The following is a 55,301-nucleotide window of genomic DNA, read 5'->3' as shown; positions in this document are numbered from 1 at the left end:
GTCCGGCCGTGCGGATCCGATCCCTGTCGGGCCAAGTGGGTCATGCTTCGTCGAAGCAGAGGCAGAAGGGGTGTCCGGCGGGGTCGAAGAGCACCCGGACGTTCTCCTGCGGCTGGAACTCCGCCACGGTGGCACCCAAGGCGATCGCCTCGGCGACGGCCGAGTCCAGATCGCCGACTTGGAAGTCGAAGTGCATCATCGGGCGCTGCTCCCCGTCGATCGGAGGCCAGACCGGAGGCCGGTAGCCGTCTGCCTGCTGGAACACGAGGAACGGCCCTTGGGGCGAAGCGGCGAGGACCGCTGTCCCGGGCTCCTCGTGCCCGATGTGCCAGCCAAGCAGCGCGGCGTAGAACGTCGCCAGGCCGCTCGGGTCCGGCGCCTCGATCGTCGTTCCCCACCACATGCCACCCGTTCGAGATTTCATGCCCGTAGCTTGCCTCCCGAGCGCGATCTCGTCCTGCATTCGACCGCGGAGGTGTCGACGGCCGCCCGGTGTCAAGCTGCGGTGCCGTTCGCGCGCTGGTACGAGGAGCCGACCCGCGCCGCGCGGTACGGCGACGAGTACGCGCGCTACCGAAAGGCGGTACCTGGCTGGTGGCCCAGGCTACGGCCCTGGACGGAACCGCCGGCAGACGGTCGGACACGAACCCGGCGGCGGCGACTCACCGCCCGGGCGGTCGCCGACCAGGCGCGCTGCGGTCGCCACGGGAGCCCCGAACCGATGAGGGGCACGGCGCGCGGCCGTCGCGGGTCCGGCACCCACCGATGAGTCCTGCGCTGTGGAGGCGTCTCTCCACTGACAGGACCGTTCCCGACAGGAGTGCCATGTCCACCATCCAGCCAGTGATCCTCACGGCCGACCAGGACCGCCTGCTCGGCTTCTACACGAAGCTGTTCGGCGCCGAGGAGGTCTTCCGCGTGCCGGCGGAAGGAACGGCCTTCTATCTCGGCCTGCGCATCGGCGACACCGACCTCGGGCTGGTGGTCCGGGCGGACCTGACCCCCGGGACGGCACCGCGGATGCTGCTCAGCATCGAGGTCGACGACGTCGCCGAGACGCTCGCCCGTGTGGAGTCGCTGGGCGGGTCGGTCAACGGCGGCCCCAACGACATGCCGTGGGGTCAGCGCGTCGCCCACATCCTGGATCCGGACGGCAACCCCGTGAATCTCACTCAGCCGATCCCGGCGCAGTGACGCCGACCCGCTGTGCGGGTGCTGCGCCGGTCACCGTGAACGGCCCGGCGCCACCGCCGTTTCGAGGAGCGACAAGCTCCAGCCGCTGCGCGTCGAGGGCGACGCGGATGCCCACCGGCATCGGCAGGTTCAGTCCGGCGTGCCCGAAGTCGACGTTGCCCAGGCCGGAATGGCCCGGTCACCCAGGACGTCCAGGACCAGCTCGGCGGGGCTCGGCGACGGGTCGGCCGGGACCTCGCGGTGGGCCTGCTCGTACTCGGCGACGCGGTCGGCGCGGACGCGGGTGTGCAGGGCGACTCTCATGCGGAAGCTCCTCCGGGCTGGGGCGGGGGCAGCAGGCCCGCCGCGGCCAGCGCGGGCCAGAGCTCGGCGGGCAGGTCCTGCCGGATCATGGCCGCGGCGTCCTCGGCCTCGGCCGCGCCGCGGATGCCGACGAGGACGCCGGCGACGGCGGGGTGCGCGAGCGGGAACTGCAGGGCGGCGGCTCGCAGCGGTACGCCGAACTCCTCGCAGACCGCCTTGATGCGCAGGGCACGGTCCAGCATCCCGGCGGGTGCGGGGCCGTAGTCGAAGGTGGCTCCGGGCTTCGGGTCGGCGAGCAGGCCGGAGTTGAAGACGCCGCCGACGACGACGGAGACGCCGCGCTGTGCGGCGTCGGGCAGCAACGCGGTCAGGCCGCTGCGGTCGAGCAGCGTGTAACGGCCGGCGAGCAGCACGACGTCCACGTCGGTCTCGCGCACGAAGCGGTCCAGCATCCGGGTCTGGTTCATCCCCGCCCCGATCGCGCCGACGGTTCCCTCGGCGCGCATGCGCTCCAACTCCGGGTAGGCGGAGCCGAATGCCTGCTCCTCGTGGTCGTCGGGGTCGTGCAGGTAGACGATGTCGATCCGGTCGAGGCCGAGCCGGCCGAGGCTGTCCTCGATGCTGCGGCGGACGCCGTCGGCGCTGAAGTCCCAGACGCGCCGGTGGGTGGCCGGCACGGCGAAGCCGTGGACGAGGTCGTCCCCGTGGGCCTCTGGCTGCGGCTCCAGCAGGCGGCCTACCTTGGTGGACAGCACGTACTCGCTGCGGGGGCGTTCGCGCAGCGAGGCGCCGAGGCGGCGTTCGGACAGGCCGAGGCCGTAGTGCGGCGCGGTGTCGAAGTAGCGCACGCCCGCGGCCCAGGCGGCGTCGACCGCGGCCCGGGCCTGCTCGTCGCCGACTTCGGTGAAGAGGTTTCCGAGCGCGGCGGCGCCGAAGGAGAGTTCGGTGACGCTGACGTCGCTGCCGCCGATTCTGCTGGTGCGCATGGTGGTGGCCTTTCGTGGAGCACCGGGCGGGGCCGCGGCGAGGGTCGGACGGTCACTGTCCCCGTGGGCGCAGCCGCAGTCCGGCCATGCCGCCGTCGACGGCGAGGGTGGTGCCGGTGGTCGAACCTGCCAGCGGCCCGGCCAAGTAGGCGACGGCGGCGGCGACTTCGTCCGGGCGGACCAGACGGCCGTGGGGCTGGCGGGCGTTGAGGGCAGCCCGCTCGGCTCCGGGGTCGGCCGCGGCGTCCAGCAGGCGCCCCACCCACGGGGTGTCCACGGTCCCGGGGTTGACGCAGTTGACGCGGATGCCTTCGCGGACGTGGTCCGCGGCCATGGCGAGGGTGAGCGAGAGCACCGCCCCCTTGCTCGCCGAGTAGAGCGCACGCTGCGGCAGCCCGGCGGTGGCGGCGATGGAGCAGATATTGACGATCGCGGCGTTCGAGGAGGCCCGCAGGTGGGGCAGTGCGGCGCGGGTGGTGCGCACGACGCCGAGGACGTTGATGTTCAGAACGCGATGCCACTCGCTGTCGGGGTTGTCCGCGACGGTTCCGGTGGCGCCGATGCCGGCGTTGTTGACGAGGATGTCCAGGCCGCCGAGTGCGGCGACGGCGGCCGCGACGGCGGCGCGCACACCGGCGTCGTCGCCCACGTCGGCGGTGAAGCCGTGCAGCGGCTTCGGGAGCTCGCCGGGATCGAGGTCGAGCACGGCCACATCGGCGCCGCGTGCGGCGAGCAACTGCGCGGTGGCCAGGCCGATTCCGGACGCGCCGCCGGTCACCATCGCGCGCAGACCCTGCAGTTCGCTCACGACTGCTCCTCCAGTTCGGTGCTCCAGAAGGTGCCGCCGGGGTAGACGTAGGCGGCGATCGACTCGGGGTGCATCTGCGCGGAGAATCCGGGCGTGGTCGGTGCCCGGTAGTGGCCGTCGCGGACCACGGTCGGGGTCACGAAGTGCTCGTGCAGGTGGTCGACGTACTCCAGGACACGGTCCTGGGTGGTCCCGGACAGGGCGATGAAGTCGAACATGGACAGGTGCTGGGCCAGTTCGCACAGGCCGACGCCGCCCGCGTGCGGGCAGACGGGCACGCCGAACTTGGCGGCGAGCAGCAGGATGGCGAGGTTCTCGTTGACGCCGCCGACGCGGGTGGCGTCGAGTTGCAGGACGTCGATGGCGCCGGCCTGGAGCAACTGCTTGAAGACGATGCGGTTCTGCACGTGCTCGCCGGTGGCGACCTTCACGGGGGCGACGGCGGTGCGGACGGCGGCGTGGCCGAGGATGTCGTCGGGGCTGGTGGGCTCCTCGATCCAGTAGGGATCGAACTCGGCAAGGGCGTTGGTCCAGGCGATGGCGTCGGCGACGTCCCAGCGCTGGTTGGCGTCGATGGCCATCCGCACATCCGGGCCGATCGCGGCACGCGCGGCGCGGCAGCGGCGGAGATCGTCGGAGAGGTCGGCGCCCACCTTCAGCTTGATCTGGGTGAAGCCGTCGGCGAGTGCCTCCTTGGCGAGACGGGTCAGTTTCTCGTCGCTGTAGCCCAGCCAGCCGGGCGAGGTGGTGTAGGCGGGGTAGCCGCGTGCGAGCAGCGTGCCCGCCCGCTCGGCGCGGCCGTCGCGGGCGCGTTCGAGCAGGGTGAGCGCCTCGTCGGGGGTGAGGGCGTCGGTGAGGTAGCGGAAGTCCACCTGGGAGACCAGCCACTGTGGTTCGGCCTCCGCCAGCAAGCGCCACAGCGGCCGACCCGCGCGCTTGGCGGCCAGGTCCCACACGGCGTTGACCACGGCGCCGATGGCCATGTGCATCACACCCTTCTCGGGGCCGAGCCAACGCAGCTGGCTGTCCCCGATCAGGTCCCGGTTGAGGGAACCGGGGTCCGCGCACAGGTCGCTGACGGAGCGTCCGACGACGTGGCCGCGCAGTGCCTCGATCGCGGCGACCTGGACGTCGTTGCCCCGGCCGATGGTGAAGGTGAAGCCGTGCCCCTCCAGTCCGTCACCCGCGTCGGTGCGCAGGACCAGGTAGGCGGCGGAGTAGTCGGGGTCGGGGTTCATCGCGTCCGAGCCGTCCAGCGACCGTGAGGTCGGGAAGCGGACGTCGTAGGTGTCCAGCGCGGTGATCCGCGCGGTGTCAGTCGGCATGAGGTGCTCTCTCGGGCGTGCGGCTCGGACGTGGCGGCTCAGGCGTGTGGGCGTGGGGTCCGGCGGCTGCGGCACCTTCGGCGGCCCGGCGGCGGGCACGGGGGCGATTCCGCCCGACGCGAGGGACGCCCCGGGCGGGTGGCCCCGGAGGGCCCAAGTCGCAGGACTCTCATGGGCAGCTCCTTGTCGTCGTCAGCCACGCCAACCGAAGACATCGGATGTGTGGAGTCGGCAGGCGAGACACTAGGCGCGCACCCTGCGAGGAGGCAAGTAGACATCAGAGGTCTGTTCTCCGGGTCGAGCGGCCCATCCGAAGGAGTCGCAGGTCAGACCGGTGGCGGCCTTCGGAGACCCCCAGCGGCCTCCTCTCGATCCGGTGAAGCCGGGCGAGACATCCGATGAAAGGGGCGGCCCCGCGGAGATCAGGACACTCGCCGCCCGCGTCCACACGCCAACGGCCCTATGAATACCGGAAGTTGCCTCGAACCGCCCCGGGACCGCCTCAGGCGGCCGGGGTCGTCACCGGGGTCGGCCAGCTCATGTGGATGTGTCCGTCGGCGACGTCGCCCGTGATCTCGACGTCGGCCGTCATGCCGGAGATCACCGTCAGGGCCAGCGTGTCCTCGTAGGCGTCGGCACCCGGCGCCGGGTCCTCGCCCTCGGGCGGCGGCACATGCGGGTCCGCCTCGGTGGTGATGTCGATGGTCAGCCGCCCCGGCTCCTCGGTCAGCATCAGGTCGACCGCACCGCCGGTGTGGACCCGCCGGCACAGGTGGATGGCGTGGGAGCAGGCCTCGTCGACGGCGGATCGCACCTCGTCGAGCCCGGCACTGTTCATCCCCGCGTGCCGCGCGACACCCACCGCCACCAGCCGGGCGGTGCGCACGTGCTCCGGCTGCGCGCTGAAGCGGACTTCCACCGTTGCCATGGGTCAACCCATCGAACGCCGACGAACTCACCGACCTTCACCGTACCCCCGCCCGTCTCGGTGCGCGGCGGAACCCCCGCCCGTCCCCCGGGGCTACGATCGACGTGGTGGCTCTCTCGGGCCGGAAGAGGGCTCTCCGGGCACCCGCGCGGGCGGAGGCATCATGAAGGCACACCCGACTCCAGGTCGACCACCGGCCCCGGGCCCGGCGGCACCGCCCGACCCGGCCGGACGGCTGGACCAGGCCAGGGCAGCCGTTCCCGTGGGCGCCTGGGACTGGGACATCCGCACCGGACGCCTGCTCTGGGACACCGCCATGCACCGGCTGGTCGGCACCTCGCCGGACACCTTCGACGAGCGGATAGAGACCTGGCGCACGCTCATCCACCCCGAGGACCTGCCGGTGGTCCTGGCCCAAGCGGACGAGGCACTGCGCGAGGGCGGCGCGTACCACGTCCGCCACCGGGTGCGCCGCCCGGACGGCACGGTCGTCGTCGTGGAGGTCCAGGGCCTCGTCCGCTGCACGGACGGTGAACCCGCCCACATGGTCGGACGGTTGTGGCGGACCGACGCCTCGCTGGCGGTGGACGCGGCCGCCCATGCGCTGCGGCACATGAGTGACGGCTTCCTCGCGGTGGACGCGCAGTGGCGGATCCTGTACGCGAACGCCCTCGCCGAGCAGCTCCTCGGCACGGCCGAGCCGGTCGTCGGCCGCTCACTGTGGGACTTCGACGCCGCGCGGGACAGCAGGCTGCAGGAGCATTGCCGCCGGGTCGTCGAGGAGCAGACAGCGGCGGGGCTGGATCTGCAGCACCCGGACGGCCGCTGGTTCCACCTGCGGCTGATCCCGACACCCGACGGACTCACGCTCTACCTCGCCGACATCACCGAGCGCCGGCAACGGGAGCAGGAACGTGCCGCCGCGCGGCAGGCGGCAGCCCAACGCGCGAGGCTGATCGCGGAGTTGACGGCGGCCCTGTCCGAGGCGCTGACCTCCGGGGACGTGGCCGCGGCGGCCGCCGAACACGTCATGCCGCTGTTCGGCGCCACCGGCTTCGTCATCTGGGCACTGGAAGGGGAGCGTTCGCAGCCGGTCGGGGCGGTCGGCTATCCGCGCGCGTTCGTGGACCATGTGACGGCGCATCCCCGGCCCGCAACAAGCGACCCGCTGGCGCTGGGCATGCGCGACCGGATCCCCCGGTTCATCTCCTCCCCCGCCGAGATGAGGGCCCGCTACCCGCACGCGACGGAGATCGCCGCCCTCGGCGGCAAACAGGCCTGGGCCTTCCTCCCGCTGCTGGTGTCCGGACGGCTGTCCGGGATCTGCATCGTCTCCTTCGACGAGCCGCGCGACCTGGACGCCGACGAGCGCACCCTGCTCCAGGTCCTCAGCGGGCTGATCGCCCAGGCTCTGGAGCGGGCCCGGATGTACGACGCCGAGCACAGCCGGGCGCAAGCCCTCCAGCGCGGCCTGCTGCCCACCGCGCTGCCCGAGTCGCCCGCGGTCCGCACCGCGGCCCGGTACCTCCCCGCCAGCCAGGGGCTGCTGGGCGGCGACTGGTACGACGTCATCCCGCTCTCCGCCGACCGCGTCGCCCTGGTGATCGGGGACGTCATGGGCCACGGGCTGCCGGAGGCGGCCACGATGGGCCGGCTGCGCACCGCCGTGCACACCCTCGCCGGCCTCGAACTACCCGTCGAGGAGCTGCTGTTCCGGCTGAACCGGATCGTCAGCGAGCTCGGCGACGACTTCTACGCCACCTGCCTGTACGCGCTCTACGACCCCTCCACCGGCGTGTGCACCTTCGCCGACGCCGGCCACCCGCCCCCGGCCGTCGTCCACCCCGACGGGGCGGTGCACTTCGCCGAGAAGGCCACCAACCCGCCCCTGGGCGCAGCCGGGGCGCCCTTCACGACCGTGGACCTGGAGATCCCCGAGGGCAGCCTGCTCGTCCTCTACACCGACGGGCTCGTCGAGTCCACCGGCCGGGACATGGACACCGGTCTGGCCGAACTCGCCCAGGCCCTCAGCGCATCCTGCAAACCCGCCGACATGGCGCCCCACGGCGCAGGCGACGACGCCGAACAGCTCGAACGCTGCTGCGACACCGTCGTCTCGGCGCTGCTGCCCGTCCAGCAGGGCACACAGGACGACGCCGCGCTGCTGGTCGCCCGCACCCGTCGGCTCGGGCCGCAGAACATGGCGTCCTGGCTGCTGGCGGACGACGCCCGCTCGGCCGGCGAGGCCCGTCGCCACGTGGAACACCAGCTGGCCGCATGGGAGTTGGACGAGCTGACGCTCACCACGCAACTCCTTGTCAGCGAGCTCGTCGGCAACGTCGTCCGCCACGCCCAGGGACCGGCCAGGCTGCGGCTGCTGCGCAGCTGGACCCTGATCTGCGAGGTCTCCGACTGCAGCCTGACGACGCCCCAGGTCCGCCACGCCCGCGAGACGGACGAGGGCGGCCGCGGCCTGCAACTGGTGGCGGCGCTGGCCCAGCGCTGGGGCGTGCGCTACACCCCGGACGGCAAGTGCATCTGGACGGAGCAGTCCCTGCCGGCGCGCTGACGCTCCGTCAGCCGACCGGGGCGTGGAAGCGGCAGCGATTCCCGGATCTCCCGGTCCACTGCGTGCGCGTACGCGGCCCCACAGGCGGATGACATCCCGCAGCAAGGTCACGCCGTCCGGCGCGGTCCCCGGCTTGCCCTGGCCGGACACGAGGCTCGTGGATGCGGGCGCTCAACGTCGAGGCTGGAGGTCGATCACGACCTTGCCGGCAACGTGCCGTGCCGCCTGGAGTTCGACGGCCTCGCGGATGTCGTCGACGGGGAAGGTCGCTGCGATGGGCACCCGCAGACGGCCTGCCGCGACCAGGCGCGCGATGTTCCGGAGGGCCTCGGGCCCGGCGTTGGCGCCGTTGGCCGCCGGCACGCCCTCGACCACGCCCGCGATGGTGCAGATGCGGCCGTCCGGGACGCCCAGCTCGCGCGCGACGTGCACCGTGTCCGTCCCGTGGAGGTCCAGCGCCGCGGTGACCGGGCCCGCATCGAGGTCGCGGATCCTGTCGGTCAGGCCCTCGCCGTACGCGACGGGTTCGGCGCCGAGGCTCCGCAGATGGTCCGCGCTCGACGGCGAGCCGGTCCCGATGACGCGGGCACCGGCGATCCGCGCCAACTGCACGGCGAACACACCGACTCCGCCTCCGGCGCCGCCGATCAGCACCGTGTCGTCCGGACCGAGGTCGAGGACGGCGAGGGCGGCGGCCGCGGTGCTGCCCGCGATCGGGAGCGTGGCGGCGGTGCGGTCGTCGACGCCCTCCGGGGTGTGATGGGCGACGCCGCTCGCGATGTTCCCGTCCGCGTCGACCACGACGTGGTCGGCGACCGCTCGGGACAGGGCCGCCCCGAACACGCGGTCGCCGACGGCGTAGCCGGTGGCCCCGGGACCGACCTGGTCGACGACGCCCGCGTAGTCGGTCCCGAACCCGCAGGGCAGGCTCAGGCCGAACCGCGCGGCGGTCTCGGCGTCCGCGGTCATGAACCAGTCCATGGGGTTCAGGCCGGCCGCCGTCACCCGTACGCGGATCTGCCCCTCGCCCGCCTGGGGTTCGGGCACGTCCTGGAGGGTCAGTGCCTCCGGACCGCCGAACGCCTCGACGAACCGGACCGCGCGGCTCCGGCCCTGGCGAACTCCCTCGTCGCGCTGCTGCATGCTCTCTCTCCTCGCGCCCGTGGAGCCGACCTGAAACGGACTATGCTCCGGTTATGTCCTCGACGATAACCGGAGCGTGATCCGTTTGACCAGTCCGGAATCGCGGACCCGCCGCGCCGATGCCGCACGCAACCGCGAACAGCTGCTGGCGGTCGCGACGCGCGTGTTCGCCTCCGCCGACGCGGAGACGTCGATGCGCGCCATCGCCCGCGAGGCCGGCGTCGGCATAGCGACGCTCTACCGCCACTTCCCCACCCGGGAGTCCCTGGTGGAGGCGGTCTACCGGGACCAGGTCGTCCGCCTCACGAACGGTGCCACGGAACTGCTCGCCGACGCGGCACCGGCCGTGGCCCTGCGGCGTTGGATGGACCTGTTCGGGGAGTGGGTGGCGGCGAAGACCGGCATGCTCGACACGCTGCTGACGGTGATCGAGTCCGGCACGGTCGCCCACGCCCGGACCAGGGACGAGCTCCTGACCGCGATCTCGTCGATCCTCGAAGCCGGTCGCGCCGCGGGAGACCTCCGGTCCGACGTCACCCCCGAGGAGGTCGCGGCCGGGCTGATCGGCATCTTCACCGTCGCCCATCAGCCCGGGAACACCGTCACCGCCGACCGGCTCCTCGACATCCTCCTCGACGGCCTGCGGCCCCCCGCTCGCCCGCCGGCGGTGTCGGCCCCCAGCGGCCAGCCCGGCAGCGGGAGCTGACGTACCGTCATCGCCGGCGCGGACCAGGGCGCCCTTCTCGGCGATCCGCGACCGGGAGTGACGCGGGTCACGGAAGCGACGCGGGGGGGGCGGCGACGTGGGCAAGGCCGAGGACTTCGCGCGGTTGCGCCCGCTGCTGTTCTCCATCGCCTACCGGATCCTCGGCAGCGTGGGCGAGGCCGAGGACGCGGTCCAGGAGGCCTGGCTGCGGTACGAGGCCTCGACCACGCAGCCGGCGTCGACCAAGTCCTTCCTCTGCGCGGTCGTCACCCGGATCTCCATCGACGTGCTTCGCTCGGCGCGGATGCGGCGCGAGGAGTACGTCGGGCCCTGGTTCCCCGAGCCGCTGCTCGCGGACCCCTACGAGGACCCGGCGCGAGCAGCGGAGTTGGCCGACTCGGTCTCGACGGCGGCACTGCTCCTGCTGGAGCGGCTCAGCCCCCTCGAACGCGCCGTCTTCGTACTGCGGGAGGTGTTCGACTTCGGTTTCCCCGAAGTCGCCTCCGCCGTCGGCCGGTCGGAGGACGCGTGCCGCCAACTCGCGGTGCGGGCCCGGCGCCACATGAACGCCGGGCGGCCCCGCTTCGAGGCGGACCGACGCGCCCGCGACGAACTCGCGCACCGCTTCTTCCAGGCGCTGCGCGAGGGCGACGTCCTCGGCCTGCAGCAGCTGCTCGCCGCCGACGTGTCGATGGTCGGCGACGGCGGCGGCAAGGCCCCGCAGCTGGCCCGCGCGATCAGGGGCGCGGACAAGGTGGCCCGCCTGCTCGGCACCGTCTTCCCCGCTCTGGCCGGGATCGGCCTGACGACCGAGCCCCACGACATCAACGGCCAGCCGGGCGCCATCGTGCGCGACTGGGACGGCAAGGTCGTGCAGACCCTCGCGCTCGACGTGCTCGACGGGCGGATCCAGTCGATCCGCCTTGTGCTCAACCCGCAGAAGCTGGGCCACGTCGGCCCGGTGGCGGACCCGTGGGAGGTCTCCCGCGTGTTCCGGGAGTCCCGAAGGGCGCAGCCCTGACCGGACCTCAGCGGGCGGCGACCGGCCGGTCCCGGCGGGCGTCGCGCAGGACGGCACCCCCACCACTCCAGCTGGTCCAGCATGGCCTTCGCCGACCCCTCCGGGCCCTGCGGGTCCAGCAGCGCGCCGTCGGGGCCGAACAGCAGGTACCGGCGGGACGAGGCCACGGCTGCCGCCCTGGACCGCCTCACCGGGCGCCGACCCGGTGCCCTTCGGGCGGTCTGACACCGACTCGCCCTCGGCGCGGCTCTCGGCGCGTTCGCGTCCAGCATCACCGGCAGCCGCCGCGCGCCGGTCCCGGCCGGCCCGCAACAGAGCGGCCTCGCCCTTCCGGCACCCGACGCTCGGCGCTGCACTCGGGGCGGTGCTCGGCTACCGCTGACGGGACGAACTGGGGCCTGTCATCGCCGACCGGGCCGCGGGCCGCCCTCGCAGCGTGGGGCCGTGGCCGCCCGCGTGGCTTGGATCGCGCCGGCCGCTGCGAAACGTTTGCGTTTCGATGAGGAGCCTCCTAAGCTCTCCTCCGAGAACGAAACGGTTTCGTTTCGCAGCTGATGCTCAACCACGGAGTGACCCATGTCCGCAGCCGGCACCACCCCCGCAGCGGGTCCCGTCAGCGGCGACGTAGCGCCTGACGCAGGTGGCGCCCGCCGTTCGCGGCTGACGCCCGAGCGGGAGGCGGAGATCTACGAGGCCGTCCTGGACGAACTGCGCGCGGACGGGTACGACGCGCTGACGATGGATGCCGTGGCCGCGCGCTCCCACGCCAGCAAGGCGACGCTCTACCGCAACTGGCAGTCCAAGCCCCGCCTCGTGGCCGCCGCCCTCCGCCACTACAAGGACCTGGTGCCGCCCCCCGCGGACACCGGCTCGCTCCGCAGCGACCTGGAACAGCGCTTCCGGCGGCTCGAGGAGACCCGGCACGGAGACGTCGAGCTGGCTCAGATCCTGGCCGCCGCCGTCCACCGCGACGCCGAACTCCAGCAGGCCTTCCTCGAGGACCTCGTCCGCCCCGAGGTGGAGGCCCTGAACAGCCTGGCGCAGAAGGCACTTGACCGCGGCGAGGTGGAGGCGGACAACCCCGCCCTCGACTTCCTGCCGCACATGCTCACCGGAGCGCTGTTCTACCGCAAGGTCCTCCAGCAGCACGAGCCCGACCTCGCCTACCTGACGCGATTCCTGGACGCGGTGGTCCTGCCCGCGTTGGACATCCGCGGCCCTCGGCCGAACCCCTGCTGACGATCCGTCAGTTCCCCCGGTTCGGGGAGCACTCGAACCAGGAGCACTCGTATCCGGCACCCGCGACAAGCATCCGCGACAAGCACCCGTGACCAGCACCCGACACACAGCCGCGATCAACGGCGATCCGCGCCAGACGTTCCGTACCCGCGCAGCAGACCCGGAGGTACCACCCATGTCATCTGTCCCCGCCGACACCCGTGTCGGCATGTCGAAAGCGGGCGCCGGGTCCGCCGGCGACGCCGGGCACCACACCCCGCACCGGTGGTGGGTCCTGGCCGTCATCGGCCTGGCCCAGCTGATGGTCGTCCTGGACGGCACGATCGTGAACATCGCGCTGCCGTCCGCGCAGTCGAGCCTCCACTTCTCCAACGACGGCCGGCAGTGGGTGGTCACCGCCTACTCGCTCGCCTTCGGGAGCCTGCTGCTGCTCGGCGGCCGCCTCGCGGACCTCTTCGGCCGCAAGCTCACCATGCTGGTCGGCCTGATCGGCTTCGCCGGCGCCTCCGCGCTGGCCGGTGCCGCCACCGGCCTCCCCATGCTGATCACCGGCCGTGCCGTCCAGGGCGCCTTCGGCGCACTGCTCGCCCCGGCCGCGCTCTCGCTGCTGACGACGACCTTCACCGAGGCCAAGGAGCGCGCCAAGGCCTTCGGCATCTACGGCGCCATCGCCGGTTCCGGCGGAGCCATCGGCCTGCTCCTGGGCGGCCTGCTGACGGAGCACCTGAGCTGGCGCTACACGCTGTACGTGAACGTGCTGATCGCCGTCGTCGCGGTCGCCGGAACCGCCGTCTTCGTCCGCAAGCCGGTCAAGGCCGAGCGCCCGCGCCTCGACCTGCTCGGCACCCTGCTCGCCGCGGCCGGACTGTTCTGCATCGTGTACGGCTTCTCGAACGCCGAGACCCACGCCTGGTCGAACGCGATGTGCTGGGGCTTCCTCGCCGTCGGCACGGCCCTCCTGGCCGCGTTCACCGGCTGGGAGACCCGGGCGGCGCACCCGCTGCTGCCGCTGCGCGTCCTGGCGGACCGCAACCGCGCTGCTTCCTACCTGACCGTGTTCATCACCGGCGCGGGCATGTTCGGCATCTTCCTGTTCCTGACCTACTACCTTGAGGAGACCTTGGGGTACTCGCCGGTCAAGACGGGCCTGGCCTTCCTGCCGATGATCCTCATGCTGATGGTCTTCGCCCAGCTCTCCACCATCGTGCTGGTCCCGCGGATGGGCGCCAAGCCGGTCGTGCCGGTGGGCTCCCTCATCGCCGCAGGCGGCCTGGTCTGGCTGACCGGACTGGGCCTGACCAGCGGCTACGCCGCGCACGTGCTGCCGCCGCTGCTGCTCATCGGCGCGGGCATCGGCCTGGTCATGCCGCCCGCGATGAGCCTGGCCACCTACGGTGTGCAGCCGCAGGACCAGGGCGTGGCCTCCGCAACGGTCAACACCATGCAGCAGGTGGGCGGTTCGATCGGCACCGCGCTCTTCAGCACCTTCGCCTCGAGCGCGGCCACCGACTACATCAAGCACCACCTGCCGGCCACTCCGCTGGTGCAGGCGCACGCTGCCCTGCACAGTTACGCGGTGTCCTACTGGGGCGCCGCGGGCTTCTTCCTCGCAGCAGCGGTGATCGGCGGCATCTTCTACACCCGCGGGCCCGTGCGGCAGGAGGAGGGCGCCATGCCCGCCGCCATGCACTGACCTTGCAGGCACCCGCTTCGGCCTCCCCGCGTCCTGCGGGGAGGCCGAAGCACNCGGGGAGCCCGAAGCACGTGGCGGGCGCAGCCTGCGGCTCAGCTCACCAGCCCGAGGTGCGGCATGTCCGGCGGCCGGGGCCTGTCCGGCGGAGCTTTCCGCTTCGGCCCGGGTCGTTCGGCGCAGCCAGGTCCAACGCAGCGAAGTCCCCTCGGACCGGAGGTACTTGGGCCTTTCGCCAAACGCAGGGTGGGCGGGCACCTCCGGCCGAAGGCCGGGGGAGGCCGTGCCTGGGGCACCCTCCCGTCCGAAGGGTGGGTGAGGAACGGCGCGGCCCGGAAAGCTCCGCCGGCAGGTCCTACCGGGAGCGGTGGAAGGTGGGGGCGGCTGCCGTGCTGTTGCGCAGCGTGATCGGCGGGCTCATCAGCACGTGCTCCGGCGGGGCGGCGGGCCGGCGGATGCACTCGATCAGCAGGGACATCGCCCGGGCCGCCATCTCCCCCGCCGGCACGTCGGCGGCGGTCAGCGGCGGGCGGAAGTCCTCGGCCCAGTGACTGGCGACGATGCCGGTGAGCGAGAAGTCCCGCGGGACCTGGAGCCCGGCCTCGTCCAGAGCGCGCTGCACGCCGGGAAGCGCGGCCTCGTTGATGGTGGCCAGCGCCGTGACCTGCGGCTGCTCGGCCAGGAGCCGGCTGATGCACTCCTGTCCTGAGCGGGCGTCGTCCCCGCACAGCAGCTCGGTGCCGGTCAGGCCGTGCTCCTCGACGGCCTGCAGGAAGCCGGCCCGGGCGCGGTGGCCGGGGCCGTAGCCGGTGGCGACGAGTTCCGGGGAGCGGTTCAGCAGGGCGATGTCGCGGTGCCCGAGGTCGGCGAGGTGGCGGACGCAGTGGCTGATCAGGCCCGCGTAGTCGACGTCCACCCAGCACATCTGCGGATCGTGCGCCGGGTGGCCGATGCCGACGAACGGCAGGCGCGCCTCCCGCAGCCGGTTCACACGGGCGTCCTCGATCCGGATCTCCATGAGGATGACGCCGTCGACCCGGCTCTCGGAGATCAGGCGCTCGAAGGAGCGCTCGTGCTCACCGCCCGAGGGCGACAGCAGCACGTCGAGATCGGCCTGGGCCGCGGCCTCGACCACGCTGGCCACGAAGTCCAGCTGCATGTGGGTGAGCCGCTTGCTGGCGGGCGGGATGACCAGGCCGACGGTGCGGGTGCGGCCCTCGGCCAGGGCCCGGGCGGCCGCGTTGGGGCGGTAGCCCAGTTCGTCGATGACGTCCTGGATGCGCTGCCGGGTCGCGTCCGAGACCTGGCGCTTCCCGCTCAGCGCGTAGGACACCGTGCTGCGTGACACGCCCGCGCGCCGGGCGATCTCCCCGATGTTCATGCCGCTCCCCTGAGGCCCTGCCATGGCCGCCATCCTACGGTAGCCGAACCGGTTCGACTACCGACGCCGCCGCGCACACGAAATCTCTGCACGAGCCTTGACGGCCCTTCCGGCGGCATCCTAGGTTCCTGTCGAACCGGTTCGCGGAACCGGTTCGACAACCTCGCGTCATGCATCGCCGAGCCTCCGGGGCTCGCTTCTTCTGACGCCGCGACGACGCGGCTCGGAAAGGGACACCGCGCCATGAACAGAACCAGCTCCCGCCGTATCGGCCTCACCTCCCTCGCGGTCGTGGTCATCGCCTCCGGCGTTGCCGCCTGCGGCTCGTCGGCGTCCACGACCGGCTCCTCGGGTCCGGCCGCCCAGGGGACCTACACCGTCTGGGACCCCTACCCGCAGTTCGACGCGAGCTCGGCGTGGGCCAGGCTGCTCGACCACTGCGGGACGCAGGCCGGGGTGAAGATCAAGCGGACCGCCTTCGACACCAGCGATCTCACCAACAAGACGCTGCTGGCCGCCCAGCAGGGCAACTCGCCCGACGTGCTCATCGTCGACAACCCGGTCGTCTCCACCCTGGCCGACGCGGGCGTGCTCACCACCACCGAAGAGAACAAGGTCGACACCTCCCAGGTCGCGCCCAACCTGCTGGCCGCCGGGCAGAGCGGCGGCAAGACCTACGGCACGCCCATCGGCGCCAACACCCTTGCCCTGTACTACAACAAGAAGGTCCTCAAGGCAGCCGGCGTGGACCCCGCGACCGTGAAGGACTGGACGTCGCTGACGGCGGCCCTGGCCAAGGTCAAGGCAGCCGGCAAGAAGGGCATCACCTTCTCCGCGATCGGCACCGAGGAGGGCAGCTTCCAGTTCCTGCCCTGGTTCTGGGGCTCCGGCGCCCAGCTCACGGACCTGTCCTCCGCGCAGGCGGTCTCCGCCGTGACGCTCTGGCGCGACTGGCTCAAGAGCGGCTACGCCCCCAACTCCGTCATCAACAACACCCAGACCACCAGTTGGCAGGAGTTCGCCACCGGCCAGTACGCATTCGCGGAGAACGGCACCTGGCAGCTGGCGAACGCCAAGAAGGCCGGCTTCGACTTCGGCATCCTGCCCGTCCCCGCCGTCAACGGCGGCACCGCTCCGGCCCCCACCGGCGGCGAGTTCGTCACCGTCCCGGTGCAGAGCGACAAGGGCCGCTACGCCACCACCGACAAGCTCGTGACCTGCCTGACCAGCCCGCAGAACCTGCTGGCCACCGACACCACCCTCTCCTACATCGCGCCCACCAAGGCCGTGCAGGAGCAACAGGTGGCCGCCAGCGCCGACTTGACGCCCTGGGTCCAGGCGGTCGCCGCGGCCAAGGGCCGCACCAGCGACAACCTGGGCACCAAGTACCCGAAGATCTCCGAGCAGTTGTGGGGCGCGGTGCAGGCGGCACTGACCGGCTCCAAGTCGCCCAAGGACGCCCTCGACGCGGCGCAGGCCGCCGTCGGCAAGTAACCAGCAGGCAACCCCAGGCCGTCCGGCGCCTCGCCGCGGGCCTGACCGACGAAGGACCCGTGCCGATGAACCGCACCGCCCGCACGGCGCAGCCGGCCCCGCCCACGACAGCCGCCCGCGGGACGGCCACCCCCGCCGTGACGGCCACTCCGACGGCGCACGAGCCCCGCCGCAGGCGGCACTCGCCGCAGTGGACCGCCTGGGGATTCCTCGCCCCCGTCGTGCTCTACCTGGGCGCGTTCTACGCCTATCCGCTCTACCGCAACCTCGACGTGTCCCTGCGCGACTACACCGTCCGTTCCTTCGTCCAGGGCGGCGCCCCCTTCACCGGGTTCCAGAACTACCGCGCGGTCCTCCACGACCCCACGTTCTGGCCGGCGTTGACGCACACGGTGCTCTTCACCGCCGTGTCGCTGCTGTTCCAGTACAGCATCGGGCTCGCCCTGGCCGTCTTCTTCACCCGGCACTTCCCGCTGTCGGCCACGCTGCGGGCACTGTTCCTGGTCCCCTGGCTGCTGCCGCTGATCGTGTCCGCTTCCACCTGGTCCTGGATGCTCAACAGCGACTCCGGTGTCGTCAACGCCGCTCTGCACGCCCTGGGATTCGGCGGCGTCAACTGGCTGACCTCGCCCACCTGGTCCCTCGTCTCGGTCACCGTGGCGAACATCTGGATCGGCGTGCCGTTCAATCTCGTCGTCCTCTACAGCGGCCTGCAGGCCATCCCGGACTCCCTGCACGAGGCCGCGGCGCTCGACGGGGCCAACGCCTGGCAGCGGTTCCGGCGGATCACCTTCCCGCTGCTGCGCCCGGTCTCCGCGATCACCCTGCTGCTCGGGCTGGTCTACACGCTCAAGGTCTTCGACATCATCTGGATCATGACCAAGGGCGGCCCCAGCGACTCGTCCACCACCTTCGCCACCTGGTCCTACCGCCTCGGATTCGGCAACCTGCTGCCTCAGTTCGGCCCCGGAGCCGCCGTCGGCAACCTGCTGGTGCTGATCGCCCTCGCCTTCGGACTCCTGTACATCCGCGTCCAGCGAAAGCAGAACGCCTCATGAGCGCCGCCCTCACCGCTCCCCTGCGGAGCCGCCGCCGCTGCCGCGCGGCATGGAAGACCACCCTGGGCCTGACCTTCACCGGGCTCATGCTGTTCCCGGTCTACTGGATGGTCAACGTCTCGCTGACCCGCGACCAGGACATGCGCAAGACCACCCCGGATCTGCTCCCCCTGCACGGCACCGTGGCCGGCTACCGGCTCGTGCTCGACCAGCAACTGCCCTACCTCGCAACCAGTTTGCTGATCGGTCTGGGGACCGTCGCGGTCACCGTGGTCCTGGCCGCCCCCGCCGGCTACGCGCTGGCCAAGCTGCGGCCCCGCGGCGGCGGCCTGCTGGGCTTCCTGATGCTGGTGGCCCAGATGATCCCGGGCATCATCATGGCGATGGGCTTCTACGCCCTCTACCTCAGCCTCGGCTTCCTCGACTCCGTCCCCGGCCTGATCGTCGCCGACTCCACTCTCGCGGTACCCTTCGCGGTCCTCATCTTCACCGCCTTCATGTCCGGCATCCCCGGCGAACTCCTGCAGGCCGCCCAGATCGACGGCGCCGGACCGCTGCGCACCTTCCGGTCCGTGGTGCTGCCGATGAGCCGCAACGCCGTCGTCACCGTCTCGCTGTTCGCCTTCCTGTGGTCCTGGTCCGACTTCGTCTTCGCCAGCACCCTCGACAACGGCGGCGCCCACCAGCCCATCACGCTCGGCATCTACCACTACATCGGCAACAACAACCAGCAGTGGAACGCCATCATGGCCACCGCCGTCGTCGCCTCCATCCCCGCCGCCCTGATCCTCGTCCTCGCCCAGCGCTACATCGCCGCGGGCGTCACCAGCGGCGCGGTCAAGGACTGACCGCGACCCCTTCCGACGCCCGCAGCCACCCACGACACGAAGTGAGCACTGCCTTGACCGACTCCGTCCACGGCCCCGCCTTCGACCTCGACGACATACCGTTCAGCCACCACGGGTCCTGGTTCAACCTCTCGCCGGTCACCGCCCTGCACACCCGCTCCGACGAGCTGCACCTGGTCTCCCACAAGAACGGCATGCACGCCGTCCTCCGGCTGGTCCCGCAGGTGCCCGGCACCGGCGACCGCGCCGACGCGGCACGGCACGCGACGCCCGGCCTGCTCACCCTCCAAGCCGACGGCGGCCGCGTCGAGTTGGCCTACGAGCGGGCGGACACGCTCCGCCTCCGGGGCACGGACCTCAACCTGGCCGTCGTTCCCGCGAACGACCGCCTCACCCCGTTCACCGGCAGCTACTTCTTCCGCGATCCCGTGGACGGCTCCTACCAGTTCAGCTCCTACGAGACCGGCCGCCGCTACCGGATCACCCTCCTCGGCGGGACCATCGCCGACGTCGCCGGTGACGAGGGCCTGGGCGACACGCCCCGGCGCCTGAGCCTCACCGGCTCCCCGACCTGGGAGGCCGTGCTGGAGGAACTGGACAGCGCCCGGCCGCCCTTCACCCCTCCGGGAACCGACTTCACCACCCTGGCCCACCGGTCCCACCAGGCCTTCCGCGACTTCGCCGACACGCTCACCCGCCCCCTGTCCGGCACCGCACCCGCCGCCGATCTCGCCGCCTACGTGCTCTGGTCCGCCACCGTCGCGCCCGAGGGCTGCCTGCGGCGTCCCGCCGTCCTGATGTCCAAGCACTGGATGGACAAGGTGTGGAGCTGGGACCACTGCTTCAACGCCCTGGCCCTCGCCCCGGCCGCCCCCGAACTCGCTTGGGACCAGTACCAGTTGCCCTTCGACCACCAGGACGCGACCGGCGCCCTGCCCGACTCCGTCACGCACTCGGAGGTGCTCTACAACTTCGTCAAACCCCCCGTGCACGGCTGGGCGCTGCGCCGCCTGCGGGAGCGCCTGCCCCAGCCGCTCCGGACCGGGCAGCTGGAGACCGCCTACCAGCGCCTGTACCGCTGGACCCGTTTCTGGCTCGACACCCGCCGCGCCCCCGGCCAGGTCCTGCCCCACTACCACCACGGCAACGACAGCGGCTGGGACAACGCCACCGTCTTCGACCCCGGCAGGGTCCTGATCACCGCCGACCTGGCCGCGTTCCTGATCCTGCAACTGCGCGAACTCGCCTCGCTGGGACGGGAAACGGGACATCTCGGCGAGGCCGAGGAGGCGGAGGCGACCGCCGCCCGACTCCTCGACGCGCTCCTGGACCAGCTGTGGGACGGCCGACGGTTCCGCGCCCTCTCCGCCCACACCGGCCGTACCTCCACCAGCCGCAGCCTCCTGGACCTGATGCCGATCGTCCTCGGCGAGTTGCTCCCGCCGGACGTCAGCGGCAGGCTCGCCGACGGCATCGCCGAGCACCTCACCGAACACGGCCTCGCCACCGAGCACCCCGACTCGCCCGAGTACGAGGCCGACGGCTACTGGCGCGGACCGATCTGGGCCCCCTCCACCGTCCTCATCGAGGACGGACTGCGCCGCGCCGGACACACCGGCCTCGCCGACACCGTCAGCGCCCGCTACCGGTCCCTGTGCGAACGCTCCGGCTTCGCCGAGAACTTCGACGCCCGCACCGGAGCCGGCCTGCGCGACCGCGCCTACACCTGGACCGCCGCCGGCTACCTCCTCCTCGCCGACGACCACGCGCGCCGCTCCTCCCACCGCCACGCACCCGGCTCGGCGGCCCGGGCCGCCGCCGTCACACCGTGACGGGACGGCCGACGTCCGGCTCCCGTGCGAGCGGCCGTCATTGACAGCCCATCACGTCGCCCACACAGCCCGTCCATCTGTCACCACCCGACACCCTTGGAGAGCCGCCATGCACCTGCACCGTCGCAGGCTCGGCATCAGCCTGGCCGCCCTGCTCGCCTCCCTCGCCGCCGGCATCGTGCCCGCGTCCACCGCCCACGCCGCCGACACCGCCGTCACCGTGGACTTCGCCACCGCCGGCGGGGCCCCGACCTACCGCGCCTCCGGCACCATCTACGGAATGACCCCCGACGGGTCGCTGCCCCAGGACCACTTCTACAAGGACATCAAGTGGCACTTCATGCGCGCCGGCGGCGCGCAGCTCAACAGCGGCGGCTACGCCACCAGCCTGGCCGACTACCAGACCCGCTGGAACGCCACCCTCGCCCAGTACAAGCGCACCGTCGCCCTCGGCGGGACCTTCGTCCTGCTCCCCCACGACCTGTGGGGCGCCGACGGCACCACCAACCAGGCGTTCCCGGGCGACAACGGCGACTGGACCCAGTTCGACGACTTCGTCACCCAGCTCGTCAACGACGTCAAGGCCAACGGCATGACCGTCGAGTGGGACCTGTGGAACGAGCCCGACGGCAGCGGCTTCTGGCCGCGCTCGCAGACGCAGTACCTGCAGATGTGGTCCCGCTTCTACGCCCGGGTCCGGGCCGCGTTCCCGGGCCAGCTCATCGTCGGCCCCAGCTCCGCGAGCCAGCCCAACTCCACCAACTCGTGGTGGACGACCTACCTCGGCTACGTCAAGGACAACAACGTCGCCCCCGACATCTACAGCTGGCACGACGAGCCCGGAGACCCGGTCACCGACGTCGGCCGCGCCAACTCCACCCTCGCCGCGGCCGGGCTCACCAACACCCGCCCGTACCAGATCAACGAGTACGCCACCCTCTCCATGCAGTCCCCCGGCGGCGGTGCCTGGTTCATCGGCCGCCTTGAGCGCGCCGGAGCCGACGGCCTGCGCGGCAACTGGGCATCCGGCACCGGACTCCATGACAAGGAGGCCAACCTGCTCACCAAGACGGGCAACCAGTACCTGCCGCTCGGCGAGTGGTTCCTGTACCGCTCCTACGGCTCGCAGACCGGCAACATCGTCAACCTCGTCCCGGGCAGCGGCACCGACGGCCTGGCCACCAAGGACAACACCGCCAGGAACGCCAAGATCCTGCTCGGCAGCAACGGCAACACCGGCACGGTCACCGTCAACCTCACCGGCCTGAACACCACGTCGGTGGTGGAGAACGGCCAGGTCCGCGCCGTCGTCCAGCGCATTCCGTACAACAACGGCGCCGCCGTCACCGGACCGACCACCGTCTCCGACACCACGCTGACCGTCAGCAACAACGCCGCCTCGGTCAGCCTGCCCTGGACCAACGCCAAGGACGGCTACACCGTCACCCTGCTGCCCCCGTCCAACACCACCGTCTCCACGGTCGCCGTCAGCGAGAACAGCGGCCAGTGCCTGGACGACACCAACCTCAGCACCGCCAACGGCACCCAGTACCAGCAGTACTGGTGCGAGGGCGGCTACCAGCAGATGCTCGACCTCAAGCCGGTCGCCGGGCGGACGAACACCTATACCGTCGTGAACGAGCTCAGCGGCAAGTGCCTGGACGTCTCCGGCGCCTCCACCGCCGACGGCGCCGCCGTCATCCAGTACACCTGCAACGGCCAGACCAACCAGATGTTCACCCTCAGCCCGGTGACCGCGCTCGGCAACAGCCAGGACTACCAGCTCGTCGCCGTCCACAGCGGCAAGTGCGTCGACGTCACCGGCGTCTCGACCTCCCCCGGGGCGCTGATCCACCAGTGGACGTGTGACACCGGCAGCACCCTCACCACCAAGAAGAACCAGGTCTGGCGCCTCCAGGGCAAGGCATGACGCCCGCGGTGGGCTGAGCGCCCTCCTCACGCTCCGTCAAGTCATGAGCGGGGTGGGCCTCCCGAACCTCTCGGGGGCCCACCCCGCTGGCGGTCGTGATGGTCAGGCTGCACGTCCATGGGACTCTCCGGGCGCGGTTCAACCGCGCACCGAAGCAGCGGGCCTCCTGGTGAGCTCCCATCGTTCGGGCGCGGCGGCGAGTCTGTCCCAGTGCGGGTCCGGCTCGCCCGGGACGGTGCGGCCCTGGCGCAGCCAGAGGGCGGCCAGTTCGCGGTAGATCGGCTCGGGCGGGGCGGTCGTGGCCTTCGCGCGGGAGGGTGCGTGCGGAACGGGCATCACGACGGCTCCGGTCCTTGGTCGTCCTCCTGACTCCGGGGCATCGGCGGGAAGGAGTCGTCGCCCGGGTCGCTGAGGAAAGGCCGTAACCAGTAGATCCCGTGCAGGCCGTTCAGGACGTCGAATTCATCGTCTTCAGGGTCGTGAGTCATGCCCGTACAACGATGCTTGGCATATGCCGTTGCGGCCTGTTCCGCGCACACGGGAGCGCGCCCGCGCCTGCGCGCCGGTGGCGCTCGCCCTCACAACCAGAGCGTCAGGAGTGCCGGTGGTATGCCTTGTTGGCGATGCGCCACCCCCCGTTCACACGGACGAGCAGGAAGACGTCGGTGAACGTGTCCGCGCCGTGCGAGAGCGTCATGGTCGCCGTGGCGACGGTGCCGTGGACGGCGACGGTGTCGATGCGGCGGGTGCGGGTCGCCTCGTCGGGGGCCGGCCTGCCCGGGAACAGGGCGCAGTAGTCGTCCAGGGGCCAGGAGACGAACACGCCCTCGCGTATCCCTTCGACGTGCGCCGTGGGCAGGAAGGCGTCGCGGAAGTGGGCAGGGTCGCCGGTGGCATGCCCCCGGATGTAGGCGTGCAGCGGCTCGAGTACCGCGTCGTCCACGGTCGGGGCGGTGGCGGAGTGGGCGATGTCGGCTTCGGGGGCCGGGACCACCACGTCGGCCTCCGCCACGGCCTCGTTCGGGTCCGCGGTCGTCCGTACGGTGCCTGGGGGACGCCCGGAACGGGTCCAGCCGACGACGTCCCGGGCCTTGTCGGGCAGTCGTCGCGCGATCGCGCGGCCCATCCGTCCGAAGCCGAGGACGGCGATCGTGTGCGGGTTGCTCATGGCCGCCACACTGGCCCTTCCCGATCGTTGCGACAAGCGCAGATATCGCATGCCTGACCTGCGTGAGACGCATGGCTCCAACGGCATACTGGCGCACGTGGACCTGACGGTGTGGCGGACTTTCGTGACCGTGTGCCGCCTCGGCTCCCTGTCGGCGGCGGCAGCCGAGCTGCACCACACGCAGTCGGCCGTCTCCCGTCAGATCGCGGGCCTGGAGCGGCAGTTCGGCGTGCCCCTGGTCGAACGGCACGCGCGCGGGGTACGCCCGACACCGGTCGGCGAGGTCTTCCGGCGGCACGCGCAGGCCACCCTCAACGAAGCCGACCGCGCCGTACGCGCCGTCCGGGACGCCCGCGACGGGGCGGGCGAGCGGCCACTGGAGATCGGAGCCACCCCGTCCCTCGCCGCAGGGCTCGTCCCGGAAGCAGTCCGGGTCCTGCTGCAGCGGACCGGCCCCGTCCGGTGGAGCCTGCTGCCAGGCCTGACCGCCGAGTTGCAGACGCGCGTGATCGACGGCGACCTCGACCTCGCCGCCGTCACCGACGCTCCACCGGGACTGGCCGCCGACCCGCGGATCGAACGGCGCTTCCTCGGACTCGACGAGATGGTGGTCGTCCTGCCCGTAGACCATCCGCTGGCGGCCGAGGGCCCGCTGCACATCTCGGAACTGGCCGACCAGACCTGGGTCGAGGACAACGACGGCTCGGCCGCACTCCTGCGCCGGCACGCCGACCGCGCCGGGGTCGGCGTCCGCATCGACCTCACCGCCGCCGACCTGCCCGGCAAGCTGGCCCTGGTCGCCACCGGCCACGCCGTCGCGCTGGTCCCGGGGGTACTGGAGGGCGCGCTGCGGGCCGACGTCACCGCGGTCCGCCTCGTGGACCCGCCCACCCGCGGCGTCTACGGGATCACCCCGCGCCGCGATCCCCACCCCCGCGCCGCGACCCTGCTGGACCTGCTCGCCGCCGCCTTCCCGGCGGCCGGCCGCGCATGAAGGCTGGCTACCCGTCAACTCCCGTACCGTCAGGGCGGGATGAGGGCGATGTCGCGGCTGCGGTCCGCTGGACGAGGAGGCGGGTGACCAGGGTGAGCGGCGGCCAGGCCCGACGGCCGTGGCGGGTCACGGCGAACGCGCGCAGCACCACGTCCGGGCCGGTGAGCGGGAGCAGGCGGACGCCGGGGAAGGTGGGCGTGCCCATGGGCAGCAGTCCCACGCCGAGCCCAGCGAGGATCATGTCCTGGACCAGGTCGAGGCTGTCGGCCCGGTGGGTGATGCGGGGCGTGAACCCGGCCATGGAGGCGAGGGTCCGGATCACCGTCTCGTCGGCGGTGTTGCGGGAGTTGACGACCCAGTCCCGGGTGCGGAAGCGGGCGAAGACGGCACAGGTGTCCGCTGAGCCGGGAACATCGTCGTGGGCGGGGACGCCCAGGCCCCAGGGGGCGGTCCACAGGGGCGTGGCGTGGAGGGCCGGGTCCTCGGTGACGGGGGCCAGGTTGTAGTCGTAGGTGAGCGCGAGATCCGCCTCGTCCGCGGCCAGCAGGTCGAGCGCCTCGGCGGGTTCGTGCTCCCGGACGAGCACGTGCAGCCGGGGGTGGCTCGTGGCCAACTCGCCGACCAGCGGCAGCAGATGGGCACGGATGGCGGTGGCGTAGCCGGCCACGCGCAGCGTTCCGTTGGGCTCCGCGTCGGGAGCGAGGTCGAGGCGGGCGGACTCGACGGCGGCGAGGATCACCTCGCCGTGCTCGGCCAGGCGCCGCCCGGCCGGTGTCAGCCGCACCCGCCGCCCCTCGGGCTCGATCAGGTCCGTCCCCATCTCCCGGGCGAGGACCGCGATCTGCTGCGAGACCGTCGACGTCGTGGTGCCGACGGTCTCGGCCACCGCGCGCATCGAGCCCAGCCGGGACAGTTCCACGAGCAGCCGCAGACGCCTTGTCTCCACCGCTCCATTGTCCAGGATCATCGAACGAATCGTCCAGAAACCGCACGTGGACACGAACGGTGCCGAGGTCTTGACTGGACCCATGAGTTCGCCCCAGCCCCTTCTGTCCCGCCGCCCGAGCGGTGAGCAGGCCGGATTCGCCATGGCAGTCGCCTCCATGAGCACCGTCCAACTCGGCTCGGCACTGACCGTGCCCCTCTTCGGCCAGCTCGGCGCGCTGGGCACGGCGGGGCTGCGCCTGGGCTGGGCCGGCGTTCTCCTGCTCGTCCTGGTCCGGCCCCGCCGCCGTGACTTCGCTGCCGCGGACCTGCGGGCCTGCGCCGTTCTCGGCGCGGTGACGGCGAGCATGATGCTGTTCTTCATGCTCGCCCTCGCCCGCCTGCCCCTGGGCACCGCGAGTGCGCTGGAGTTCCTCGGTCCGCTGGCCGTCTCCCTGTACGGGCCCGGCCACGGCCGCAGGGCCTGGACGGCGGCGGCCGCGGCCGGCGTCCTCCTGCTGACCCAGCCCTGGCACGGGGGCCTCGACGCACTGGGCGTGGCGTACGCGCTTGCCGCCGCGGCCGGTTGGGCCGCGTACATCCTGCTGACCCAGCGCGTCGGCGACCGCGTGACCGGCCTGCAGGGCCTGGCCGTCTCGATGCCCGTCGCCGGCCTGCTCGGCATGGTCATCGCCGCGCCCACCCTCGCCACCCATGTGACCTGGCCGGCGCTCTGGACCATGCTCGGCCTGGCCGCTCTGAGCCCGGTCCTGCCCTTCGCCCTCGAGTTCCTGGCCCTGCGCCGGCTGACCGCCTCGGCCTTCGGCACCCTCATGAGCCTGGAACCGGCCATCGCCCTCCTGGCCGGGCTCGTGGTCCTCGGCCAGACGCCAGGTCCGGCGTCCGCCGTCGGCATCGCCTTCGTGGTCGTCGCCGGCATCGGCGCCACCCGCAGCGGCGCCCGGCAACCGGCCGTGCCGGTCACCGGGCCCACGGCCACAGGTGGGCAGCCCTGCGTCCAGGAAGTGGCCTGAACGCACCACGGCCCGGCATCCGTTGACGGGAGTTCCGTCGGTGAGGGAGAGTGCGCCGATGGAACGGATCTTGGTGGTGGGTGTCACGGGTGCGGGCAAGTCCACCCTCGCCCGAACCCTGAGCACCCGCCTCGGCGTGCCCTACCACGAGATGGACGCGCTCCACTTCGGCGGCCCCGACTGGGCCGTCAACGCCGACTTCGCCGACGACGTGGCCCGGCTGACCGCGCAGCCCTGCTGGGTCGTCGACTCGCTCGGCTACCCGGAGGTCCGCGACCTGCTCTGGGAGCGGGCCGACACCGTGATCTGGCTGGACTATCCCCGACGGGTCGTCATGGCCCGCGTGCTGCGCCGGTCCATCCGACGCAGCGTCACCCGCGAACTGCTCTTCGGCGGGAACAGGGAGAGCTGGCGGGGCTGGCTGAGCCGGGAACACCCGGCCTGGTGGTCCTGGTCCCAGCACGGGCCGCGCCGCCGGGAGATCCACCGCCGCGTCGGCGACGCCCGCTTCGCGCCGCTCGACACCCGCCGCTTCGCCCACCCCGACGACACGTCGGCGTGGCTGGCCACGCTCTGAGCTCGTGCACCGGTTTCCCGGGATCCGGCGACGGCCCGGGGTAGGCAGCACTGCGGTCGAGCCCCTGCGCGCCATGGTCGAGGCGGACGGGTAGGCAGGCTGTCGCGGTCACCGGGTGGCGCCGCGTCATCCCGTGGATGTACGCGCCTGAATCCGCCGGTGGACGCGCGAGGGAACGCTGATCTGCGAGAGTGTGCGGGTGCGGGGATCACTGACGGGCTGGCTGACGGGGTCGCTTGTCCTCGCCTGCGCCGCGGCGGCATGGCTGGGCGCCGCGCTCGTGCGCGAACGCGCGGCACGGCGCCGGGCGCTGGGCGACCGGGGGTGGCTGCTCGAGCGGGAACGGGAGAACGCGGCACGGGCCGCCGTCGCGGCCGAGCGGGCCCGGATCGCCCGGGAGCTGCACGACATCGTCAGCCACAACGTCAGCCTGATGGTCGTTCAGGCGAGCGCCGCCCGGGAGGTGTTGACCACGCTGCCCGACGAGGCCGCGTCCGCGCTCCGCGCCGTGGAGGGCGCGGGCCGCGACACCATGACCGAACTGCGGCACCTGCTGGGCCTGTTGGCCCCCTCCCAGGACGGCGAGGACGCGGACCCCTCGCGGGAGGCGGGGCCGGCCGCCGCCGACCTGACACCGCAGCCGGGGCTGGACCGCCTCGGCGCCCTCGTCGATCGCGTCTCCTTCGCCGGCGTGCCGGTGGAGGTCCGCATACTCGGCGAGCCACGGCAGCTGCCGGCCGGCGTCGACGTGACCGCCTACCGCATCGTGCAGGAGGCGCTCACCAACGCGCTGCGCCACGGCGACGGCCGCACGGCGGAGGTGACCATCCGCTACGCCGACACCTCGCTGCGGGTCGAGGTACTGACCACCGGGGCGAGTGTCCTCACCGGCGGCCCCGCACCCGGCCCAACCGCCAACCCGGGCGCGGGACGTGGCCTCATCGGCCTGCGCGAGCGGGTCGCGGTCTACGGCGGCGACCTCGACGCGCGGCGCCGCCTCGGCGGCGGCTACCGCGTCCGCGCGCGCATCCCCCTGGAGCAGCCGTGAACGCGGCCACGCCCGCGGCACGGGAACCGCGGGTCGTCATCGCTGACGACCAGGAGCTCATCCGCACCGGCTTCCGGCTGATCCTCACCAGCAGGGGCATCGAGGTGGTCGGCGAGGCCGTGGACGGCGTCGAGGCGGTGGAGCTGGTCCGCCGGCTGCGGCCGGACGTGGTGCTCATGGACATCCGGATGCCGAACCTGGACGGCCTGGAGGCCGCCCGTCAGGTGCTGGCCATCGCCCCGAGCTGCCGCGTCGTCATGCTCACCACCTTCGACCTCGACCGCTACGTCTACGCCGCCCTCGCGCTCGGCGCCAGCGGCTTCCTGCTCAAGGACGTGACCGCCGACCACCTCGCCGCCTCGGTCCGGCTCGTCGCGACAGGCGACGCGCTGCTGGCCCCCTCGATCACCCGCCGCCTGGTCGAGCGCTTCGCCTCGCCCGACCGCGTGCCCGGCCCGGCCGAACCAGCCGCGCGGCGCGCACTGGCCCCGCTGACCCCGCGCGAACGCGAGGTGCTCACCCTCGTCGGGCGCGGCCTGTCCAACAGCGAGCTCGCCACCGCGCTCACGCTGAGCGAGGCGACCGTCAAGACCCACGTCGCCCGCATCTTCTCCAAGCTCAACCTGCGCGACCGCGCCCAGGCGGTCGTCCTCGCCTACGAAACGGGGCTGGTCACCCCCGGAACACGATCAACGGGCTGGAACTGAGGGCGGCTTGCTCACGCACCCGCGGGCGCGACGAGGAGGTAGCGCTCCCGACCCGCCCGGTACAGCAGCGCGTCCCACCCGGCTTCCCCCAACGCCCGTGCGGCGGCGGCCAGATCCGCCTCGCCGTTGTCAGGGGGCCGGTGCCCGCGCCGGTACCGCCACACGACCCGCACCTGTCCCCGGCCCTCCTGCCGGAGTTGCACCCCGCTGGTGACGACGGCGTCCTGCTCGACGCTGCAGAAGGCGACGCCCGCCGCCTCCAGTGCCAGGCTGACGGCTCGCATGGGCTGCGCCCGCTCCCACGCCGCCGGCACCTCCGCCCGCTCGGGCTGCGCCAGCCGCCGAATGCGCAGCAGCGACTCCCACGCCTGCGCCACCTCCCGCCCCCGGTGCCGGTCCAGGGGCAGCTCGGCCGCGGACTCGTGCCCGGTACGAACGGAGAATCCCTCGCTGCTCGTCACAGATCCTCCCGCCTTCCCGAGCCCCGCCCCGGTTCCGCCGGACCGCCTGCCCGCTCCACCGAGTCGTCAGCGGCTGCCGAACTCATCCTGCCCGTTTTGCGCCCACACCGGGGCACGCATGTCGGCGCGCTCCTCCCCGGCTGAACGTGCGCTTGCGCACCAGGTCAGGCATAGCGCTGCTGCGGGCGCGGAATCCCCTGGCGCCCCAGGGCTCTTGGCGTCGAGAATCGCTGGATGCACGAGATCGAGCCCTCCGACGGGGTCGTCACGCTGTCCCCGCTGCGTCTGGACGATGTGGAGGCGCACCTCGGGGGCGAGGACGAGTTGCTCGTTCGCTGGCTCAACGGCGGACCCGGCACGCGGGAGGGCGTCGAGGCGTACGTCCGGCACTGCCGGGAGCAGTGGGACGGTGCCGGACGGCTGCGCGCGTTCGGCATCCGGGTGGGTACCGACGGGGTGGTGCTCGCGGGCACGATCGACCTGCGGTTCGCAAGGGACGGGGACGGGGACAGGCTCGCGCCAGGCCAGGTGAACGTGCCTACGGCCTCTACCCGCCCTGGCGCGGGCGTGGACTGGCAACCCGCGCAGTCCTGTTGGCGTCCCGGTACGCGGCGGGCGAGGGCGCGGCCGAGGCGGTCATCCGGGTGGAGCCGGGGAACCCCCGCTTCTGCCGCGGTCGCCCGGCGGGCCGGGTCCGCCCTGGGCAGGCCGAGGCACGGAGGCGAGGACGGCGCACCCTTCGACTGGTACCTCCGCGACCTGCGAAACGCCACCCCGTGGCAACAGACGGCTGCGGAACAGCCCTGAGCAACCCGTCGTTCAAGGCGCGGGAGGGAGAAGGCGCTGCCCCGGGGGCAGCGCCTCCCACGCACTCAGCTCCCGGTCAGGACCTCGCGAAGCCCAGCAGGCGCCGGACCGCCGAGGCGTACGTCTTCGCGTTGTCCTTGAGGCTCTCGTTCTGGACGCCCTTCACGCCGCCCACGGCGCCGCCGATCACGGCGCCGATCACCGTGCCGGCCCCGGGGCAGATGGCGGTGCCGATGGCCGCGCCGCCGGCGGCTCCGCCGACCATTCCGGCGTTGGCGCCGATCACGCTGTGGGTGAAGCGGTCTCCCGCTTCCTTGCCCTGCTCCTGATAGACCTTCTGCTGCTCCCGGTACATCTCGTAGAACGTCATGTGCGTCTCCTCGGGGAGTGTGCCTGGACTCACGGTCCAGGGCGGCACGGCCCGCGTCAAGGGCCGGCTTGTCCAACGCGACTGCTAACCAGTCGTGGTGACGAAGTGTCAGCTCGGCAGGGCGGGTCAGCTCCCCCGCCCGCGGCCGGGACCGGGCGGATGGCGAAGGCCGGTCCGGCGGGACCGCTGTTCCCGGCCGCTGCTGACGGCCGACCGTGAGACGCGTCGGGAGGCAGCGACCCACCCCTCACCGGCCTGCGGGACGGCCCGTGGCCAGATCGCGTTTCTCGGCAGGTGAACGGCCGGCGACCTTGGGGCGGCGCTCGAACTCCGTTGCCACCTCATATGGTTGGCCAGCCGAAGTGCCCGCGTGCGGGTGTCCGCAGGCACGTCCAGGCTGATCGGAGCGACCACATCGAGGGCGACGGGCGGGGAAAGGTTCCGCCAGGGGGAGTTCGGTTTGTGGCTGTGCGCCGGAAGCGGCTGTGCCCTGCCGAAAGGAGCCTGCAAACTGGACGACCGGTCGCCTGTTCTGGCCCCCACTGTGGGACCGAACGCCTCCCATCTGTGCGCGTCAGACTTCCACCGCAGGTCACGGCCCTGCTTGCGCCCCTGACTCATGCCGACAGGACGACGACACCGGCCGCGGGTCCTCCACACCCGGCCCGCTGCCGGACAGACGCCTAGAGTTGGTCTCGCCCCGCGGGGTCGGTCCCGCAGACGAGCCGGACGGGCGGGAGCCGTCAGGGCCTACGAATCGTGGCCGCACGCACGGAGCCCGCCCACTCCCCAGCACTGTTCGGAGGCAGCCATGGCCACTCTGGTCTCCGTGAACGTCGGCCTGCCGCGTGAGGTCGACTGGAACGGGCGTACCGTCCGCACGGGCGCCTGGAAGCGGCCCGTCGACGGACCGCAGACGGTCCGGCGCCTGAACATCGACGGCGACGGGCAGGGAGACCTGGCCGGCCACGGCGGCGAGCAGCGGGCCGTGCTGGTCTACCAACTGGACTCCTACCGTTACTGGCGGGAGCGACTGGGCCGGGACGACCTCGTTCCCGGCATGTTCGGCGAGAACTTCACCGTCGACGGACTGCCCGACGACCAGGTGTGCATCGGTGACCGGTACCGGATCGGCGGGGCGGTGTTCGAGGTCACCCAGCCGCGCGTCACCTGCTACCGCGTGGGCCTGCGCCTGGGTGAACCGCAGATGGCGGCGCTGATGGTCTCCCATGGCCGCCCCGGCTTCTACCTCCGGGTGCTGCAGGAAGGGACGGTGCAGGCCGGGGACGACATCGTGCGGATCGGCGCCGGCCCGGAGGCCGTCAGCGTGAGCGCCGTCGACGCCCTGCTCTACCGGCCTGGGCACCCCCGCGCGGACTTGGAGCGGGCGCTGCGCATCCCGGCGCTGAGCCCGGGCTGGAAAGGATCGCTGCAGGCACTGCTCGACGCCCCGACGGCCGGGGGTGCCGGCAACGTGGGACTGACGGCAGCGGCTGCCGCGCCGCCTCCGGCGTGGTCCGGCTTCCGGCGGCTGCGTGTGCGCCGGGTCCGCCAGGAGAGCGAGAGCGTGTTCTCGCTGACCCTGACCGCTCCTGACGGCGACCCGCTCCCGCCCGCGGAGGCCGGACAGTTCGTCACCGTGCGCCTGCCGGAAGGGAGTCAGGGGGCCGCACTGGTCCGCAGCTACTCGCTGTCCGGAGCCCCGGGAGCACCCGAGTACCGGATCAGCGTGAAGCAGGAGCCGCACGGTGCGGCCAGCCGCTGGCTGCACGAACACGCCATCGTGGGAACCGAGTTGGAGGTGGCGGCACCTCGGGGTGTGTTCACCCTCGCCCAGGACCGCGCGCCGGTGCTGCTGGTGTCCGCGGGCGTCGGGGTCACCCCCGTCCTCGCGATGCTGCACCAACTGGCAGCCGCCCGCTCACCGCGGCCCGTGTGGTGGCTCCACGGTGCGCGCAACGGTGCCGAACTGCCGTTCGCGGCCGAGGTGCGCCAACTGCTGGCGCAGCTGCCCGAAGCCCGGAGCCGGATCTGTTTCAGCAGACCGCTTCCCTCCGATCGGCGCGGCATCGACTACACCGACCAGGGACACCTCGGCGCGGAACTGATCGCCTCACTGGGCGTGCCGCGGGACGCCGACGCCTACATCTGCGGGCCGCAACCCTTCATGCGTGACATGGTCCTCGCGCTGACCGGCAGCGGGCTCGACGCGGCCCGGGTGCGCACCGAGACCTTCGGGACCCTTGCCGCCGTCACGCCCGGAGTCGTGGCCGGCGCCGGCGCGGCTCGGCCGCCGCACCCACCGGACCATCCCGCCGAGGGCCAGCAGGCCGCGACCGTGTCCTTCGCCCGCAGCGGACTGACCGTGCCCTGGCACGCCGACGGGCCCAGCCTGCTGGAGCTGGCGGAAGCCTGCGACGTGCCCGTGCGCTGGTCCTGCCGGACCGGGGTCTGCCACACGTGCGAGACCGCTCTGGTCTCCGGCGTCGTCGCCTACGCCCCCGAACCGGTGGAGGCTCCCGCGGCGGGCGATGTCCTGCTGTGCTGCGCCCGCCCCCAGGGCGACGTGGTGCTGGACGCATGACCCCCGCCGAGGCAGCGGTGCCCTTGGACGACCTGCTGGCACCGGACTTGGACGTGCTGTTCTGCGGGATCAACCCCGGGTTGTCCTCGGCGGCCGCCGGCATGCCGTTCGCCACGCGCGGGAGCCGCTGGTGGCCGGCGCTCCACGTGTCGGGCTTCACGCCACGGGTCCTGGCCCCGAGCGAGGCAGCGACCTTGCTGACCTTCGGACTGGGACTGACGACCCTGGTCCGCAGGCCCACCCGCAGGGCGGACGAACTCGGTCGCGCGGAACTGGTGGCGGGAGCGGCGCAACTCAGCCGACGCGTGCGCGACTGGCAGCCGACATGGGTCGCGTTCCTCGGCGTCACCGGATTCCGCGCCGGGTACGGCCGGCCCCGAGCCGTCGTCGGCGAACAGGAGCTCCGCATCGGCTCGTCACGGGTGTGGGTGCTTCCCAACCCCAGCGGTCTCAACGCCCACTTCCCGCCTCAACGGCTCGCGGAGGAGTTCGCTCGGCTGCGCCGGGCAGCCGGCCTCCCGGACCGCTCCCTCCCCTGAGTCCCCCGGCCTGTCTGAGCGGTCGTCAGGTTCGTGCGGCTTGTCCGCGGCGCTCGCGGTGCGGACGCGTGCCCAGGTACGCCCCAGGCGTGACTCGGAGGATGCGGGCGAAGGAGCGTGGGCCGGGTCAGGACGTGGGCCAGGCGGACAAGGTCACGTCGAGCGCGTCGAGTGCGCGGCGCCAGGAGGCGTCGATGCCGGGCGAGTAGGCGAACCCGCCGGAGGCCTCCAGAGCGGCGAAGCCGTGGAAGATGCTGGCCATGAAGCGCACCGCGTGGTCGTGCTCTGCTTCGGGCACGTCGTAGCCGCGCAGGATCGAGCGGATCATCTGCGAGTGCCGGATCGCCGCGCTGGCCTGGGCGGTCTGCGGGTCCAGGCGCATCCGGGCCGCGGTGTAGCGGCCGGGGTGGGTGCGGGCATAGGTCCGGTACGCGTCGGCGAAGGCCACCAGCGCGTCCTTCCCCGAACGTCCGGCCAGCGCCTCGGCGGCGGCGTCCGCCATCTCGGCCAGCGCCAGCAGCGCCACCCGCACGCGCACCTCCTCGGCGTTCCTGATGTGCGAGTACAGGCTCGCCACGGAAACACCGAAGCGCCCGGCCACCGCCGAGACGGTGAGGTTCTCGAAGCCGATCTCGTCCGCCAGTTCCGCCGCCACTGCGGTCAGGCGCTCCGGGGTCACTCCCGCACGGGCCATGCTGCTCCTCGATCCGATCCGAACCTAAACTCTTTAAGAATTTGCCTATGCCTCGTAGGCAAGCTTACCGTGACGGCATGAAACCGCTGACCGAAGACGACATCCGCAAGGCCATGGCCAACGTCTCCAAGGGCGAGGCCGGCCGCATGTCCCTGCCCCGCGACTTCGCCGAACTCCCCTGGGACGACCTGGACTTCCTGGGCTGGCGCGACCCGGGCGCCCCCGAGCGCGCCTGGCTCGTCGCCGACCGCGACGGGCGGCCGTTCGGCATCGGCCTCCGGGTCGCCTCCGGCGCGGCACGCGGCTTCACCTCCCGCAGCATCTGCTCGATCTGCCTCACCCCCCGCACCGGCGGCGGGGTCGCGCTGATGACCGCGCCACGGATCGGACCGGCCGGCCGCCAGGGCAACTCCGTCGGCCAGTACATCTGCTCCGACCTCGCGTGCTCCCTCTACCTGCGCGGCCGGAAGGGCTCAGCGGGCGTCGGGGACATGGACGAGCACCTGAGCCTGGACGAGCGGATCGACCGTGCGCTCGGCAACTTGAGGGCGTTCCTCGAGCGGCTCTGAGGCCGGTCACGACGGATGGGCCCCGAGGTCAGCGCCCTGGGCACGGCGGTCGGCCCGGGTCGGCAGGACGGCGCCCGCGGACGAGCGCACACTGACGAAAGGAACCCGCTCGCTCAGGGAGGTGGGCTGGATGACCCCACCGGACACCGGATATCCCGCCACCGACCCCGAGGACCTGCTGGCCGGCGTCGGCCGCTCCTGGCTGTGGCCCCTGGGCTGGGGGGTGTTCACCCTCGTGGCAGGCGTCATCATGCTGAGCTGGCCCGAGGAGACGCTGCGCGTCCTGGCGATCATCATCGGCCTCCAACTGCTGGGGACCGGCCTCTGGCGCTTCGTCACCGCCTTCTCCCACGACCGTGCGGACGGCGGCAGCAGAGTCCTCTACATCCTGCTGTCCCTGCTCGCCGTCCTGGCCGGAGTGCTGGTGCTGCGGCACCAGTTGCAGACCGTGGGCGTGCTGGCGCTGATCGTCGGTGCGTACTGGCTGATCGGCGGACTGGTCACCGCGTTCGTCGCCATCGGTTCGCGTGGACTGCCGCATCGAGGACTGCTGCTGTTCCTCGCCGGCCTGGGAGTGGTCGCGGGCATCGTGGTGCTCGCCTACCCCGTGGGAACCGCCGTCGCCCTCGCCCGGTTGCTGGGCCTCTGGCTGGTCCTGCTCGGCGGCTTCGAACTGATCGTCGCCGTGGCGATGCGCATCTCCTCCCGGAGCCGCCCGCGCGGCTGACCCGGTCCCCACGCCCAGGCACAGCGGGTGCCGCGCCGGCCCCGGGCCGCCGAGGTTGCGGTTCCTCGCGAGCGGTGGCTGGTCACCGTCCTTGCTGCGCCAGCGTTTCCGGACGCATGTCGTCGCCGTGCCAGGTGGGCCAGCCGAGCAGCCGCGGCCGTTCGGTGACCCAGGCACGGGTGTCGGCGCCGATCTCGTCGTCGATGAGGTCCTCGAGCAGGGCGCGGCAGCGCTCCACCAGATCCCGATGCGCGGGGTCGGCGGCCAGGTTGCGCATCTCGGCCGGGTCCTCCTGCCGGTCGTAGAGCACGACGTCGTTCTCCGCCAGGAGTGCCTCGGTGTCGGCGGGACGGTTGGGGTTCAACGGGGAGAAGTAGCGGCCGAAGGTGTAGCGCTCGTCCGAACAGCCGCGCAGGAAGCCGCGTTTGGCCCAGTCGGGCCGCAACTCGCCGGCGGCGACGCGCTGGGGCGCGTCGGGGTCGGCGAACTCGAACCAGAACGAGGCGTCGAGCATCACGATCGACTCCACGGCGTTCAGGACGCCCTTGCGCACCGGGTGCCCGTGGAGCACCGGCATGAGGGAGTGGCCCTTCAGCGCCGGATGGCGCGTGGCCGTCGTGGCGGCGTCCAGGCCGGCGATCTCGAGCAGCGTGGGCGCGATGTCGACCGCGGAGGCCAGGAATTCGGTGCGGGTCCCCCCAGGCAGGTCGGGGTGCGCGATCACGAGCGGGACGTGGAAGTTCTCGTCGTAGACGAGGTTGCCCTTCTGCCGCAGGCCGTGGGAGCCCGCCATCTCACCGTGGTCCGAGGTGAACACCACGACCGTGCGGTCCGCCTGACCGGACGCCTCCAGGGCGTCGAGCACCAGCTCGATGCTGCGGTCGACGTCGCGGATGGCGTTGAGATAGAAGTTGAGGCCGTCGTACCAGTGCTGGTCGTCGGCGACCGGCCCGAAGACGGTGTCGATCATCCGGGCGTACTCGGCGACCGCCGGAGCGGCTCCGGAGCGGTCGTCGTGCAGGCTGTCGGGCAGGTCGAACTCCCAGCGCCGCTGGTAGACGGGGATGTTCGCCGCGGCGCGGGCCACGACCGCGTGGGCCAGTCCGAACGGAAGCTGGACCTGGGGACGGCCGCCGTAGTCGAAGCTCATGATGTCGTGCGGGTTCACGAAGTTGACGGCCATGAACCACGGCTGGTCCCGGGAGACCACCGGCGCCCTGTTGCGCAGCCACCGCACGGCCTGACCCGCGATGACCGGGTCGAGCTTGAGCCCGGCCCACGCGCCCCCGTCGATGTCACCCCAGTCGTTGAACTCGCTGAACCCGTAGGGCTCCAGTGCGTCCGTCGTGGGGCCCGGATTCTCCGCCGTGACATAGCAGTTGGAGAGGTGCCACTTGCCCTGGTAGGTCGTGTAGTAGCCGGCCGACCTCAGCATGGTGCCCAGGGTGCCCAGTTCGGGATCGAGCGGGCGGATGTACGGCATGTTGTCGTTGTCGTAGATCTCGGTGATCGGCAGGTGCTGGCCCGTGTAGATGACCGACCGCGCCGAGCTGCACTGCGCGGAGGCGGTGTAGTAACGCTCGAAGGTGGTCCCCCGGGAGGCGATCCGCTCCCGGGCGGGCAGGCAGTACCCCTGCGGCCGCGGCAGCCGGACGCGCTCCTCATCGGTGACGATCAGCAGGATGTTGGGGCGCTCGGTCATGGCCTGCCCTTCGCTCGCCACGCGGTGGGGAGGGGCGGTCGGGGACCCCGCGCATGGACCGGTACGGATGCCTCCGAATCTAGGGTGGGCACACGACCAGGACCTTCCCGGCGCGGTCGAAGGCGGCCGGACGGGTGAGCGCACAGCCCCGACCGGCTGACGCGGGACCGGCGTCGCCGCGGTGTGCGGACATCTGCCCGCGGTTTCGTGTCGCTCCCGCCGGCAGCGCTCCGAGTGGCGCAGAGTGGGCGCACGGGATCGGCGCTGCGAGCGACGGGGAAGCGATGGACCGTGACCAGCGGGAGCTGGGCTGTCGCCGCCGTCTCCGGGGTCGCCGCGGCTTATGCGCTCGTCTCGCGACGACTGGCCGCCTCGCCGGTGTCCGCCGCCATGGTCTTCGTCGGCTGCGGCATCGCCCTGGGCCCGGTGGGCCTCGACCTGGTGAGCCTGCGGCACGACACCGAGCCGCTGCGCACGCTCGTGGAGACCGCCCTGACCTTGGTGCTGTTCACGGACGCGACCACCGTGCGCCCCGCGGATCTGCGCAGTGGCGGCGCGCTGCCCATGCGGCTGCTGTCCGTCGGGCTGCTCCTCACCATCGGCGCCGGGTGGCTCCTCGCCTGGCCGCTGCTGCCCGGTCTGACCGTATGGGAACTGGCGCTCGTCGGCGCGGTCCTCGCCCCCACCGATGCCGCGCTCGGCAAGAGCGCCATCTCCGACACCCGCGTCCCAGGTCTGGTCCGGCAGACGCTCAACGTGGAGAGCGGGCTGAACGACGGCCTGGTGCTGCCCTTCTTCGTGCTCTTCCTGTCCGCGGTACCCGGCACCTCCTACGCGCACCAGGGTGTCGCCGACACGTTCTGGCGGGCGCTGCTGCTCAGCCCGGCCCTTGGCCTGGCGGTCGGCGGTATCGGCGGCCGGCTCCTGGTCCTGTCCCTGAACCACCGCTGGGTCGCCTCCGACTGGCGTCCGGTCTATGTGCTCGCCACGGCCGCCGCCGCGTACGCCCTGTCGGCGGTCACCAACGGGAGCGGCTTCATCGGTGCCTGGGTGGCCGGCTTCGCCTTCGCCTACGCCCTGCGGCGGGACGACCCTCAGCCGGACGAGGTGTCCCGCACGACCGAGCTGGCCGAGGACCTCGGCGGCCTGCTCGCCATGCTGAGCCTGCTGCTCTTCGGAGCCGTGCTGCTCGGCCCGACGCTCGAGCACCTCGACTGGCGGATCCTCACCTACGCCGTCCTCAGCCTGACGGTGGTCCGGATGCTGCCGGTCGCCGTCGCCCTGATCGGAAGCGGACTCAGGGCGCCGAGCCTGGCCTACATCGGCTGGTTCGGCCCACGGGGTCTCGCCTCGGTCGTGTTCGGGCTCCTGGTCGCCGAGGAGCACATTCACGGCGTGGACCTGATCAGCCGGGTGGTCGCGGCCACCATCGGACTGAGCGTGCTCCTCCACGGCGCGTCGGCCGCGATGCTCGCCGCCCGCTACGGGCGCTGGTACCGGCGCGCCGCCGCCACCGCACCGGACCTACGGGAGAGCTCCGCGACGACCGTCACGCCGCGGCGCCGCCGACTCGGTCCGGCGGACACCGGCTGACCTGCCGTCGGCGACCGTGACCAGTTGAGGGTGCCGGGGGCGCCCGTGGCAGAGACCTCCGGGCCCGGGACGTGCCGCCCCAGCCATCGCCACGTCAAATCGCCTGCCTCCGCCGCGACTTGGCGCGAGCGAGCGCGGACGCGTCCGGGCTCAGACGCCGGACGGCGGCACCGCTCAGACGCCGGACGGCGGCACCGGCAGCATCGCCGCCGTGACGTCGCGGGCGGCCGCGAGGTCGGCCGGGGCGGCAGCGTCGGCGGCGGCGACGAGGTCCAGCGCGCCGGGCCCCAGCGGTACGCGCAGCGGCGTGGGGCCGGACGCCGCGACGATGCCAAGGACGGCCTGGGCGAAGTCCGCCGGACGCCCCGCGTCCTCCGATCCCTCCAGCCCGCGCAGCGCGGCCAGCATGCCTCCGGTCGCCTCCGCGTAGACGGGGATCCGGTGCCGGGCCTCCGCCAGGGCGCTGCCGTAGTGGGTGGCGTACGCGGCCGGCTCGACGACGGTGACCCGGACGCCGAAGGCCGCCGTCTCGGCGGCCAGCGCCTGGCTCATGCCCTCGAGCGCGAACTTGCCCGCCACGTAGGCGGACAGGCCGGGGAAGGCCATCCGTCCGGCGAGGGACGAGACGTTGACGATGTGCCCCGCCCCCTGGGCCCGCAGGTGCGGCAGCAGCAGGCGGATCAGCCGCCAGGGGCCGGCCACCAGGGTCTCCCACTGGTCGTGCAGTTCGGCGTCGCCGACCTCCTCGACGGCCCCGAACACCCCGCTGCCGGCGTTGTTGACGAGTACGTCCAGGCCGCCGAGGCGGTCCACCGCGACCCGCACGACCTCCTCGCACTGCGCGGCGTCGCGCACGTCCAGCGCCAGCGGCACGATCCGGTCGGGCCACGCCCGCACCAACTCCTCCAGCGCGTCGGGCTTGCGGGCCGTGGCGACCACCACGTCACCGGCACCTGCCGCCGCCTCGGCGAGCGCGCGGCCCAGTCCCGACGAGCACCCCGTCACCAGCCAACGCCGCGTCATACGTCCCCCCTGGCAGTCCCGTTCACGCCAACCGGTCCACCGTCCCACGCACGCCGAGCGCCCCGCCCAGGCGCGCGGAAGCACCGACGGAGCGCGGACGGGGTTGCGCGCTCGGCGGACACGCCGTCACCTCGCCGCTCCCGCACGACACCTGACGAGGCCGGTTCCCGGCGCCCGTACCCGCCTCGTACGCTTCATGCGTGACCGGTTGCTCGCGTGCCCTCCAGGGGGCCGGTGGACCGGGTGAGTCGACGTGAGGGGCGAGGCAGTGGCGGGGAGCAGATCCGGGTCGGAGCTCGAGTCGGACGGCGCGACGGCCGCAGCCGTCGCCGCCGGGCCTGATGTCGAGACCCTCACCGCGCCGACCGCCGAGGCGGCCGTCGGGCACGACCGCCCTGGGCGGAGGCGCTCGCTGGCCCGGCGCCTGGCCGTGCTCGTGCTCGTCCTGCTGATCCTGTGTCTGCCACCCTGGTGGACGCTGTTCGCCTCCGGCGCCGACTGGCCCTTCCCGGTCTTCCTCACCGGCACGCTCGTCTGCGCCGCCTGGCTGGTCTTCTTCCCGTTCCTGATGGTTGCGGGCCACGGCCCGCGGCGGGCCGACCGGGCCGCGCGGATCGCGGACACCAGCCTCGGGATCGTCTGGGTGCTGTTCACCTGGTCGGTGCTCGGCGGCCTGGTGGACCTCCTGCTGGCCGGCCTCGACGTCGGCGGCACCGGCCGGGCCCGGGCCGTCGCGGTCACCGTCACCGCGGTCGCTGCCGTGCTGCTGGGGTGGGGACACTACGAGGCCATGCGCGTACCGGCGGTCAAGCGGCTGGACGTCCGGATCCCGCGCCTCGGCGCCGGCCTGGACGGGACCCGGGTCGTCGTACTGGCCGACACCCACTTCGGGCCCATCGACCGCTCCCGCTGGTCCGCACGGGTGGCCGCCGCGGTCAACGCACTCGACGCGGACGTCGTGGTCCACGCGGGCGACATCGCCGACGGCACCGCGCGACAGCGCCGCGACCAGTCCGCCCCGCTCGGGACGATCCGGTCACAGCTGGCGAAGGTATACGTCACCGGGAACCACGAGTACTCCAGCGAGGCCCAGGGCTGGCTCGACCGGATGGGCCGACTGGGCTGGGAACCGCTCCACAACCGCCATGTGGTGGTCGAGCGCGGCGGCGACGCCCTCGTGCTCGCGGGAGTGGACGACGTGACCGCGGAGTCCTCCGGCCTGGCCGGGCACCGGGCCGACCTGCCCGGGGCGCTGGCAGGGGCGGACCCCGACCTGCCGGTCCTGCTCGTCGCCCACCAGCCCAAGTACGTGCACCGGGCGGCGGCCGCCGGGGTCGACCTGCAGGTCTCCGGGCACACCCACGGCGGCCAGATCTGGCCCTTCAACTTCCTGGTCCGGCTGGACCAGCCGGTGGTGCACGGGCTGAGCCGCCACGGCGAGCGCACCCAGCTCTACACCAGCCGCGGCACCGGCTTCTGGGGCCCGCCGTTCCGTGTCTTCGCCCCGAGCGAGATCACCCTGCTGACGCTGCGCTCGGGCGACCGGGCGCCGTCGGAGGCGTAGCCGGGCCCGGCCGGGCCCGCTCAGTACTCGCCCTTGATCACGAAGTAGGAGCCGCGGATCACACCGGCCAGCCGGGACTTCTGACGGGCGAACTTGAAGCGCGTCGCCAGCTCCTCGGGAACCTCCATGCCTTCCGAGAGCTTGAACCCCACGGCGCGCTTCGTCCCGTCCTCGATCCCGTACATCACGTTGACGGACAGGCCGGACTCGTAGAACACGTACGCCATGCGCGTGCCGTCGACCTCGAAGGAGGTCACCTCAAGGGGCCGGGAGGCGATGACGATGTCCCGCTCCTCGGCGAGGATGCGATGCACCCACTCGAGCACGTCCGGTGCCTCGTCGGCGGGAGTGACCGTGAAGACGTGGCCGAACTTGTTCCTGAAATACCGCGCCTCGTTCGCACGCAGTCCGGCGAGGGCCTCCGCCACCGGAGACGACTCCAGGCCGGTGGTGGAGACGTTCTCGAAGTCCACGGTGTACGACATGCCGTCCTCCTCGTCAGGATCACTTCTTCGCGCCGGTGCGCGTGATGTTCACGTTAGGTCCGCCCGACAGGCGCCGGCTTCTCGATTCCTGATCGATGCGGTGCCCGCCGAGGCCGAGCGGGTCCGTTCACCGGGCGGGCGCGGGCGCGGCGCGGCGGCGGCCGGGCGGTTCGCATGCCGGACGGACAGGGCACGACGGCAGCGCGATTGCCTAGGCTCTGCGGTGGAGAGGTCGCGGGGAGGTCATCTGCGTGGCCTCTCCCTTGTCGCGTGGGGGGATGCGGTGTCGGAATCCGGGGCCGGGGCGGCGCAGCCGGCGCCGGCGTATCTGGTGTTCAGCGATGTGGACGACACGCTGCTCGCGGGGACGAGCCTGTGGTCGTTCCTGCGGTTCTTCTGGGCCGAGCGGCACGGAGCCGAGCAGGCGCGTCAACGCGTCGAGCGGACACGGCAGTCGGTGCTCGAAGTCGCGGCCCGGGCGGGGCGGCCCGGCGGGAACCGGGCCTTCTTCCGGGCGTTCGCCGGGGAGGACGTCGCCGAGGTGACGGCGGCCGGTGCCCGGTGGTTCGCCGAGCTGGAGCGGGGCGGCGGCCTGTGGGTGCACGAGACGCTGGCGGCGCTGAGGGAGCATCAGGCGGCCGGGGCGCTGGTGGTGTTGGTGTCGGGTTCGTTCTGGCCGTGCCTGGCTCCCGTGGCGCCGCGGGTCGGCGCCGGGCTCGTGGTGTGCACCGAGCCGGAGATCGTGGCGGGACGGTTCACCGGGGCGGTGGCCGAGCCGATGATCGGGGAGGCGAAGGCGGCGGCGGTGCGCCGGGTGCTGGCCCGCTACCCGGCGGTGGACGCCGCCGCGTGCGTCGCGTTCGGTGACCATCCGTCAGACCTGCCGATGATGCGGGCCGTCGGCCACGCGGTGGCCGTGGGCGACGACCCGGAGGTCGTCGCGTTCGCAGGGGGCCGGACGGCGGCCGCCGTCCGGCTGCCGGGAGCCGGCACGGCAGCCGACCGCGGGTAGCCGGGTAGGCGGCGGCGTACTGTCCCCTCGTTGATGAGGGTGGCCCGCAGCCCGCACTGCCTGAGTGCGCTGAGCGGGGCGGGCGTGTGGTCGTTGGACGGGCCGTCGCCGCGACGGCCCGTGCCGCGATCGCCGGGCGCAGCGAAAGGCGGCTCAGTGCCCGGGGGCGTTCGGGGGCTGGATCGCGTGCCAGTGGCCGCCGTTGCCGTTGGTGTCGCCGGGGAAGTGGTCGCCGGTGCAGGTGTACAGCGGCGCGCCGTCGTAGGTGATCTGCTCACTGCCGTCCGGACGGCGCACCTCGCCCAGCGTCCCGGCGATGCCCGGCGGCAGCGCCAGCACTTCGCCGGGGTGGTACGGGAAGGGGGGCCGGGTCCGCGTGCACTCGCCCGTGCAGGCGATGGCCGAGGTGGTGTCGAGGTCGTAGCGGTAGAGGGTGTGCCCCTGGAGGTCCGCCAGGACCCGGCCCAGGTCCGGGCTGTCCTCCACCTGGACGGTCAGCGGCGGCGGTGCGGGCGCGGCGCACGCGGTCCAACTGCCCAGCGGGGCAACGGCCAGGGCGCAGGCGGCGGCCAGGGGGGCGATGAGATGGCGCATGGTGAACTCCTCGGTGCTGCTGTCGGCCGGAGGTCAGCCGAAGGCGATGAGGTGGCCGTTGGTCCCGACGTAGACGCGACCGCCGGAGGTCGCCGGGACCTGGAACTTGGTCATGGCACCCAGCGGCAGCGGCGTCCGGAACAGCGGCTGCAGCACACCGTTCACCGGGACCGCGCGATAGGCGAAGAGCTTTCCGGTGCCGTAGCCCCCGGTCGAGTAGGCGACCCAGACGACGGCGGAGCCGGCGACGGTCCCGGTGGAGGTGACCACCGGCGAGCCGGAGGTGTAGCCGAAGCTCTGGGTGCTGGTGCCGGCCTGGGTCAGCGTCGGCACGCCCCTGCTGTTGACGCCGTACCGCAGTGCGACCACCCGGCCGGGGCTGCGGCTCTCGGTGACGTAGACCCAGCCGCCGTTCCCGCCCCACACCGCCGGGTGACCCCAGACGCCGGCCGGCAGCCGGGTGACGCCGAGGACGTGGTCGGTGGTGGTGGACCGGCCGCCGAGGTTGTCGCGGTTGAGCAGGAACACCCGGCCGTCCTTGCCCACCTGCACCATCAGGTGGGGGTGGGCGCTGTTGCCGAAGTACGGCTGGGGCAGCACCGCCAGGCCGCCGGAACCGAGGTCGGTATCGTGCGCGGCGAGCGTCGGCGCGTTGGCCGGGCTGAAGAACTGCCGTGCCGCCAGCGACCCGTCGCGGTTGACGCCCAGCTGGACGATGGAATCGCCCAGCTGGCGGGGAGGCCGGTTGTAGGGTGCCGCCCCGGGCGAGATGCCGTTGCCGGTGGCGACGAAGATCCGCCCCGCGCCGTCGGAGACCGGCCCGCCGCCGCTCATCCAGATGCCGCCCATGCCGTTGCTGGTACCCGCCTCGCTGGACCACAGCGTCTGCTTGCGGGTGACGGTGTTGACGCCCAGCATGTAGCCGACGTAGGGGCCGATGTCGCAGTGGGCGGCGAAGCCCGCGTACACCGAGCCGCCCATCAGCAGCAGGCCGGGGCGCTGCATGGCGGTGAAGGCGTTGAAGCGGTGGGCGGAGTCGTTGACGGGCGCGCCCGCCACCCGCACCGGCCAGCCGCCGCGCTCCGCGCCGGTCGTCGCCTTGACCGCGTGGACGTACCAGTTGGGGTGGCGGGCGTCGGTCCCGTTGTTCTCCTTCGCGGTGAGGTAGACGTACCCGGTGCTCGGGTCGTAGACCGGGGTGGAGGTGACGCCGACGGAGGGGGTCAGGTCGCCGCAGCCGATCGCGGACGAGGGCCAGGCCGGTCCCAGGGAACGGGTCCACTTGATCTTCCCTGTGACCGCGTCGATGCCGTAGACGTGGTTGGTCTCGGTCGCCACGATGACGACGCCGTTGACCACGAGCGGCTGGGCGAAGACCTGCCCGTTGACGGAGGTGTTGAACAGCTGCTTCACCGCCGGCACCGCTGCCGGCGAGAGTGCGGGCTCGTTGCTGTCCCACCCTGTGCGCAGCGCGTTCACGGACACCGTGGACTCATCGGCGAACAGCGCCGGCGCGCCGGCGGCGCCCGCGATCATTGCCGCCAGGGCGATGGTGCCGAATCGGCGAATCCCGCGACGTTCCATCCAGGCTCTCCCGTCATCAGGTCGAAGCTCTGCTTCCGCTTCCGCCTGATGCTGCGTCAGAACGCCGTCCTGGGCATCGCGTTGGGTCATGGACACGCGGAACCTCACCCGAGGGCACCATCACCGGGGAGGCATGGGAGGAGCTTCCCCCGACCGGGGGCCGTACGGGGACGGTCAGTTGCCGATGCCGTGGGCCAGGAGGCTCTCGGGGGTGTCCACGACGGTGTCCTCATGGGCCGCGCCCGCCACCCCAGGAGCTTCTCCGCCTTGGCACTCGTGGCGTCCAGGTCACGCCCGAGCTGGTGCCGCAGCAGCCGCAGCTCCGGGTTGACAGCGCCCAGCGCGCGGGCGAGCCAGACCGGCATTTCGCGGGTCGGGGCCTTGGACGCGCGCTCCCCCAGGCGGCTTCGCAGGATTCGGGCGATGTCGAGCAGCCGCAGGCTGTGGCCGGCGATCGCGAGGAAGCGCTCCCCGTCGGCGGCCGGATCGGTCATCGCGCGCAGGTGGAGGTCCGCCACGTCGCGCACGTCGACGTAGCCCATCCCGAAGGGCGGGCACGCGGGGATGCGTCCCTCGAGCATCCTGCGCACCACCCGCAGGGACGGCGGGTCGTCCGGGCCCAGCAGCGGCCCGAGGACGCCCACGGGATGCACGGCCGCCAGTTGGAGACCGTCGCCCTCCTCCCTGACGAACTGCCAGGCGGCGCGCTCGGCAAGCGTCTTGGACCGCTGGTAGGGCGGAATGTCGCTGTGGACGTCGGTCCAGTCCTCCTCGGTGAACGGGGCCGAGCGTCGGGGGTGTCCGATCCCGACGGCACCGAAAGCGCTCGTCAGCACGACCCGGCGGACGCCGGCGTCGCGCGCGGCGCGCAGCACGCGCAGCACGCCCTGCTGGGCGGGGACCACGAGGTCGTCGTCGCCGGCGGGCGCGCGGCGCAGCGTCGGGGAGGCGACGTGGAGGACGAACTCGCAGTCGTGGACCGCCTCTTGCCACCCGTCGGGGCTTTCGAGGTCGGCGCGCACCACGTCGAGCCGGTCGTCGTCGAACGGCGCGGCGACGTGGAGCCAGGACCGCAGTGGTGGTTCGCGACGCAGGTCGCGGACGGTGGTGCGGACGTCGTGGCCTGCTTCGAGCAGCGCCAGGACGCACCAGCTTCCGACGAAGCCGGTGCCGCCGGTGACCAGTACCCGGGTCATCCGAGTCTCCTTCCGTTCGCGACGCGGGGATCGGGAAGCGGCAGCGGGCGCGTCGCGTGACGCCGCTGGGCTGTGGCCAGGCTGCTTCCGAGAAGGACGTGGCCGATCATGATCGGGTAGATCACGGCACGCTCGAACATGCCGATGTCCCACATCCAGCCGGTGAGAGCGTCGGCCATGAACAGCGGGAAGGCGGTCAGGCCGATGGCTCCGAGCGTCATGCTCGCCAGGGAGCGCCGCCGACTCAGCCCGAGGCGGGAGCCGTTGACGCCGACAGCGACGGCCATGAGGTTCCCGGCGACCATGACCGTCTGGGCGCCGATGGTGTGGAAGGCGATCAGCCCGTTGGCGACGTCCGCGTTGGAGCCCTGGAAGATGCCGACGAGCGAGACGCCGGCGCCGGCGAGGACGGCGAGGGTCACCAGGACGATCGGGCGGCGGCCCCCGCGCAGGTCGAAGACCAGCAGCGCTCCGACCACCAGCACGGTCCCGTAGCCGACCCAGCCGGCGTCCATGACCGCGCCCAGTGGGGAGTTGGCGACCTGCCCGAAGGCCCTCTGCGGTGGACCGGTCAGGCCGAGGTGGCTGACCCAGTTGTAGAAGGGCGAGTAGGGCGGGTCCTGCCACGCGGCCGCGGTGACGAACTCTGCGGTCCACGACACCAGCGGGCCGAGCAGGATGAGCAGGGCCCCGGCCCGGGCCGCGGCGCCTGGGCGGAGGACGGGGGTCACGCCAGAGCCATTCCGGGCACCCGGCGGCGGATGGCCTCCATCTCGGCCTCGTCCGACACGCCCTGCCAGTCGTGCCGCGGCGTGTACGGGGCTTCCAGGGCCCGTACCTCCTCCTCGGTCAGCTCGATGTCCAGCGAGGCCACGGCCTCGTCGATCTGCCGGGTCGAGCCGGCGCCGACCAGCGGCGCGGTGACGACCGGCTGGCGGCGCAGCCAGGCCAGCGCGACCTGCCCGCGGCTCACACCACGCGCTGCTGCCACCTGGCCGACGGCGTCGACGATCGCGCGGTTCGACGCCTCCAGTTCGGGCGAGTAGAGCAGGTCGGCGTAGGCGCCGTCGGTCTCGGAGCGCGCGGTCGAGCGGGCGTCGTCCCAGGCGCGGGCGAGGCGGCCGCGGGCCAGCGGCGACCAGACGATCGTGCCGACACCCTCGTCCAGGCACAGCGGGATCATCTCCCGCTCCTCCTCCCGGGCGAGGAGGTTGTAGTGGTCCTGCATGGACACGAACCGCGCCCAGCCGTGCTGCCGCTGCAGGTGCAGGGCCTTGGCGAACTCCCACGCGTGCATGGACGAGGCACCGAGGTAGCGGACCTTGCCGGCCCTGACCAGGTCGCTGAGCGCTTCGAGGGTCTCCTCCCAGGGGGTGGAGCGGTCGTTGCGGTGGATCTGGTAGAGGTCGATGTAGTCCGTGCCGAGACGGCGCAGCGAGTGGTCGACCTCGGTCATGATCGCCTTGCGGGACAGACCGCGTCCGTTGGGGCCCAGCCGCATCGGGTGGCGGAGTTTGGTGGCGATCACCACGGCGTCGCGGTCGGCGTAGTCCTTGAGCGCCCGGCCGAGGATCTCCTCACTGGAGCCGTTGGAGTACATGTTCGCGGTGTCGAAGAAGTTGATCCCCGACTCCAGCGCGTGCCGGATGAGCGGGCGCGCCTCCTGCTCGCCCTTGGACCACACCGGGTGCCCGCGGTCCGGTTCGCCGTAGGTCATCGCGCCGATGGCAATGGGTGACACGTCCATGCCAGTCGTGCCGAGCTTGATGTAGTGCATGACGCCCCTCTAAGGTAAGTGGAGAACTCTCCGATTACCGTAATGGAGAGCTCTCCACTTAGCAAGGTGAGGTCCTGTGGTTCGTTCAGACGCTCGCGAGAACCGGGCACGCATCCTCGCGGCCGCCCGCGAGGCGTTCGCCGAGGACGGCGCCGCCTCCATGAACCAGATCGCCCAGCGGGCCGGCGTCGGCGCGGGCACCCTGTACCGCAACTTCCCGACCCGCGAGGCGCTGGTCCTCGCCGTCTACCAGGACGAGGTCGCACGGATCACCGCCACCGTGCCCGACCTGCTCGCCCGACTGGCCCCCCGCGAAGCCCTGCGACACTGGACCACCGACCTCGTCGCGGCCATGCGCAAGAAGCACGGCCTCGGCGACGCGCTCAGCGCCGGCGCGCACCAGGCCGCGGCGGAGCAGAGCTACGGCCCGGTCATGGCCGCGCTGACCCAGCTGTTCGACGCCGGCAAGAAGGACGGCAGCATCCGCCAGGACGCCGAACCCGCCGACTTCCTCCAACTGACCGGCGCACTCTGGCGCGCCGCCACCACCCCCGAGGACCGCGCTCCGCACATGCTCGCGCTCATCCTCGACGGACTCGCCACCCACCCGTAGTCGCCCCAACGGCACGGCAGAACAAGCCGATTGACGGCGCGGAGGCGCCACGGACCCAACTCCCCGGCGAGCAGCTCCTCCAGGGACCGCCCGCCTTCACCCCGGGCCGGTCAGGGCGCGGACTCACGCACCACCAGACGGGTCGGCAGGATGAGCGGGTTCGGGTCCTCACCCTCGACCGCTGCCACCAGGCTCCGGGCCATCTCGTGGCCGAGCGCCCGCACCGGCTGGTGCACCGTCGTCAGCGGCGGATCGGAGTACAGCGCACCGGCCAGGTCGTCGAAGCCGACGACCGCGACGTCCTCGGGGACCCGCCGGCCGTGCCGGCGCAGCGCCCGCATCGCGCCCAGGGCCATCCCGTCGCTCGCGGCGAACACGGCGTCGAGGTCGGGCTGCTCGGCCAGCAGGCGCTCCATCGCGGCCTCCCCGCCCGTCTGGGTGAAGTGGCCCGCCTCCACCCCGGCAGGGGACAGCCCGGCCAGGGTCAGCGCCTCGCGGAAGCCCTGCGCGCGGGCGACGGCGGCCTGCAGGTCGGGCTGGCCGGTGATCATCGCGATCCGGCGGCGACCCCTGCCCACGAGGTGCTCGGCCGCCAGCCGGCCACCGCCCCGGTTGTCCGGGTCCACGTACCAGCGGGGCGTGCCCGCCATCGGCAACCCGCCGAAGACGACCGGGAGTTCGGTCTGCTCGGCGAGCCGTCCCAGGGGGTCGTCACCGCGCAGCGCCATGAGCATCACGCCGTCGGCTCGGTGCGAGCTCAGCAGGCGGCGCAGACGCTCCTTACCCCGCGCGGTGTTCGCCAGCAGCAGGACCAGTTCGAGGTCGGTCTGCTCCAGGAAGGAGCTGACGCCTACGGTGACCTCGGCGAAGAACGGATCGGCGAACAGCCCCGGCTCGTCGCTGGACACCGCGAGCACGACCGTCCCGGTGCGCCGACTCGCCAGCGCCCGGGCGGTGTTGTTCGGAACGTAGCCGAGCTCCCGGACCGCTTCCTCCACCGCGGCGCGCTTCGCCGCGCTCACGTGCGGCACGTTGTTGATGACGCGGGAGGCCGCAGCGCGGGAGACCCCGGCGCGCGCGGCGACCTCGTCCAGCGTCGGCTGCCGGCGTGACGACGTCTCCATGGGCTGGGCGATCCTCCTGTCGAGGCTGGGGGGGCAAGGGTCATCGTGCCACGGGCGGTTCAGCGCCGTTCGCCCGACCGGCGCCTGGCCGACTGGAAGCGCTTCCACAGCCTAGCCGTCACCGGCCCGCAGTGGCCAGAGCGCCCCTGCGCACCCGTCTGCCCGGCAGGTGCTGTTTCCTCAGGTAACTTACGCGCGACTTCTTGACACCGACCCCGGCGCACCCCAGCATCTGTCGCACTGGAAGCGCTTCCAGTTTTCGAGCCGCCCCTTGCCACTCCCACTCCCACCCAGCGGAGGAGCCATGCGCCACCCCCGTCGCGGTCTGTCCCTGCTGCTGGCGACAGCGCTGACCGCCCTGCTGTCCGCCGTCCACTCCGGGACCGCCTTCGCGGCCGACCCCACCACCATGACCAGCGGCTTCTACGTCGACCCCAACTCCACTCCCCAGCAGTGGGTCAACGCCAACCCCAATGACGGCCGGACCGCCGCCATCCGCTCGTCCATCGCCGCCGTGCCCATGGCGCGCTGGTTCGGCAACTGGAGCGGCACCATCGGCACCGCGACCGGCGCGTTCGTCGGCGCGGCCGCCGCCGCGCACAAGCTCCCGATCCTCGTCGCCTACAACATCCCCAACCGCGACATCTGCGCGGGCCAGTCCGGCGGCGGGGCCGGTTCCGACGCCGCCTACAACACCTGGATCGCCGCCTTCGCCTCCGGCATCGGCACCCGCCCGGCCGTGGTCGTCCTGGAACCCGACTCGCTCGGCGACGAGAGCTGCATGACGTCCGCTCAGATCTCCGAGCGCAACGGGCTGTTGAGCAACGCCATCGCGCAGTTCAACGCCAAGGCCCCGAACACCTGGGTGTACCTGGACGCCGGCAACCCCGGCTGGCTGAGCGCGTCGACCATGGCCCAGCACCTCGCCGCGGCGGGGGTGAGCGGCGCCCACGGCTTCTCCCTGAACGTGTCCAACTTCTACACCACCGCCCAGAACACCGCCTACGGCGACGCCGTCAACGCGGCGCTCAAGTCGTCCTACGGCTACACCAAGCCCTACGTCGTCGACACCAGCCGCAACGGCAACGGATCCGACGGCAACTGGTGCAACCCGTCCGGCCGCAGGATCGGCACGCCCACCCAACTGGGCGGCGGCGCCGAAATGCTGCTCTGGATCAAGACCCCCGGCGAGTCGGACGGCAACTGCGGCACCGGCACCGGATCGACGGCCGGGCAGTTCCTGCCCGACGTCGCCTACAAGCTGATCTACGGCTACTGACATGAAAGAGGACAACCCCGTGAAGCGCCGCCTGCCGCGCCCCCTGCTCCCCCTCGCCGTCACCGCCCTCCTCGCCGGCATCGCCTACCCGGCCCAGGCGCAGCCCCAGCCGGACACCGGGCACACCCTGCCCGCCGACACCCGCTTCTACGTCGAGCCGCACAGCGACGCGGCCCAGCAGACGCTCACCGACCTCCGCGGACACGACCTGGCCGGCGCCACCGCCATGGCCGAACTCGCCTCCTGGCCCGAGGCCCACTGGTTCACCGACGGCACCCCCGCCCAGGTCGAGCGCGAGACCCGGACCCTCGTCCACCGCGCGAGCGCCACGGGCACGGTCCCGGTGCTGGTCGCCTACAACATCCCCGGGCGGGACTGCTCCCAGTACTCGTCGGGAGGCGCCCAGTCCGACGCCGACTACCAGGCCTGGATCGCCGCCTTCGCCCGCGGCATCGGCCGCGCCAAGGCGGTCGTCGTCCTGGAACCGGACGCGCTGGCCAACCTCCCGCAGGACTGCTCCCCCACCACCGACCCGACGGGGACGCTGACCGCCGGGCGTCTCGCCGACCTCAACTACGCCGTCGACGCGCTGGAGCAGCAGCCCGGCACGGTCGTCTACCTGGACGCGGGCAACAGCCACTGGCAGAGCGTGGGCGCCATCGCGCAGCGCCTGCTGCAGGCGGGGGTCGAGCACGCGCAGGGCTTCTCCCTGAACGTGTCCAACTTCTTCGCCACCGACCTGGCCGACCACTACGGCACCTGGGTGTCCAACTGCCTGTGGTTCGCCACCAAGGGCCCGGCCTACGCGCACGGGCACGCGGACTGGTGCGCCAGCCAGTACTACTCCCCGAGCGCGCCCAACGACGGCCTGCCCGGCGACTCGGTCAACGCGGACGACCCGAGCACGTGGCACTGGACGGACCAGTGGTTCCAGCAGAACGTCGGGTCCCAACCCGCCGACCAGCTGGCGCACTTCGTCGTCGACACCAGCCGCAACGGACAGGGCGCCTGGACGCCGCCGGCGGGTCGGTACACCGGTGACCCGCAGATCTGGTGCAACCCGCCCGGCCGCGGCATCGGCGACCGGCCGACCGCCGACACCGGAGTGCCGTTGGCGGACGCCTATCTCTGGATCAAGACCGTCGGCCAGTCCGACGGCCAGTGCAACCGGAACATCCCCGGCGGCACCGTCGACCCCGAGTACGGCATCGTCGATCCCCCGGCCGGCACCTGGTGGCCCGAGCAGGCCCTGACGCTGGTTCACAACGCCGTCCCGGCGCTGACGTTCGCCCCCGGGCGTCGCTGACGACGACGGGAGCGGGCGGACGGGAAGGCCCCGTCCGCCCGCGTCAGTGCTGGGCGAACTGGACCCCTGTCGGTTGCACCACGTCGGGTCGCACCGCGAGGCCCGCGATGACCAACCGCTGCCCGTAGATGTCGGTCACCCTGATCGTGCCCCCGCAGCCCGTGCCGTCGGCGGACAGGAAGTAGTTGTAGTCGGTTCGGGGAAGCCGCCGCCAGCTCCCGTGCGCCTTGACCTCCAGCAGGACGACCGGGTTGCGGTGGCCGATCACCTGGATGCCGCACCACCATTGCGAGGACCCGCCTTTGTAGCGGATGGAGATCGTCCCGGCCGCGGCGGGACTCACCAGCCGCCAGGTGATCGGGATCCGCCCCAGGGAGGGATCGGCCAGCGCGGCGAAGGCCTGCCGGCTCAGGTCGATCTGCCCGGGCGCGCAGGGCAGCGGGCACTCGTTGGTGATCCGCACGGTGACGGACGCCCCGTTGGCCGCCCGGACCTGGACGTACGCGCCGCAGGCCCGTGCCGTCTGGTAGTCCGTGGCGTTCATCGCCCCGATCATCATGGTGCTGCTGGGCCCGAACAGGCAGGCCCCGTTGCCGTCCCCGGCGGCGTAGGACGTGGCGACCCCGTGGTAGGCGACGCCCGGCTCGATCCTGCCCGCCGGAACTGCGCCCTGACTCGTCGTCAGGCCGGTACCGGCCGAGGGTGCGGGAGTTGCGCGAGGGGTTCGGGACGAGGCGACGGCCTTGGGCGTGGGAATCGGGGAGGCCGCGGCCGACGCGGCGCTCGGCCGGCCGACTCCGGAGGGGGCGGACGCCGCCTNCCCGGGGGGGGGCGCCCCCCGCCTGGCCGACGACGGCGGACGAGGCGGAGACCCCGAGGGCCTCGCTCCGGTGGGCCGGCGTCGGCGCCGCCAGCAGCCAGCCGACCAGACCGGCCGCGGCGAGGACCAGCACGACCGGCACGCTCGCCGCCGGTCCGCGCCTGCGGCGGCGGTGGCGCATGGGCACCGGCGTCGTCTTCTTCATGTCCCGTCCTTCGCGAACCTGGGGATGAGATGTCGCCCCTCAGTTGCCGCTGCTGCGAAGAACGTTGCCGGCCGGCCCGGGTGATCTGGGCCACACCGCCCCGGACCGTCCGTGACATGCCGTCAGGAGGTCGGCCGCAGACTCCCGGTGAGGTGGGCGAAGACGACGACGTTGCCGAGGTAGCCGGTCTTCTTCGTGTAGCCGCCGCCGCAGGTGATCAGGCGCAGCTCCGGCCTGGTGGTCGGGCCGTAGACGCGGGCGGAGGGAAAGTCGCTGGAGCTGTAGACCTCGATGGCGTCGATGGTGAAGACGGCGGTGGTGCGGTCGGCGCGCTGCACCTGGACGATGTTGCCCTTGTGCAGGGCACCCAGGCCCCAGAAGACCGCCGGTCCCTGCATGGTGTCCACATGGCCGTCGATGACGGCGTTGCCGGAACTGCCGGGCGTGGGGCCGTTCTTGTACCAGCCCGCGAGGTTTCGGTTGTCCTCCGGGGGCGGCAGCAGGTGGCTGGACGCGTCCAGGCCCACTGCGATGATCGGGGCGTTCACCTGGATGGCGGGGATGACGATCCGCGTCGGCGGCGAGGGCGGCAGCCCCGGCGCCACAGCCGCCGACGCGCCGGCCCGGGGGCTGCCGGTGGCCTGGATACCGTCCACCGCGGCCGGCTGGGGCGGTGCGGAACCGTGCGTCCCGTCGGTGAACATCTGCCACCCCGCCACCAGTGCCAGGGCGGCGATCACCGCCCGGACGACGCGGCCGCGCCGACCCAGCACCGGTCGGGTGCGAGTCCGGGCGGCACCTGCGGACGAGGGCTGCGGTTCGGAATGCATCGGCTCGGACCTCCTCTGCCGGCTCGGAGCCGGGGCGTCGGCCTGCGGGGTGCCATGATTGTGGACATATCACCGCATATCGGCTGCCGCTGCCGCGCCGTTCGAGCGGACGGGGTCATACCAACGGCGGCCGAGTCCGCCTCCTTGGTCCGCCGGTGCCGCCGCGCGGCCCGCGGGGCGGCACGGGGCGCACGGGGCGCACGAGTCAGTGATCCCACAGGGGATGGAGACGCGCCGATCGGAGGACGGGCATGCAAAGCTTCCTCCGTATTCATACACATTCAGAGCTTATGGAGTCTTTATCCGTTTATGTGACGGGTGTGACTGGTGATGGTCAAGCGGCATGGCGCAGTAGGAACTGACGCAGAGCCGGATGCCCTGCGGCTGCGCCACCAAGGAGGAACCACATGCGCGCATCTCGCGTCGCCGCGGCTGCCGTCACCGCCATCGCCTCACTCGGCCTCATGGCTCCCACCGCCATGGCCGAGGACCACTCCGGCCAGGTCGAGGCGTCCCCCCACGCGGTGCACCGGGGCCACACCGTCTGGCTCAGCACGGAGTCGTGCCGGTCCGACGAGGGCCCGGCCTGGGTGCGGATCGTCGTGGACGGAGTGAGCCACAAGGTGTGGCTCAAGCACGAGACGGGCGAGGGCCTGACCGGCGCGTTCCGGGTACCGCGCGACGCCGACCTTGGCCGCTACGGAGTCGAGGGACGGTGTGACGACGGCCGCGAGATCGAGGGCAGCTTCTGGGTCGTCAGCAGCGAGCCCGAGGGCTCGGTCCACGCGGGCGTCGGCGGCTCGGTGAGCGGCCCCAGCTTCACCGAGGCGGCCGGGGGCGGTGCCCTCGCCCTCGTCGGCGGCCTGCTCGGCCTCCAGGCCCTGCGCCGCCGCCGCGCGGCGACCCGCTCCTGACGGTCCGTCAGTAGCAACCCCC

General features: G+C 72.5%; 50 protein-coding genes and 3 pseudogenes. 28 read left to right on the top strand and 25 right to left on the bottom strand.

The features are described from left to right. Positions 1 to 40: 40 nt before the first annotated feature. Complete coding sequence (locus ACFP3V_RS18640; protein ID WP_380584839.1) at positions 41 to 424, bottom strand: VOC family protein; 384 nt, start codon at positions 422 to 424, stop codon at positions 41 to 43. Positions 425 to 825: 401 nt separating this feature from the next. Between ACFP3V_RS18640 and ACFP3V_RS18635 the strand changes: the two genes are divergently transcribed. Continuing rightward, positions 826 to 1,194 carry a VOC family protein gene (locus ACFP3V_RS18635; protein ID WP_380584837.1) on the top strand — a complete coding sequence of 123 codons (369 nt, stop codon included), beginning with the start codon at positions 826 to 828 and terminating at the stop codon, positions 1,192 to 1,194. Between the two features lie 224 nt (positions 1,195 to 1,418). Here ACFP3V_RS18635 and ACFP3V_RS18630 read toward each other — a convergent pair. The 5 genes and pseudogenes from ACFP3V_RS18630 to ACFP3V_RS18610 form a co-directional block, all read right to left on the bottom strand. Then, a pseudogene (locus ACFP3V_RS18630) lies at positions 1,419 to 1,497 on the bottom strand (L-rhamnose mutarotase); the annotation flags it as partial. Then, on the bottom strand, positions 1,494 to 2,483 hold the full coding sequence (locus ACFP3V_RS18625; protein WP_380584835.1) for an aldo/keto reductase: 990 nt from the start codon (positions 2,481 to 2,483) through the stop codon (positions 1,494 to 1,496). The pseudogene ACFP3V_RS18630 and the gene ACFP3V_RS18625, both read right to left, overlap by 4 nt. 52 nt (positions 2,484 to 2,535) lie before the next feature. Continuing rightward, entirely contained in the window at positions 2,536 to 3,291 is a 756-nt protein-coding gene (locus ACFP3V_RS18620) for an SDR family NAD(P)-dependent oxidoreductase (RefSeq protein WP_380584833.1), read from the bottom strand. After that, positions 3,288 to 4,616 (bottom strand): L-fuconate dehydratase, encoded by a 1,329-nt coding sequence (locus ACFP3V_RS18615; RefSeq protein ID WP_380584831.1) that lies wholly within the window; start codon positions 4,614 to 4,616, stop codon positions 3,288 to 3,290. Before ACFP3V_RS18615 ends, ACFP3V_RS18620 begins: the two co-directional genes overlap by 4 nt. Positions 4,617 to 5,118: 502 nt before the next feature. Next, on the bottom strand, positions 5,119 to 5,544 hold the full coding sequence (locus ACFP3V_RS18610; protein ID WP_380584830.1) for an ATP-binding protein: 426 nt from the start codon (positions 5,542 to 5,544) through the stop codon (positions 5,119 to 5,121). Positions 5,545 to 5,707: 163 nt separating this feature from the next. On the opposite strand from ACFP3V_RS18610, the gene ACFP3V_RS18605 reads away from it, so the two are divergent. Then, complete coding sequence (locus ACFP3V_RS18605) at positions 5,708 to 8,113, top strand: SpoIIE family protein phosphatase (protein ID WP_380584828.1); 2,406 nt, start codon at positions 5,708 to 5,710, stop codon at positions 8,111 to 8,113. A 171-nt stretch (positions 8,114 to 8,284) separates the two neighbouring features. Here ACFP3V_RS18605 and ACFP3V_RS18600 read toward each other — a convergent pair whose 3' ends face one another. Then, positions 8,285 to 9,256, bottom strand: coding sequence for an NADP-dependent oxidoreductase (locus ACFP3V_RS18600; RefSeq protein ID WP_380584826.1), 972 nt, complete (start codon positions 9,254 to 9,256; stop codon positions 8,285 to 8,287). Between the two features lie 85 nt (positions 9,257 to 9,341). On the opposite strand from ACFP3V_RS18600, the gene ACFP3V_RS18595 reads away from it, so the two are divergent. From ACFP3V_RS18595 to ACFP3V_RS18580, 4 genes are all read left to right on the top strand, one after another. Further along, complete coding sequence (locus ACFP3V_RS18595; RefSeq protein ID WP_380584824.1) at positions 9,342 to 9,962, top strand: TetR/AcrR family transcriptional regulator; 621 nt, start codon at positions 9,342 to 9,344, stop codon at positions 9,960 to 9,962. A 97-nt stretch (positions 9,963 to 10,059) separates the two neighbouring features. Next, entirely contained in the window at positions 10,060 to 10,983 is a 924-nt protein-coding gene (locus tag ACFP3V_RS18590; RefSeq protein ID WP_380584822.1) for an RNA polymerase sigma-70 factor, read from the top strand. 576 nt (positions 10,984 to 11,559) lie between these two features. Beyond that, positions 11,560 to 12,222: a TetR/AcrR family transcriptional regulator gene (locus ACFP3V_RS18585; RefSeq protein ID WP_380584820.1), complete on the top strand. Its 663-nt coding sequence runs from the start codon at positions 11,560 to 11,562 to the stop codon at positions 12,220 to 12,222. Positions 12,223 to 12,397: 175 nt separating this feature from the next. After that, positions 12,398 to 13,915: an MFS transporter gene (locus ACFP3V_RS18580; RefSeq protein ID WP_380584818.1), complete on the top strand. Its 1,518-nt coding sequence runs from the start codon at positions 12,398 to 12,400 to the stop codon at positions 13,913 to 13,915. Between the two features lie 352 nt (positions 13,916 to 14,267). Here ACFP3V_RS18580 and ACFP3V_RS18575 read toward each other — a convergent pair whose 3' ends face one another. Next, a complete protein-coding gene (locus ACFP3V_RS18575; protein WP_380584816.1) occupies positions 14,268 to 15,317 on the bottom strand; it encodes a LacI family DNA-binding transcriptional regulator in 1,050 nt (349 codons plus the stop codon). A gap of 219 nt (positions 15,318 to 15,536) precedes the next feature. On the opposite strand from ACFP3V_RS18575, the gene ACFP3V_RS18570 reads away from it, so the two are divergent. The 5 genes from ACFP3V_RS18570 (at position 15,537) to ACFP3V_RS18550 (ending at position 22,455) form a co-directional block, all read left to right on the top strand. Continuing rightward, on the top strand, positions 15,537 to 16,787 hold the full coding sequence (locus tag ACFP3V_RS18570; protein WP_380584814.1) for a sugar ABC transporter substrate-binding protein: 1,251 nt from the start codon (positions 15,537 to 15,539) through the stop codon (positions 16,785 to 16,787). Between the two features lie 65 nt (positions 16,788 to 16,852). After that, positions 16,853 to 17,845 (top strand): carbohydrate ABC transporter permease, encoded by a 993-nt coding sequence (locus ACFP3V_RS18565; protein WP_380584812.1) that lies wholly within the window; start codon positions 16,853 to 16,855, stop codon positions 17,843 to 17,845. Next, complete coding sequence (locus ACFP3V_RS18560; protein WP_380584810.1) at positions 17,842 to 18,693, top strand: carbohydrate ABC transporter permease; 852 nt, start codon at positions 17,842 to 17,844, stop codon at positions 18,691 to 18,693. Before ACFP3V_RS18565 ends, ACFP3V_RS18560 begins: the two co-directional genes overlap by 4 nt. 53 nt (positions 18,694 to 18,746) lie before the next feature. Continuing rightward, positions 18,747 to 20,525 carry an amylo-alpha-1,6-glucosidase gene (locus ACFP3V_RS18555; RefSeq protein ID WP_380584808.1) on the top strand — a complete coding sequence of 593 codons (1,779 nt, stop codon included), beginning with the start codon at positions 18,747 to 18,749 and terminating at the stop codon, positions 20,523 to 20,525. A gap of 109 nt (positions 20,526 to 20,634) precedes the next feature. After that, positions 20,635 to 22,455 (top strand): RICIN domain-containing protein, encoded by a 1,821-nt coding sequence (locus ACFP3V_RS18550; protein ID WP_380584806.1) that lies wholly within the window; start codon positions 20,635 to 20,637, stop codon positions 22,453 to 22,455. 138 nt (positions 22,456 to 22,593) lie between these two features. Here the strand turns inward: ACFP3V_RS18550 and ACFP3V_RS18545 are convergent, their stop codons facing one another. Continuing rightward, on the bottom strand, positions 22,594 to 22,791 hold the full coding sequence (locus ACFP3V_RS18545) for a hypothetical protein (protein ID WP_380584804.1): 198 nt from the start codon (positions 22,789 to 22,791) through the stop codon (positions 22,594 to 22,596). A 256-nt stretch (positions 22,792 to 23,047) separates the two neighbouring features. Further along, a pseudogene (locus ACFP3V_RS18540) lies at positions 23,048 to 23,440 on the bottom strand (nuclear transport factor 2 family protein); the annotation flags it as partial. A 280-nt stretch (positions 23,441 to 23,720) separates the two neighbouring features. Between ACFP3V_RS18540 and ACFP3V_RS18535 the strand changes: the two are divergent. Beyond that, complete coding sequence (locus tag ACFP3V_RS18535; RefSeq protein WP_380584915.1) at positions 23,721 to 24,617, top strand: LysR family transcriptional regulator; 897 nt, start codon at positions 23,721 to 23,723, stop codon at positions 24,615 to 24,617. A 7-nt stretch (positions 24,618 to 24,624) separates the two neighbouring features. Here ACFP3V_RS18535 and ACFP3V_RS18530 read toward each other — a convergent pair whose 3' ends face one another. Then, positions 24,625 to 25,584: a LysR substrate-binding domain-containing protein gene (locus ACFP3V_RS18530; protein WP_380584801.1), complete on the bottom strand. Its 960-nt coding sequence runs from the start codon at positions 25,582 to 25,584 to the stop codon at positions 24,625 to 24,627. 61 nt (positions 25,585 to 25,645) lie between these two features. Here ACFP3V_RS18530 and ACFP3V_RS18525 point away from each other — a divergent pair, with 61 nt between their 5' ends. From ACFP3V_RS18525 to ACFP3V_RS18510, 4 genes are all read left to right on the top strand, one after another. Continuing rightward, on the top strand, positions 25,646 to 26,575 hold the full coding sequence (locus ACFP3V_RS18525; RefSeq protein ID WP_380584799.1) for an EamA family transporter: 930 nt from the start codon (positions 25,646 to 25,648) through the stop codon (positions 26,573 to 26,575). 58 nt (positions 26,576 to 26,633) lie between these two features. Next, positions 26,634 to 27,152: a P-loop NTPase family protein gene (locus ACFP3V_RS18520; protein ID WP_380584797.1), complete on the top strand. Its 519-nt coding sequence runs from the start codon at positions 26,634 to 26,636 to the stop codon at positions 27,150 to 27,152. A gap of 199 nt (positions 27,153 to 27,351) precedes the next feature. After that, entirely contained in the window at positions 27,352 to 28,200 is an 849-nt protein-coding gene (locus ACFP3V_RS18515; RefSeq protein WP_380584795.1) for a sensor histidine kinase, read from the top strand. Beyond that, the gene (locus ACFP3V_RS18510) at positions 28,197 to 28,907 is read left to right on the top strand and encodes a response regulator (RefSeq protein ID WP_380584793.1); all 711 of its coding nucleotides are present in this window, start codon (positions 28,197 to 28,199) and stop codon (positions 28,905 to 28,907) included. The genes ACFP3V_RS18515 and ACFP3V_RS18510 overlap by 4 nt, the downstream gene beginning before the upstream one ends. An 11-nt stretch (positions 28,908 to 28,918) precedes the next feature. Here ACFP3V_RS18510 and ACFP3V_RS18505 read toward each other — a convergent pair whose 3' ends face one another. Continuing rightward, positions 28,919 to 29,368: a hypothetical protein gene (locus tag ACFP3V_RS18505; protein ID WP_380584791.1), complete on the bottom strand. Its 450-nt coding sequence runs from the start codon at positions 29,366 to 29,368 to the stop codon at positions 28,919 to 28,921. 234 nt (positions 29,369 to 29,602) lie between these two features. Between ACFP3V_RS18505 and ACFP3V_RS18500 the strand changes: the two genes are divergently transcribed. Next, positions 29,603 to 30,175: a GNAT family N-acetyltransferase gene (locus tag ACFP3V_RS18500; protein ID WP_380584789.1), complete on the top strand. Its 573-nt coding sequence runs from the start codon at positions 29,603 to 29,605 to the stop codon at positions 30,173 to 30,175. Positions 30,176 to 30,251: 76 nt separating this feature from the next. Here the strand turns inward: ACFP3V_RS18500 and ACFP3V_RS18495 are convergent, their stop codons facing one another. After that, positions 30,252 to 30,545: a hypothetical protein gene (locus ACFP3V_RS18495; protein WP_380584787.1), complete on the bottom strand. Its 294-nt coding sequence runs from the start codon at positions 30,543 to 30,545 to the stop codon at positions 30,252 to 30,254. Between the two features lie 811 nt (positions 30,546 to 31,356). Here ACFP3V_RS18495 and ACFP3V_RS18490 point away from each other — a divergent pair. Beyond that, positions 31,357 to 33,129, top strand: coding sequence for an MOSC domain-containing protein (locus ACFP3V_RS18490; RefSeq protein WP_380584785.1), 1,773 nt, complete (start codon positions 31,357 to 31,359; stop codon positions 33,127 to 33,129). Continuing rightward, a complete protein-coding gene (mug, locus tag ACFP3V_RS18485; protein WP_380584783.1) occupies positions 33,126 to 33,668 on the top strand; it encodes a G/U mismatch-specific DNA glycosylase in 543 nt (180 codons plus the stop codon). Before ACFP3V_RS18490 ends, mug begins: the two co-directional genes overlap by 4 nt. Before the next feature lie 127 nt (positions 33,669 to 33,795). On the opposite strand, the gene ACFP3V_RS18480 is transcribed toward mug, so the two are convergent. After that, entirely contained in the window at positions 33,796 to 34,362 is a 567-nt protein-coding gene (locus ACFP3V_RS18480; RefSeq protein WP_380584781.1) for a TetR/AcrR family transcriptional regulator, read from the bottom strand. A gap of 77 nt (positions 34,363 to 34,439) precedes the next feature. Here ACFP3V_RS18480 and ACFP3V_RS18475 point away from each other — a divergent pair, with 77 nt between their 5' ends. Both ACFP3V_RS18475 and ACFP3V_RS18470 read left to right on the top strand, forming a co-directional pair. Then, the gene (locus ACFP3V_RS18475; protein ID WP_380584779.1) at positions 34,440 to 34,931 is read left to right on the top strand and encodes an FBP domain-containing protein; all 492 of its coding nucleotides are present in this window, start codon (positions 34,440 to 34,442) and stop codon (positions 34,929 to 34,931) included. Positions 34,932 to 35,061: 130 nt separating this feature from the next. Continuing rightward, positions 35,062 to 35,658 carry an HdeD family acid-resistance protein gene (locus tag ACFP3V_RS18470; protein WP_380584777.1) on the top strand — a complete coding sequence of 199 codons (597 nt, stop codon included), beginning with the start codon at positions 35,062 to 35,064 and terminating at the stop codon, positions 35,656 to 35,658. 82 nt (positions 35,659 to 35,740) lie between these two features. Here the strand turns inward: ACFP3V_RS18470 and ACFP3V_RS18465 are convergent, their stop codons facing one another. Continuing rightward, positions 35,741 to 37,360 carry a sulfatase family protein gene (locus ACFP3V_RS18465; RefSeq protein WP_380584775.1) on the bottom strand — a complete coding sequence of 540 codons (1,620 nt, stop codon included), beginning with the start codon at positions 37,358 to 37,360 and terminating at the stop codon, positions 35,741 to 35,743. Between the two features lie 291 nt (positions 37,361 to 37,651). Here ACFP3V_RS18465 and ACFP3V_RS18460 point away from each other — a divergent pair, with 291 nt between their 5' ends. Beyond that, positions 37,652 to 38,953 carry a cation:proton antiporter domain-containing protein gene (locus ACFP3V_RS18460; protein ID WP_380584774.1) on the top strand — a complete coding sequence of 434 codons (1,302 nt, stop codon included), beginning with the start codon at positions 37,652 to 37,654 and terminating at the stop codon, positions 38,951 to 38,953. Positions 38,954 to 39,127: 174 nt separating this feature from the next. Here the strand turns inward: ACFP3V_RS18460 and ACFP3V_RS18455 are convergent, their stop codons facing one another. Then, positions 39,128 to 39,976 carry an SDR family NAD(P)-dependent oxidoreductase gene (locus ACFP3V_RS18455; RefSeq protein WP_380584772.1) on the bottom strand — a complete coding sequence of 283 codons (849 nt, stop codon included), beginning with the start codon at positions 39,974 to 39,976 and terminating at the stop codon, positions 39,128 to 39,130. 412 nt (positions 39,977 to 40,388) lie between these two features. Between ACFP3V_RS18455 and ACFP3V_RS18450 the strand changes: the two genes are divergently transcribed. Continuing rightward, the gene (locus ACFP3V_RS18450; RefSeq protein ID WP_417774521.1) at positions 40,389 to 41,540 is read left to right on the top strand and encodes a metallophosphoesterase; all 1,152 of its coding nucleotides are present in this window, start codon (positions 40,389 to 40,391) and stop codon (positions 41,538 to 41,540) included. A gap of 20 nt (positions 41,541 to 41,560) precedes the next feature. Here the strand turns inward: ACFP3V_RS18450 and ACFP3V_RS18445 are convergent, their stop codons facing one another. Beyond that, a complete protein-coding gene (locus ACFP3V_RS18445) occupies positions 41,561 to 42,025 on the bottom strand; it encodes a phage tail protein (RefSeq protein WP_380584768.1) in 465 nt (154 codons plus the stop codon). Positions 42,026 to 42,308: 283 nt separating this feature from the next. On the opposite strand from ACFP3V_RS18445, the gene ACFP3V_RS18440 reads away from it, so the two are divergent. After that, positions 42,309 to 43,037 (top strand): HAD family hydrolase, encoded by a 729-nt coding sequence (locus tag ACFP3V_RS18440; RefSeq protein ID WP_380584766.1) that lies wholly within the window; start codon positions 42,309 to 42,311, stop codon positions 43,035 to 43,037. Between the two features lie 153 nt (positions 43,038 to 43,190). Here the strand turns inward: ACFP3V_RS18440 and ACFP3V_RS18435 are convergent, their stop codons facing one another. The 5 genes and pseudogenes from ACFP3V_RS18435 to ACFP3V_RS18415 all read right to left on the bottom strand — a co-directional run bounded on the left by ACFP3V_RS18435 (position 43,191) and on the right by ACFP3V_RS18415 (position 48,188). After that, positions 43,191 to 43,631 carry a COG4315 family predicted lipoprotein gene (locus tag ACFP3V_RS18435; RefSeq protein WP_380584765.1) on the bottom strand — a complete coding sequence of 147 codons (441 nt, stop codon included), beginning with the start codon at positions 43,629 to 43,631 and terminating at the stop codon, positions 43,191 to 43,193. Between the two features lie 33 nt (positions 43,632 to 43,664). After that, positions 43,665 to 45,215, bottom strand: coding sequence for an outer membrane protein assembly factor BamB family protein (locus tag ACFP3V_RS18430; RefSeq protein ID WP_380584763.1), 1,551 nt, complete (start codon positions 45,213 to 45,215; stop codon positions 43,665 to 43,667). Positions 45,216 to 45,389: 174 nt separating this feature from the next. Further along, positions 45,390 to 46,411 (bottom strand): annotated as a pseudogene (locus ACFP3V_RS18425) (SDR family oxidoreductase). After that, complete coding sequence (locus tag ACFP3V_RS18420) at positions 46,408 to 47,142, bottom strand: DUF998 domain-containing protein (RefSeq protein WP_380584761.1); 735 nt, start codon at positions 47,140 to 47,142, stop codon at positions 46,408 to 46,410. Before ACFP3V_RS18420 ends, ACFP3V_RS18425 begins: the two are co-directional and overlap by 4 nt. Next, positions 47,139 to 48,188: an aldo/keto reductase gene (locus tag ACFP3V_RS18415; protein WP_380584759.1), complete on the bottom strand. Its 1,050-nt coding sequence runs from the start codon at positions 48,186 to 48,188 to the stop codon at positions 47,139 to 47,141. The genes ACFP3V_RS18420 and ACFP3V_RS18415 overlap by 4 nt, the downstream gene beginning before the upstream one ends. Positions 48,189 to 48,264: 76 nt before the next feature. On the opposite strand from ACFP3V_RS18415, the gene ACFP3V_RS18410 reads away from it, so the two are divergent. Continuing rightward, positions 48,265 to 48,801: a TetR/AcrR family transcriptional regulator gene (locus tag ACFP3V_RS18410; RefSeq protein WP_380584757.1), complete on the top strand. Its 537-nt coding sequence runs from the start codon at positions 48,265 to 48,267 to the stop codon at positions 48,799 to 48,801. A gap of 110 nt (positions 48,802 to 48,911) precedes the next feature. On the opposite strand, the gene ACFP3V_RS18405 is transcribed toward ACFP3V_RS18410, so the two are convergent. Continuing rightward, positions 48,912 to 49,925, bottom strand: coding sequence for a LacI family DNA-binding transcriptional regulator (locus ACFP3V_RS18405; protein WP_380584755.1), 1,014 nt, complete (start codon positions 49,923 to 49,925; stop codon positions 48,912 to 48,914). 304 nt (positions 49,926 to 50,229) lie between these two features. Here ACFP3V_RS18405 and ACFP3V_RS18400 point away from each other — a divergent pair, with 304 nt between their 5' ends. Together ACFP3V_RS18400 and ACFP3V_RS18395 are read left to right on the top strand one after the other, a co-directional pair. Next, on the top strand, positions 50,230 to 51,204 hold the full coding sequence (locus ACFP3V_RS18400) for a glycoside hydrolase family 6 protein (protein WP_380584753.1): 975 nt from the start codon (positions 50,230 to 50,232) through the stop codon (positions 51,202 to 51,204). A 1-nt stretch (position 51,205) separates the two neighbouring features. Continuing rightward, the gene (locus ACFP3V_RS18395; protein WP_380584751.1) at positions 51,206 to 52,510 is read left to right on the top strand and encodes a glycoside hydrolase family 6 protein; all 1,305 of its coding nucleotides are present in this window, start codon (positions 51,206 to 51,208) and stop codon (positions 52,508 to 52,510) included. Between the two features lie 43 nt (positions 52,511 to 52,553). On the opposite strand, the gene ACFP3V_RS18390 is transcribed toward ACFP3V_RS18395, so the two are convergent. Together ACFP3V_RS18390 and ACFP3V_RS18385 are read right to left on the bottom strand one after the other, a co-directional pair. After that, positions 52,554 to 53,090: an expansin EXLX1 family cellulose-binding protein gene (locus tag ACFP3V_RS18390; protein WP_380584913.1), complete on the bottom strand. Its 537-nt coding sequence runs from the start codon at positions 53,088 to 53,090 to the stop codon at positions 52,554 to 52,556. 567 nt (positions 53,091 to 53,657) lie between these two features. Continuing rightward, positions 53,658 to 54,365: a class F sortase gene (locus ACFP3V_RS18385; RefSeq protein ID WP_380584750.1), complete on the bottom strand. Its 708-nt coding sequence runs from the start codon at positions 54,363 to 54,365 to the stop codon at positions 53,658 to 53,660. A 407-nt stretch (positions 54,366 to 54,772) separates the two neighbouring features. Here ACFP3V_RS18385 and ACFP3V_RS18380 point away from each other — a divergent pair, with 407 nt between their 5' ends. Continuing rightward, positions 54,773 to 55,279 (top strand): hypothetical protein, encoded by a 507-nt coding sequence (locus tag ACFP3V_RS18380; protein ID WP_380584748.1) that lies wholly within the window; start codon positions 54,773 to 54,775, stop codon positions 55,277 to 55,279. Positions 55,280 to 55,301 lie beyond the last annotated feature (22 nt).

The sequence above is a fragment of the Streptacidiphilus monticola genome, from assembly GCF_042658505.1.
Classification (GTDB): domain Bacteria; phylum Actinomycetota; class Actinomycetes; order Streptomycetales; family Streptomycetaceae; genus Streptacidiphilus; species Streptacidiphilus monticola.
Note: the sequence above shows the minus strand (reverse complement) of the source record. Positions and strands in the feature narration are given on the sequence as shown.

Excerpts from the sequence above, each read along its gene's own strand:
- ACFP3V_RS18605 (WP_380584828.1), top strand. The coding sequence starts at position 5,708 with ATGAAGGCACACCCGACTCCAGGTCGACCACCGGCCCCGGGCCCGGCG.
- ACFP3V_RS18455 (WP_380584772.1), bottom strand. The coding sequence starts at position 39,976 with ATGACGCGGCGTTGGCTGGTGACGGGGTGCTCGTCGGGACTGGGCCGC.
- ACFP3V_RS18395 (WP_380584751.1), top strand. The coding sequence starts at position 51,206 with ATGAAAGAGGACAACCCCGTGAAGCGCCGCCTGCCGCGCCCCCTGCTC.
- ACFP3V_RS18490 (WP_380584785.1), top strand. The coding sequence starts at position 31,357 with ATGGCCACTCTGGTCTCCGTGAACGTCGGCCTGCCGCGTGAGGTCGAC.
- ACFP3V_RS18585 (WP_380584820.1), top strand. The coding sequence starts at position 11,560 with ATGTCCGCAGCCGGCACCACCCCCGCAGCGGGTCCCGTCAGCGGCGAC.
- ACFP3V_RS18400 (WP_380584753.1), top strand. The coding sequence starts at position 50,230 with ATGCGCCACCCCCGTCGCGGTCTGTCCCTGCTGCTGGCGACAGCGCTG.
- ACFP3V_RS18445 (WP_380584768.1), bottom strand. The coding sequence starts at position 42,025 with ATGTCGTACACCGTGGACTTCGAGAACGTCTCCACCACCGGCCTGGAG.
- ACFP3V_RS18470 (WP_380584777.1), top strand. The coding sequence starts at position 35,062 with ATGACCCCACCGGACACCGGATATCCCGCCACCGACCCCGAGGACCTG.
- ACFP3V_RS18625 (WP_380584835.1), bottom strand. The coding sequence starts at position 2,483 with ATGCGCACCAGCAGAATCGGCGGCAGCGACGTCAGCGTCACCGAACTC.
- ACFP3V_RS18520 (WP_380584797.1), top strand. The coding sequence starts at position 26,634 with ATGGAACGGATCTTGGTGGTGGGTGTCACGGGTGCGGGCAAGTCCACC.
- ACFP3V_RS18610 (WP_380584830.1), bottom strand. The coding sequence starts at position 5,544 with ATGGCAACGGTGGAAGTCCGCTTCAGCGCGCAGCCGGAGCACGTGCGC.
- ACFP3V_RS18565 (WP_380584812.1), top strand. The coding sequence starts at position 16,853 with ATGAACCGCACCGCCCGCACGGCGCAGCCGGCCCCGCCCACGACAGCC.
- mug (WP_380584783.1), top strand. The coding sequence starts at position 33,126 with ATGACCCCCGCCGAGGCAGCGGTGCCCTTGGACGACCTGCTGGCACCG.
- ACFP3V_RS18635 (WP_380584837.1), top strand. The coding sequence starts at position 826 with ATGTCCACCATCCAGCCAGTGATCCTCACGGCCGACCAGGACCGCCTG.
- ACFP3V_RS18380 (WP_380584748.1), top strand. The coding sequence starts at position 54,773 with ATGCGCGCATCTCGCGTCGCCGCGGCTGCCGTCACCGCCATCGCCTCA.
- ACFP3V_RS18575 (WP_380584816.1), bottom strand. The coding sequence starts at position 15,317 with ATGGCAGGGCCTCAGGGGAGCGGCATGAACATCGGGGAGATCGCCCGG.
- ACFP3V_RS18405 (WP_380584755.1), bottom strand. The coding sequence starts at position 49,925 with ATGGAGACGTCGTCACGCCGGCAGCCGACGCTGGACGAGGTCGCCGCG.
- ACFP3V_RS18465 (WP_380584775.1), bottom strand. The coding sequence starts at position 37,360 with ATGACCGAGCGCCCCAACATCCTGCTGATCGTCACCGATGAGGAGCGC.
- ACFP3V_RS18525 (WP_380584799.1), top strand. The coding sequence starts at position 25,646 with ATGAGTTCGCCCCAGCCCCTTCTGTCCCGCCGCCCGAGCGGTGAGCAG.
- ACFP3V_RS18530 (WP_380584801.1), bottom strand. The coding sequence starts at position 25,584 with ATGATCCTGGACAATGGAGCGGTGGAGACAAGGCGTCTGCGGCTGCTC.
- ACFP3V_RS18415 (WP_380584759.1), bottom strand. The coding sequence starts at position 48,188 with ATGCACTACATCAAGCTCGGCACGACTGGCATGGACGTGTCACCCATT.
- ACFP3V_RS18435 (WP_380584765.1), bottom strand. The coding sequence starts at position 43,631 with ATGCGCCATCTCATCGCCCCCCTGGCCGCCGCCTGCGCCCTGGCCGTT.
- ACFP3V_RS18495 (WP_380584787.1), bottom strand. The coding sequence starts at position 30,545 with ATGACGTTCTACGAGATGTACCGGGAGCAGCAGAAGGTCTATCAGGAG.
- ACFP3V_RS18430 (WP_380584763.1), bottom strand. The coding sequence starts at position 45,215 with ATGGAACGTCGCGGGATTCGCCGATTCGGCACCATCGCCCTGGCGGCA.
- ACFP3V_RS18560 (WP_380584810.1), top strand. The coding sequence starts at position 17,842 with ATGAGCGCCGCCCTCACCGCTCCCCTGCGGAGCCGCCGCCGCTGCCGC.
- ACFP3V_RS18385 (WP_380584750.1), bottom strand. The coding sequence starts at position 54,365 with ATGCATTCCGAACCGCAGCCCTCGTCCGCAGGTGCCGCCCGGACTCGC.
- ACFP3V_RS18570 (WP_380584814.1), top strand. The coding sequence starts at position 15,537 with ATGAACAGAACCAGCTCCCGCCGTATCGGCCTCACCTCCCTCGCGGTC.
- ACFP3V_RS18640 (WP_380584839.1), bottom strand. The coding sequence starts at position 424 with ATGAAATCTCGAACGGGTGGCATGTGGTGGGGAACGACGATCGAGGCG.
- ACFP3V_RS18600 (WP_380584826.1), bottom strand. The coding sequence starts at position 9,256 with ATGCAGCAGCGCGACGAGGGAGTTCGCCAGGGCCGGAGCCGCGCGGTC.
- ACFP3V_RS18475 (WP_380584779.1), top strand. The coding sequence starts at position 34,440 with ATGAAACCGCTGACCGAAGACGACATCCGCAAGGCCATGGCCAACGTC.
- ACFP3V_RS18580 (WP_380584818.1), top strand. The coding sequence starts at position 12,398 with ATGTCATCTGTCCCCGCCGACACCCGTGTCGGCATGTCGAAAGCGGGC.
- ACFP3V_RS18615 (WP_380584831.1), bottom strand. The coding sequence starts at position 4,616 with ATGCCGACTGACACCGCGCGGATCACCGCGCTGGACACCTACGACGTC.
- ACFP3V_RS18480 (WP_380584781.1), bottom strand. The coding sequence starts at position 34,362 with ATGGCCCGTGCGGGAGTGACCCCGGAGCGCCTGACCGCAGTGGCGGCG.
- ACFP3V_RS18550 (WP_380584806.1), top strand. The coding sequence starts at position 20,635 with ATGCACCTGCACCGTCGCAGGCTCGGCATCAGCCTGGCCGCCCTGCTC.
- ACFP3V_RS18500 (WP_380584789.1), top strand. The coding sequence starts at position 29,603 with ATGCACGAGATCGAGCCCTCCGACGGGGTCGTCACGCTGTCCCCGCTG.
- ACFP3V_RS18545 (WP_380584804.1), bottom strand. The coding sequence starts at position 22,791 with ATGCCCGTTCCGCACGCACCCTCCCGCGCGAAGGCCACGACCGCCCCG.